51 protein-coding genes, 1 tRNA gene and 1 pseudogene (2 of these 53 cut by a window edge) are annotated in these 57,671 nt (G+C 57.6%); 25 read left to right on the forward strand and 28 right to left on the reverse strand.

Annotated features, from left to right (window positions below; translation table 11 throughout):
- Window positions 1-5,094: the 5' portion of an alpha-2-macroglobulin family protein gene (locus tag FHT92_RS17995; protein ID WP_183827849.1), read on the reverse strand. It extends 387 nt beyond the left edge of the window; only the first 5,094 of its 5,481 coding nucleotides appear in the window; its start codon is at window positions 5,092-5,094; its stop codon lies off the left edge, out of view.
- Window positions 5,095-5,294: 200 nt separating this feature from the next.
- On the opposite strand from FHT92_RS17995, the gene msrA reads away from it, so the two are divergent.
- The 3 genes from msrA (at window position 5,295) to FHT92_RS18010 (ending at window position 7,701) form a co-directional block, all read left to right on the forward strand.
- A complete protein-coding gene (gene msrA / locus FHT92_RS18000; RefSeq protein ID WP_183827852.1) occupies window positions 5,295-6,005 on the forward strand; it encodes a peptide-methionine (S)-S-oxide reductase MsrA in 711 nt (236 codons plus the stop codon).
- A 224-nt stretch (window positions 6,006-6,229) separates the two neighbouring features.
- Window positions 6,230-6,670, forward strand: a complete 441-nt coding sequence (locus FHT92_RS18005) for a response regulator (protein ID WP_183827855.1) — start codon at window positions 6,230-6,232, stop codon at window positions 6,668-6,670.
- A 215-nt stretch (window positions 6,671-6,885) separates the two neighbouring features.
- Window positions 6,886-7,701: a hypothetical protein gene (locus FHT92_RS18010; protein ID WP_183827858.1), complete on the forward strand. Its 816-nt coding sequence runs from the start codon at window positions 6,886-6,888 to the stop codon at window positions 7,699-7,701.
- Between the two features lie 48 nt (window positions 7,702-7,749).
- On the opposite strand, the gene FHT92_RS18015 is transcribed toward FHT92_RS18010, so the two are convergent.
- Genes FHT92_RS18015 through FHT92_RS18025 form a run of 3 tightly spaced genes read right to left on the reverse strand, consistent with a single transcriptional unit; the run spans window position 7,750 to window position 10,714 of the window.
- The gene (locus FHT92_RS18015) at window positions 7,750-8,538 is read right to left on the reverse strand and encodes a glycosyltransferase family 2 protein (RefSeq protein ID WP_183827861.1); all 789 of its coding nucleotides are present in this window, start codon (window positions 8,536-8,538) and stop codon (window positions 7,750-7,752) included.
- A gap of 53 nt (window positions 8,539-8,591) precedes the next feature.
- Complete coding sequence (locus FHT92_RS18020; protein WP_183827864.1) at window positions 8,592-9,767, reverse strand: glycosyltransferase family 1 protein; 1,176 nt, start codon at window positions 9,765-9,767, stop codon at window positions 8,592-8,594.
- Window positions 9,764-10,714 carry an NAD-dependent epimerase/dehydratase family protein gene (locus FHT92_RS18025; protein WP_183827867.1) on the reverse strand — a complete coding sequence of 317 codons (951 nt, stop codon included), beginning with the start codon at window positions 10,712-10,714 and terminating at the stop codon, window positions 9,764-9,766. The genes FHT92_RS18020 and FHT92_RS18025 overlap by 4 nt, the downstream gene beginning before the upstream one ends.
- Before the next feature lie 1,018 nt (window positions 10,715-11,732).
- Between FHT92_RS18025 and FHT92_RS18030 the strand changes: the two genes are divergently transcribed.
- From FHT92_RS18030 to FHT92_RS18040, 3 genes are read left to right on the forward strand one after another with little or no spacing between them, the layout of a single operon-like run.
- Window positions 11,733-12,839, forward strand: a complete 1,107-nt coding sequence (locus FHT92_RS18030; RefSeq protein ID WP_183827870.1) for a glycosyltransferase — start codon at window positions 11,733-11,735, stop codon at window positions 12,837-12,839.
- 57 nt (window positions 12,840-12,896) lie between these two features.
- Window positions 12,897-13,493, forward strand: coding sequence for a DapH/DapD/GlmU-related protein (locus FHT92_RS18035; protein ID WP_183827873.1), 597 nt, complete (start codon window positions 12,897-12,899; stop codon window positions 13,491-13,493).
- Window positions 13,494-13,495: 2 nt separating this feature from the next.
- Window positions 13,496-14,419, forward strand: coding sequence for a hypothetical protein (locus tag FHT92_RS18040; RefSeq protein WP_183827876.1), 924 nt, complete (start codon window positions 13,496-13,498; stop codon window positions 14,417-14,419).
- A gap of 552 nt (window positions 14,420-14,971) precedes the next feature.
- On the opposite strand, the gene FHT92_RS18045 is transcribed toward FHT92_RS18040, so the two are convergent.
- From FHT92_RS18045 to FHT92_RS29340, 11 genes are all read right to left on the reverse strand, one after another.
- Window positions 14,972-16,333 carry an O-antigen polymerase gene (locus FHT92_RS18045; RefSeq protein WP_183827879.1) on the reverse strand — a complete coding sequence of 454 codons (1,362 nt, stop codon included), beginning with the start codon at window positions 16,331-16,333 and terminating at the stop codon, window positions 14,972-14,974.
- Entirely contained in the window at window positions 16,323-17,486 is a 1,164-nt protein-coding gene (locus FHT92_RS18050) for an N-acetyl sugar amidotransferase (protein ID WP_183827882.1), read from the reverse strand. The genes FHT92_RS18045 and FHT92_RS18050 overlap by 11 nt, the downstream gene beginning before the upstream one ends.
- Entirely contained in the window at window positions 17,479-18,237 is a 759-nt protein-coding gene (locus FHT92_RS18055) for a HisA/HisF-related TIM barrel protein (protein WP_183827885.1), read from the reverse strand. The genes FHT92_RS18050 and FHT92_RS18055 overlap by 8 nt, the downstream gene beginning before the upstream one ends.
- A complete protein-coding gene (hisH, locus tag FHT92_RS18060) occupies window positions 18,237-18,848 on the reverse strand; it encodes an imidazole glycerol phosphate synthase subunit HisH (RefSeq protein WP_183827888.1) in 612 nt (203 codons plus the stop codon). The genes FHT92_RS18055 and hisH overlap by 1 nt, the downstream gene beginning before the upstream one ends.
- Before the next feature lie 23 nt (window positions 18,849-18,871).
- The gene (locus FHT92_RS18065) at window positions 18,872-20,443 is read right to left on the reverse strand and encodes an oligosaccharide flippase family protein (RefSeq protein WP_183827891.1); all 1,572 of its coding nucleotides are present in this window, start codon (window positions 20,441-20,443) and stop codon (window positions 18,872-18,874) included.
- Window positions 20,440-21,543 carry a DegT/DnrJ/EryC1/StrS aminotransferase family protein gene (locus FHT92_RS18070; protein ID WP_183827894.1) on the reverse strand — a complete coding sequence of 368 codons (1,104 nt, stop codon included), beginning with the start codon at window positions 21,541-21,543 and terminating at the stop codon, window positions 20,440-20,442. Before FHT92_RS18070 ends, FHT92_RS18065 begins: the two co-directional genes overlap by 4 nt.
- 47 nt (window positions 21,544-21,590) lie before the next feature.
- Window positions 21,591-22,079 (reverse strand): acyltransferase, encoded by a 489-nt coding sequence (locus FHT92_RS18075; RefSeq protein WP_183827897.1) that lies wholly within the window; start codon window positions 22,077-22,079, stop codon window positions 21,591-21,593.
- The gene (locus FHT92_RS29745; RefSeq protein WP_183827900.1) at window positions 22,079-23,143 is read right to left on the reverse strand and encodes a Gfo/Idh/MocA family protein; all 1,065 of its coding nucleotides are present in this window, start codon (window positions 23,141-23,143) and stop codon (window positions 22,079-22,081) included. Before FHT92_RS29745 ends, FHT92_RS18075 begins: the two co-directional genes overlap by 1 nt.
- 32 nt (window positions 23,144-23,175) lie before the next feature.
- Window positions 23,176-24,294, reverse strand: coding sequence for a GDP-mannose 4,6-dehydratase (gene gmd / locus FHT92_RS18085; protein WP_183827903.1), 1,119 nt, complete (start codon window positions 24,292-24,294; stop codon window positions 23,176-23,178).
- Window positions 24,295-25,275 (reverse strand): GDP-L-fucose synthase family protein, encoded by a 981-nt coding sequence (locus FHT92_RS18090; protein ID WP_183827906.1) that lies wholly within the window; start codon window positions 25,273-25,275, stop codon window positions 24,295-24,297. It lies immediately after the preceding gene.
- A 334-nt stretch (window positions 25,276-25,609) separates the two neighbouring features.
- Window positions 25,610-26,527, reverse strand: coding sequence for a methyltransferase domain-containing protein (locus tag FHT92_RS29340; RefSeq protein WP_183827909.1), 918 nt, complete (start codon window positions 26,525-26,527; stop codon window positions 25,610-25,612).
- Between the two features lie 157 nt (window positions 26,528-26,684).
- On the opposite strand from FHT92_RS29340, the gene FHT92_RS18100 reads away from it, so the two are divergent.
- From FHT92_RS18100 to FHT92_RS29345, 5 genes and pseudogenes are all read left to right on the forward strand, one after another.
- Entirely contained in the window at window positions 26,685-28,514 is a 1,830-nt protein-coding gene (locus FHT92_RS18100; RefSeq protein ID WP_183827912.1) for an HAD family hydrolase, read from the forward strand.
- Between the two features lie 10 nt (window positions 28,515-28,524).
- The gene (locus FHT92_RS18105) at window positions 28,525-28,773 is read left to right on the forward strand and encodes an acyl carrier protein (protein ID WP_183827915.1); all 249 of its coding nucleotides are present in this window, start codon (window positions 28,525-28,527) and stop codon (window positions 28,771-28,773) included.
- Between the two features lie 12 nt (window positions 28,774-28,785).
- Entirely contained in the window at window positions 28,786-30,006 is a 1,221-nt protein-coding gene (locus FHT92_RS18110) for an MBOAT family O-acyltransferase (RefSeq protein ID WP_183827918.1), read from the forward strand.
- 93 nt (window positions 30,007-30,099) lie between these two features.
- Complete coding sequence (locus FHT92_RS18115; protein ID WP_183827921.1) at window positions 30,100-31,221, forward strand: hypothetical protein; 1,122 nt, start codon at window positions 30,100-30,102, stop codon at window positions 31,219-31,221.
- Between the two features lie 3 nt (window positions 31,222-31,224).
- Window positions 31,225-31,541: pseudogene (locus FHT92_RS29345) on the forward strand (SOS response-associated peptidase); the annotation flags it as partial.
- A gap of 97 nt (window positions 31,542-31,638) precedes the next feature.
- Here the strand turns inward: FHT92_RS29345 and FHT92_RS18120 are convergent.
- Window positions 31,639-31,714: transfer RNA gene (locus FHT92_RS18120), tRNA-Val, on the reverse strand.
- A gap of 159 nt (window positions 31,715-31,873) precedes the next feature.
- Between FHT92_RS18120 and FHT92_RS18125 the strand changes: the two genes are divergently transcribed.
- Window positions 31,874-32,488, forward strand: a complete 615-nt coding sequence (locus tag FHT92_RS18125; RefSeq protein ID WP_183828494.1) for a class I SAM-dependent methyltransferase — start codon at window positions 31,874-31,876, stop codon at window positions 32,486-32,488.
- 14 nt (window positions 32,489-32,502) lie between these two features.
- Here FHT92_RS18125 and FHT92_RS18130 read toward each other — a convergent pair whose 3' ends face one another.
- From FHT92_RS18130 to FHT92_RS18140, 3 genes are all read right to left on the reverse strand, one after another.
- Window positions 32,503-33,528, reverse strand: a complete 1,026-nt coding sequence (locus FHT92_RS18130; RefSeq protein WP_183827925.1) for an NAD-dependent epimerase/dehydratase family protein — start codon at window positions 33,526-33,528, stop codon at window positions 32,503-32,505.
- A gap of 746 nt (window positions 33,529-34,274) precedes the next feature.
- Complete coding sequence (locus tag FHT92_RS18135) at window positions 34,275-34,598, reverse strand: hypothetical protein (RefSeq protein WP_246735506.1); 324 nt, start codon at window positions 34,596-34,598, stop codon at window positions 34,275-34,277.
- A 333-nt stretch (window positions 34,599-34,931) separates the two neighbouring features.
- Entirely contained in the window at window positions 34,932-35,090 is a 159-nt protein-coding gene (locus FHT92_RS18140) for a hypothetical protein (RefSeq protein WP_183828524.1), read from the reverse strand.
- Between the two features lie 379 nt (window positions 35,091-35,469).
- Between FHT92_RS18140 and FHT92_RS18145 the strand changes: the two genes are divergently transcribed.
- The 4 genes from FHT92_RS18145 (at window position 35,470) to FHT92_RS18160 (ending at window position 39,332) form a co-directional block, all read left to right on the forward strand.
- Window positions 35,470-36,141 (forward strand): response regulator transcription factor, encoded by a 672-nt coding sequence (locus tag FHT92_RS18145; protein ID WP_183827931.1) that lies wholly within the window; start codon window positions 35,470-35,472, stop codon window positions 36,139-36,141.
- A 116-nt stretch (window positions 36,142-36,257) separates the two neighbouring features.
- Entirely contained in the window at window positions 36,258-37,664 is a 1,407-nt protein-coding gene (locus tag FHT92_RS18150) for a HAMP domain-containing sensor histidine kinase (protein ID WP_312858777.1), read from the forward strand.
- Window positions 37,568-38,461, forward strand: a complete 894-nt coding sequence (locus FHT92_RS18155; RefSeq protein ID WP_183827937.1) for a DUF3313 domain-containing protein — start codon at window positions 37,568-37,570, stop codon at window positions 38,459-38,461. The genes FHT92_RS18150 and FHT92_RS18155 overlap by 97 nt, the downstream gene beginning before the upstream one ends.
- 292 nt (window positions 38,462-38,753) lie before the next feature.
- The gene (locus FHT92_RS18160; protein WP_183827940.1) at window positions 38,754-39,332 is read left to right on the forward strand and encodes a hypothetical protein; all 579 of its coding nucleotides are present in this window, start codon (window positions 38,754-38,756) and stop codon (window positions 39,330-39,332) included.
- 81 nt (window positions 39,333-39,413) lie between these two features.
- Here FHT92_RS18160 and FHT92_RS18165 read toward each other — a convergent pair whose 3' ends face one another.
- The 4 genes from FHT92_RS18165 to FHT92_RS18180 form a co-directional block, all read right to left on the reverse strand.
- Window positions 39,414-40,175, reverse strand: a complete 762-nt coding sequence (locus FHT92_RS18165; RefSeq protein WP_183827943.1) for an ABC transporter ATP-binding protein — start codon at window positions 40,173-40,175, stop codon at window positions 39,414-39,416.
- On the reverse strand, window positions 40,172-41,167 hold the full coding sequence (locus FHT92_RS18170; protein ID WP_312858780.1) for an iron chelate uptake ABC transporter family permease subunit: 996 nt from the start codon (window positions 41,165-41,167) through the stop codon (window positions 40,172-40,174). The genes FHT92_RS18165 and FHT92_RS18170 overlap by 4 nt, the downstream gene beginning before the upstream one ends.
- A gap of 41 nt (window positions 41,168-41,208) precedes the next feature.
- Window positions 41,209-42,231, reverse strand: a complete 1,023-nt coding sequence (locus FHT92_RS18175; protein WP_183747798.1) for an ABC transporter substrate-binding protein — start codon at window positions 42,229-42,231, stop codon at window positions 41,209-41,211.
- A gap of 163 nt (window positions 42,232-42,394) precedes the next feature.
- Window positions 42,395-43,432 carry a LacI family DNA-binding transcriptional regulator gene (locus FHT92_RS18180; RefSeq protein ID WP_183747801.1) on the reverse strand — a complete coding sequence of 346 codons (1,038 nt, stop codon included), beginning with the start codon at window positions 43,430-43,432 and terminating at the stop codon, window positions 42,395-42,397.
- A gap of 165 nt (window positions 43,433-43,597) precedes the next feature.
- On the opposite strand from FHT92_RS18180, the gene FHT92_RS18185 reads away from it, so the two are divergent.
- On the forward strand, window positions 43,598-44,545 hold the full coding sequence (locus FHT92_RS18185; RefSeq protein WP_183827950.1) for a dihydrodipicolinate synthase family protein: 948 nt from the start codon (window positions 43,598-43,600) through the stop codon (window positions 44,543-44,545).
- A gap of 236 nt (window positions 44,546-44,781) precedes the next feature.
- The gene (locus FHT92_RS18190; protein ID WP_183827953.1) at window positions 44,782-46,164 is read left to right on the forward strand and encodes an MFS transporter; all 1,383 of its coding nucleotides are present in this window, start codon (window positions 44,782-44,784) and stop codon (window positions 46,162-46,164) included.
- A 132-nt stretch (window positions 46,165-46,296) separates the two neighbouring features.
- Here the strand turns inward: FHT92_RS18190 and FHT92_RS18195 are convergent, their stop codons facing one another.
- Window positions 46,297-47,280, reverse strand: a complete 984-nt coding sequence (locus FHT92_RS18195; RefSeq protein WP_183827956.1) for a zinc-dependent alcohol dehydrogenase family protein — start codon at window positions 47,278-47,280, stop codon at window positions 46,297-46,299.
- A 391-nt stretch (window positions 47,281-47,671) separates the two neighbouring features.
- Between FHT92_RS18195 and FHT92_RS18200 the strand changes: the two genes are divergently transcribed.
- From FHT92_RS18200 to FHT92_RS18220, 5 genes are all read left to right on the forward strand, one after another.
- Window positions 47,672-47,821: an SPW repeat protein gene (locus tag FHT92_RS18200; protein WP_183747813.1), complete on the forward strand. Its 150-nt coding sequence runs from the start codon at window positions 47,672-47,674 to the stop codon at window positions 47,819-47,821.
- 29 nt (window positions 47,822-47,850) lie between these two features.
- On the forward strand, window positions 47,851-49,113 hold the full coding sequence (locus tag FHT92_RS18205) for an MgtC/SapB family protein (RefSeq protein WP_183827959.1): 1,263 nt from the start codon (window positions 47,851-47,853) through the stop codon (window positions 49,111-49,113).
- A gap of 155 nt (window positions 49,114-49,268) precedes the next feature.
- Entirely contained in the window at window positions 49,269-49,691 is a 423-nt protein-coding gene (locus FHT92_RS18210) for a host attachment protein (RefSeq protein ID WP_246735507.1), read from the forward strand.
- A gap of 187 nt (window positions 49,692-49,878) precedes the next feature.
- Window positions 49,879-50,703, forward strand: coding sequence for a universal stress protein (locus FHT92_RS18215; RefSeq protein ID WP_183827962.1), 825 nt, complete (start codon window positions 49,879-49,881; stop codon window positions 50,701-50,703).
- 13 nt (window positions 50,704-50,716) lie between these two features.
- On the forward strand, window positions 50,717-52,225 hold the full coding sequence (locus tag FHT92_RS18220) for an acetyl-CoA hydrolase/transferase family protein (RefSeq protein WP_183827965.1): 1,509 nt from the start codon (window positions 50,717-50,719) through the stop codon (window positions 52,223-52,225).
- 33 nt (window positions 52,226-52,258) lie between these two features.
- On the opposite strand, the gene FHT92_RS18225 is transcribed toward FHT92_RS18220, so the two are convergent.
- From FHT92_RS18225 to adhP, 4 genes are all read right to left on the reverse strand, one after another.
- The gene (locus tag FHT92_RS18225) at window positions 52,259-53,230 is read right to left on the reverse strand and encodes an ABC transporter ATP-binding protein (protein WP_183827968.1); all 972 of its coding nucleotides are present in this window, start codon (window positions 53,228-53,230) and stop codon (window positions 52,259-52,261) included.
- A gap of 355 nt (window positions 53,231-53,585) precedes the next feature.
- On the reverse strand, window positions 53,586-53,918 hold the full coding sequence (locus FHT92_RS18230) for a chaperone modulator CbpM (protein ID WP_183747844.1): 333 nt from the start codon (window positions 53,916-53,918) through the stop codon (window positions 53,586-53,588).
- Window positions 53,919-53,920: 2 nt separating this feature from the next.
- Entirely contained in the window at window positions 53,921-54,847 is a 927-nt protein-coding gene (locus FHT92_RS18235) for a DnaJ C-terminal domain-containing protein (RefSeq protein WP_183827971.1), read from the reverse strand.
- Between the two features lie 268 nt (window positions 54,848-55,115).
- Window positions 55,116-56,162, reverse strand: a complete 1,047-nt coding sequence (adhP, locus tag FHT92_RS18240; protein ID WP_183828500.1) for an alcohol dehydrogenase AdhP — start codon at window positions 56,160-56,162, stop codon at window positions 55,116-55,118.
- A 348-nt stretch (window positions 56,163-56,510) separates the two neighbouring features.
- On the opposite strand from adhP, the gene FHT92_RS18245 reads away from it, so the two are divergent.
- Window positions 56,511-57,539 carry an HlyD family secretion protein gene (locus tag FHT92_RS18245; protein ID WP_183827973.1) on the forward strand — a complete coding sequence of 343 codons (1,029 nt, stop codon included), beginning with the start codon at window positions 56,511-56,513 and terminating at the stop codon, window positions 57,537-57,539.
- Window positions 57,536-57,671, forward strand: the start of a protein-coding gene (gene rbbA, locus FHT92_RS18250; protein WP_183827975.1) for a ribosome-associated ATPase/putative transporter RbbA. The gene runs 2,585 nt beyond the window's last position; 136 of the gene's 2,721 nt are visible here — the first part of the coding sequence; it begins with the start codon at window positions 57,536-57,538; the stop codon falls past the right edge of the window. Before FHT92_RS18245 ends, rbbA begins: the two co-directional genes overlap by 4 nt.

Raw genomic sequence — 57,671 nt, forward strand, 5'->3', positions numbered from 1 at the left:
GACATTCGCCTCCTCGCCATCGAGCGTGTAATAGCTCCGCTCGATCGAAAAGCCGTTCCCGCCCGCAGGAAGCGGCTTGACGGGGGCGGCGACCGTGGTAACGACGGCCGAAACCGTGTCGCTCGTGGCACTCGTCAGCGTCAGCGGATGGTCGATCAGCGCGTCACCCGTCATCTTCGCCATGTAGGCGCCGGTCCGCGCAGCCCCGTTGACGTTGATCTTCAGGTCGTCGTCGCCGTTCTGCAGGGCGCGCGCTGCCAAAAGCATCCAGGCCTGTTCCTGGGTGCTTGTATATTTGCTGCGATCCCATTCCCGCGCGACTGCCTTGGCAAGGTCCGGAATGACGGGCGGAACCGGACGGCTTTCTGCCGCGAGCGCCAGGATAGCCGCACCATCACGCAGCACCGAGCCGTAATCGGTGCGTGAGAAGTTCACTCGCGTCACCATCGACTGTTTCGACATCTGCAGCGCATCGACGAAGATGTTCTTCGAACGGGTCGCGTCACCGTAGAGTGCAAGTGCTGCGGCGATATGGGCCTTGGCAAGCGGTGTCGGGAAGTCGTTGATCATCGTGTCGGCATAGTAGCGCAGGTCGCTGACGGCTGCCTTCTTGTTGCGGGCAAGCACGTAGAGGGCATAGGCGATCTCGTCGCCCTTGCCCTTCACATCCGTCGTGTAGGAGAGCGAGTTCTGGAGGTTTTCCAGCGCCTGCACCAGGGCGCGATCCGGCACGTCATACTTTTGCTCGCGTGCCCGCGTCAGGAAGTCAGTGACGTAGGAATCGAGCCAAAGATCGCCGGAATCCGGTCCCCAGAGACCGAAGCTTCCGGCATAGGCCTGATAGGAGAGTAGTTTGTAAATGGCATCCTGCACGCGCTTGTGGATGTCGTCATCGGTTTCATCCATACCGGCCTGCTTGGCGACCTCGGCCAGATAGAGCAGCGGCAGCGCGCGGCTCGTCGTCTGTTCAGCGCAGCCGAAGGGATATCGATCGAGCGTCATCAGCAGTGCCGGAATGTCGAAGGCGGCCGAGCGCGTGACGTTGACGGCGACCGACGCACCCGGAAGCACGCTGTCGGCCAAAAGGTTCTTATCGATCGTCAGGCTCTTGCCGGGTGCGAGCGCAATGACGCGCCGTTCGGTGACCGGCAGTGAGGATGGCCGCACCGGCACATCGACCACCTGGTCGAGGGACAGGCCCTGACCATTCGACAGGTTGATGGCCACGCTGCCGTCGCCCGGCTCCCCGCCGACGAGCGTCAGCGTCAGGTCGGACTTGGCGCCGCCTTGAAGCTTCAGCGTCTGCTCGGCCGGCCCGTCGATGCGGAGCGCCTCGTTACCGATCAGCGTCAGCTTGTAGTCACCGGCCGGCGCGTCGGTATTGGCGATGTCGAGCCTGAGATTGGCCTTGTCCCCAGGTGCGAGGAATTTCGGCAGGCTTGCGGTGACGACAACGGGATCGCGGATGATGACGTCTCTGGCGCTATGGCCGACACCGGTCTTCGTCCAGGCGACTGCCATGACACGCGCCGTTCCGTTGAACTGGGGGATATCGAAACTGACCTTCGCCTTGCCTTCGGCATCAAGCCTGACCGGACCGGAGAAGAAGGCGACGAGCTTTTGCGTCGGCGGGCTTGCCTGCAGCGCGATAGCACCGCCATCGCCGCCGGTGCGCAGCTTGCCGGTCGCACCCAGAGAGCCGTCTATCAGCCGGCCGTAGAGATCGCGGATTTCGAGGCCGAGCTGGCGCTGCCCGAAATACCAGTCCTCGGGGTTCGGCGGCTCGTAGCGGGTCAGATTGAGGATGCCGACGTCGACGGCGGCAACGGTAATATAGGCCTCCTCATTGGCGCCGGCGCCGGCGACCTGCAGGCCGATATCGAGCGGTCCGCGCGGCAGCATCTTTTCCGGCGTATCGATCTTGACCTGCAGCGCGCGCTCGGCGGGATCGACCTTCAGCCATTTGATGCCGATCGAGCGTGCCGGCATATGGGTGTCGAGCGAATCGCCCGGCCGGAAGAGGGTGGCAGTCACATAGGCGCCCGCACCCCAGTCCGCGGTGACGGGAATATCGACCTCGCCGCCCGTCTCGCCGATCGTGGCGTTTTGCACGGCAACCAGCTTTTCCGTGCCGGCCGTGATCATCAGCTCGCCGCCATAACGCGATGTCACCTTCAGCTTGGCCGTCTCGCCGACCTTATAGCCGTCTTTGTCGAGGGCGATCTCCAGGCCATCGGGCGTTTCCGTCGAGGTCGAGGCGACGAACCAGCCGGCATCGAATTCGACGCTTGAGGTCGGCCCGTCGGCATCGGCACTTTCCACCTCGAGCCGATAGCGGCCCCATTCGACGGGCGCCTGGATCTTGCCGCCATTTTCAGCCGTCGCATCCACCGAGTCGGAGGCGACTTCTTCCGGCGTGTAGGTGGGCTCGTATTTCCAGGCTGTGCCTTCGCGATACCATTGGTAATCGCGGCGCAGCTTGTAGAATTTCCAGCGCAGGCCCTTCATCTCCTGCTTCTGGCCTTGTGTGTCGAGGCCGATCACTGTGAAGTTCGCCAGCGCATTCTCCGGTAGGTCGCCGTCGAATTCCGGCTTGATGCCGATTGCGGTCGCGTCGGTCTTGACCGGGATGTCAAGCGAACGCTCGATGGCGCGGCCGCCCGGCTCCTGCATACGCAGATAAACCGTGGCATTCAAAAGCTGGGTCGTGGCCGGCAGCTCGCCGATCGTCAGATCAGTGGAGGCCTCGCCATTCTCGTCGAGCTCCGGCAGCCCGTCGATCGGCTGGCGCGAATCCTCGCTCGCCTCCTCGTCGGCAAGCCCGAATTGGTATCCGGGATAGGCAGCATTCGTGCGCGTCGGCTTGACGACGACGTCGCCCTCGATCGTCAGGCCGGCGGCCGGGGCGCCGTAGAGATATTTGCCGGAAATAGTGATCGTGGCTGCCGTATCCGTCCCGATCTCCTTGGAGTCGGTCTTGATCTCCATGTCGGTCCGGTCAGGCACGAAATCGTCGACGAGGAAGGTCTTGGTGGCAATCGCCGATCCCTTCGGATCGGTGTAGACGTTCATCGTCCAGGTGCCGCGCATTGCGTTTTCCTGGGTCTGCAGGTCCACCTGATAGCCGCCGAGATTGCTCGTCTGGCTGACGATGCGCCGGTCTTCCACGCCATCCGGTCGCGAGAAGATGAAGGTGAGCGGCAGGGTCTCGATAGCGTTACCGTCTGTATCGCGGGCGAGGGCCGCCGCATGCACTGTCTCCCCGGCACGGTAGATGCCGCGCTCGGTCCAGGGCAATACGTCGATGGCGCCCGGCGCGGTGCGTCCAGTCACACCACGGTCGGAAAGATCGAAGCCCGCCCGCGTCATGTCGAGGAAGACATAGTCGGACGTGCCGTTTTTGGCGCTGATAACGGCAGGCGTGAGTGCGGCGGTGCCACGCATCAGACCGGCCGTGAAGGTAGCGCGGCCGTTCTGGTCGGTCGTGGCCGTGCCAAGGATCTCATTGTTCTTTGCAAGTAACTGCAATTCGACGCCGGCCATCGGCTTGGCGGAGGCAAGCGAGCGGGCAAAGACGTTGAGCCCGTCAGTGCCGGCATAGGTGGTGATGCCGATATCGGAAACCAGAAACCATTGCGTGGCCTGCGAATCCCACTCCTGTACCGGACCGGTCGGCGGTGTTGCAACCATCACATAGATGCCGGGCTTGCGCTCGGGCAGCGCCTCGTCGACCGGGAAGGAGGTTACGACATCCTTGTTGAGCTCGTTGGCGATCTCGATCGATCCCTGCCAGACGAGCTCGCCGCTCTGGTCCTCGATATTCTGGGCGCTGTAGCCGTCGAGTTGCGTCAGGAATTGCGATCCGGTCAGGAGCGGTGCAATGCCGCGATCGCCGATACGATAGAGCTTCAGATTGGCAGACGCCATGTTAACGGAAACGATCGGAATGCCGCGGCGCGCCGTCGACGGCAGCACGAAACTGTCACCGGTAAAGCGCACCATCTGGCTGCGGTCCTTGATATAGACGTCGATCGCAACAGGCGCTTCCAGGACTTCGTCGACCGAGGAGGGCAGGCCGGTGCGGAAGCCGATCTTGTAGGTCTCGCCGTGGGTCAGGCCTTCGACGCAGATCTGCTTGTCCTTGGCTTCCAGCGCCTTGGGTGCAGTGCCGTTCAGCGTCACGAAGGGTGCATAGTCGACCGTCTTGACCAGCGCCTCGGAGAAGGTGACGCAGGCGCGCGGTGTGGCGCTATCGGCATCGACCGTATGTTCGGTGATACGGAAGCCCTGTGTCTGCTTGAGCTGCAGGTAGTCCGCCTGCACGTCCTTGGCGCCGACGAGCGCAAGGCTTGCCTTGTAGGCATTCAGGGCATCGCGATAGTTGGCATTCTTTTCCAAGGCCTTGGCAAGCACGGCCAGAGCGTCGGCACGCTTGTTGGTGCTGCGCGTCAGCTGGTAGCCGTTCAGCGCGTCGATCACCGCCTGACCGAAGACGCCGCTGTCAGGCGCGCCGAGCGATGTCGCGGCACGCGCCGTCTCGATCCAGAGGTCGCCGTCATCGGGCGTGATCGACAGGGCACCATGGAAGGCCTTCAGCGCATCGGAAAGATTGCCGCCGGTGAGATCCAGGCGCGCGCTTGCCGTAAGGCTGTCGACACCTTGGGCCTGCTGGTCGTCGGCGAGCGCCAGATCGTTGCGGAAATTACGGGCCTGCTGGACGAGGTCGTCGGACAGGAAGGACAGACGGGGGGCAGCGCCGATATCCGGTTCTTTCGGCGCGGCGGTGGCTGTCGTTTCGACGATCCTGCCGGCAATCGCGCCGGGAGCGGCGTTCATCGTCTTGAAATCGGATTTGAGGAAACACCACTTCACCCTGGGATTATAGGTGAAGGCCTTGCAGCTCTTGTCGCCGATACAGGCGGCCTTGCACTGATCGAGCGAGAGGTTCTGCTCGGTGCGCAGGTCGAAGCCGAAATAATCGGCATCCTTGACAGTGACAATGTCCCGCTTGGCGTCGGCGGCAAAAGCCGACGGGCCTGCGAAAATCATGGATACGGCGATGACGAAAGAAGCGAAGAACGAGCGCGCAGACATTGGTCCCCCCGGATGCTGGCTCTGAACCGGCGGCACTCTCCTCACTCCCCATGGAATTGTCAACTCACCTTCACGCCTGTTCCGGTTTCGCACATTTGCTTTCGTATAATCGTCACATCGGCGTGAGTGAACAGCTTGTGATTTGCGGCTTTTTTGTCGATCGGCAAGGATCTCGCCATTATTCCCCGGAGGTAGCCCCCATGCCCATATCCACGTCAGCCAAGACCCTTGCTGTATTATTGGGGAGCGTGTTCCTATCGCTGGGTCTCGGTGCAATCGCCGGCCGCGCGGCGGAAGATGCCGTCGTCATCCCGGCGCCGACCATCGATGAGACCGGCAAGTCCGGCACGGAGACGGCCGTCTTCGCCGGCGGCTGCTTCTGGGGCGTCCAAGGCGTCTTTCAGCATGTGAAGGGCGTCAAAAGCGCCGTTTCCGGCTACGCTGGCGGTGAAGCCGCAACGGCCCAGTACGAGACCGTTAGCACCGGCACGACCGGCCACGCCGAATCCGTCAAAGTGACCTTCAATCCGAGGCAGGTCAGCTACGGCAGGCTCCTGCAGATCTTCTTCTCGGTCGCCCACAACCCGACGCAGCTCAATTTCCAGGGACCGGACCGAGGCACCCAGTACCGGTCGGCACTGTTCATCTCCGACCCGGACCAGCGCAGGGTCGCCGAAGCCTATATCGCCGAGCTCGACAAGGCGCATATCTTCAAACAGCCGATCGTCACTAAGGTGACGGATTATACCGGCTTTTACCCGGCCGAGCAGTATCACCAGGATTTCCTGACGCTGAACCCGACCTATCCCTATATCGTCTACAACGACCTGCCTAAGATCGAGAACCTGAAAGAAATCTTCCCGGCCGACTACAACAAGGATCCGGTTCTGGTTTTGAAGGCCAAGGGCTGAGACGTCGCCAAGACCCGTTTGGAAGGCGGCTAAGCCAGCCGCCTTCTTGATGATAAAGCCACATGTTTAGAATTTATCAATGTTAACAAAAACTTAATTCAGAAATATCTCGTTTCATGCCGGAACATATCGTCGCATCGCCCGTTAAAGCTGCGAGCCTCGTCGAAGCAATGATTCTTCAACGAAGCGGAGTCTCCTGAAGTAAAGCGTAAAGGGGATCTGTCATGGCCACAAATGTAGTGCGTAGCTGGCAACGGGAACATCTCATGAAACAGCGAGTGCTGATTGTCGAAGACGAGCCGCTGATCGCGCTTGATCTCGAAATGACGATCGAGGAGATGGGCGTGCATGTGGCAGGCCTTGCAGCAGATCGCGAGGCTGCCCTCCGGCTCGCACCGCTCGCCAATATCGCCTTCGTCGACGTCAACCTCTCCGATGGTGCGACCGGCCCGGAGATCGGCCAAAAGCTAGCGGAAGATCATGGTATTTCCGTGGTCTTCATGACTGCCAATCCGGAAGTGGTCGCGGATGGTGTTCGCGGCGCGCTCGGCGTGGTGCAAAAACCTGTCATGCCAAGGGTGGTCGAACAGCTCCTAAAATACGTGGCAGCCCGCCGCGCCGGCATCCTGGCGGTGGTGCCGCCGCCGATGATGGTGTTTGCCTAGCTCTGCCTAAGTTGACCTAACAACGACAGTTAGGACTGTACTGTTTGGCGTTGAATTCTCGTTTTGCACGATGTTCAGGACGAGCTATACCAGTACCGCGACGGGAGGTTTTGAACATTGACTTAACGGTGAGGATACGCTTGAAGCGGGTCATGACGAGCTTCGAACAAGTCACACTTCGTTCGGGTTTCGGTTTGTGAACGTCGGGAGCGACCATGTCCGATAAGCGGTTTGATGAGGAAATAAATCTCTTCGTTTTGGCTTCCTTCCTCAGGAAAAATGCTCTCATATTTGGTGCATGTGCGGGTGTCGGCATCATCGGTGGAACTATTCTTGGCAGCGAAGCGGCATCGGTTGTTGAGGCGTCTGCGCAACTCGCTCTCGCAAAGATAAGCAGGCCCGGTCCTGATGGTTCCGTCGTCGTTGTCCCAGCAGAATCGCGAGATCGGTTTATGTTTCGGATGCGTTCGCCAGGTGCCTTTGACTTGGGCCTTGCTTCCAGCTGTTCCGAGAAAGGCATTGCCACACACGAGCAACTGGCGCGAAGCATTAAAATCACCGCCCCCTCAGCCCCCGATGACGTTATCTCGATATCGTCCACTGCATCAAGCGCGGGACTCGCGGAGCGTTGCGTGACGGCAGTCGTACAGCAGATTCAAGAACAGCAATCGAACCTGGTCGCCCAAAGCCAGGCCAGCCTAAAGGCGGAGATTGCAGCTAGCGAGAAACAACTCGCAGATAACCTGAAGGTCATGGAGTCCTCCCAGGGATCAGATTGGCAAAAGGTGATTTATTTAGCCACGCGCGACGATTCCAATTCTCTTCGCACGAAAATTATCGACCTCAATTCGCGGCTGCAGTTAGATGAGCCGGCGAAACTTTTGTCTCCGGTCTATGCGTCGCCGCCTTCTGTTGCCTCAAATCGGCTGAAGCGAATCCTAATTGGACTGGTCGGGGGCTTTATTGTTGGCGCCTTTTTGGCGATTGCAAAGACCATCTACAATTCACGACGACGCATAAAGCAAGCCTGAATCTCCGCGTGTCACAAACTGACCGAAGCCGTATTGTCTGGGCACTGTTCAGCCTTCGGTGGTCGAAGTGTGAAATTTTCCGCGCACGAATTGCACACCCCGCGAGAGGAGTTTTTTACTCAAGAAACCGAAAAGTCGTGCATTCAGACTATGGCTGCGAAGCGCCCGAAGGATTTCCTTATTCTGGTTCACTATATTTGCAAGGCTGCGATTGGTCGTTCCACCCATCCGCATTTTGACCATAACCCCAGGCAAGTACTGCGAGCTGATTCGATGGCGCTCAAGGAACCGCATCATCAACTCGACATCGGCCGCAATGCGGTAGTCGAGATCGAATGAACCAAATCGCTGATAAACATCGCGGCGAACGAAGAAAGTCGGATGAGGAGGGGCCCATCCTTTTTCGAAAGCGTTCGGCACGAAAGGTGACGACCGCCAGTGGCGTACCACAGTTTTAGGATCGTTTTGCTTGACGTAGCAGAGGTCGCCATAACACGCTTCAAGCTGTGGGTCGTTTTCGAATGTCCTGGCTACCTTGGCCAACGTGCCAGGCAGGTAGAAGTCATCCCCGTTGATAAAGCCGATGATATCGCCTGTCGCCAATGCGATACCTTTATTCATCGCATCGTAGATGCCGGCGTCTTCTTCGGATATCAGTTTGGTGATGATCTCCTTGCGTTCTTTGATCCTATCAAGCGTCCGGTCCTTTGAGAGGCCGTCTATCACGATGTATTCCAGATTGGGGTAATCCTGGATTGCAACAGACTCGATGGTGTCGGCAATCGTGTCTTCATTGTTGAATACGACCGTAATGACGGAAATCTTCGGCTCATTCATAAGCGTTCTCTGATGATTGGCGAAACTTGGAACACCCGTGCTCGGCCGTTTCTTTATTGTTGCACCTGATTGTGGGCGTGGCGAACAAGCGAGGTGAAGTCGGAAACGAAGCGGAGAACCCGTTCATTGGACATGGCCTGTCCCAGATCCTCGCTCGCTTCGATCGCTGCGGCCTCACGTGGGCGAGCAGAGGTCAAGGCATCCGCTAGGGAATGTGCATCGTGCCGGTCGAAATAGGTCGCTGCTTCGCCCGCCTGCTCTCGATTTACATCGAGATCCGAAAGGATCAAGGGAACACCCCACGACAGGGCCTCTTCCACCGTAGTGCTCCATCCCTCGAACAGCGAAGGATTGAGGAGCGCCATGCTCGCCACGCCAAGTGGTGCTAGGTCCTGATAGGGGATCAGCCCGAGTAGACGAAAGTTCTGATCGAGCCCAGCGTCTTCAATAGCCGCCTTCACGCTTGGAAAATAAGTCGGATCGCGCGGATCCGATTGATTGCCACTCGCTGCGACCGTGATCTCCTGCCCCCGTTCGCGAAGGATTTTCAGTGCCTCAAGCACGAGAAGATGGTTCTTATGCTTCCAGAATTGATTGGGCAGGAAGATGTAATTCTCAGGCAATTGGTAGTTGTCGGCAATTGCCCGTGCGACGCCATAGTCGATCTTGCCCTTTGGCGGCACAGCGAAACGAACCACATGTGTATGCCCCCGAGCTGCCGGATAGAAGTGTTCGCAAGATCGTTTGGAATCCTCGCTGCTCAGCATGATTGCGCGATCAGCCATGATTTGGAGCCGAAATCCGATATCGCGTTTCCAGTAAGCAAACCTGCTGAAAAGATGCGGCAGATAACGATGCTGAAAGTCCGGAAACCACGCAATGGTAGGCAAGCCGAGCCTGAAGCCAAAAAATTGCGCGACTTCGAAGACGACATTGATCTGCTGTTCGTTGAACATGATCCGGATGCTTCTGTCCGAGCCAGTTGCAACACTGAGCAAGAGCGATTGAACGGTGCGTGATCTGTTGAACAACGAATTGCGGACAACCTTTACACCTTCTAGGCTCGCAAAGGGTGCGATCTCAGCTTCCTCGACGTCGGTTCCGAAGAAAATGACGGGACGAATCTCGTCTTTCCGATAACGCGTTAAAAGCGTGGCGAGGTTGAGCAAATAATTGTATCCCCCGGTCCAGTTACGACCGCCGATCATGGTAAAACCGATATTGATCATCTTGCTGTGCCGGCTTGAGACCGGAACCAGCCGACATACGCGGAAAGCCTGTCCTTCAGATCGCCGCGCGGCTCAAAGCCAAAGGATCTGAGTCTGCTCGAATCCGCGATCAGGCTTTGGGGATCGCCTTTTCTCGCCTCACCGGAAAAAATGATATCCGGACGGGAAGTCCCTTTCTCAAACCAAGCGTCCACAACCATCTCGACAATGGAACGAACGCTTGTGCCGGTACCCGTACCGACATTGACAACCGGGCGAGACTGGTCCGTTTGGGCCTCTATCAAAGATAGCGCGCGCCCGACATCTCTTACCTCGATCCAGTCGCGTAGTTCAGAGCCCCCGCCGCCAAGACTCAGACGATCCGGATTTCTTTCGAGTTGAGAACAGACGTCCCATAGCAGCTGCTTGCGCAGCCCTTGTCCATAAACCGAAAAGAGCCGAGCGATCGCGATCTTCAACCCATATGTGTCGCAGTAGGATTGGCACAGGGATTCCATTATGCTCTTGTGATGGCCGTAGGGAGAAAACGGCTTCGCAACCGTTGTTTCCACGATTGGGCCTTCGTGATTGGCGCCGTAAACCGCAGCGCTTGAAATAGCAACTAGTCGGCAATCAGGCGCTTCCAGCCGCAGCCATTCAAGGAGCTCGGCTGTCGAATTGACTGTGCGGTGAAAATCCTCGCGGGGATTTGCGATCGCGACGCCTACCGATGAACCGCCGCCAAGATGATACACGATGTCTGGCGTACCGGTCTGTCGTTGTATGAGCCGAAGATTGAGCCCATCAATCTCGCCATTGTGCCAAAGCGTCAGCCCCCACCGTTCGGCGTGGAGAGGAGGCCAGATACCGTGGCCAAGACCGAGCACGACATGTCCGTTTTCCGAGAGATGTCGCGCCAGATGTCTGCCGATAAAACCGTGAGCGCCGGTGACGAGTATTCTAGCCATTCCTCTTTATCCGAGCCTAGTGGCGATGAAGGAGTGAAGTCGTGCTGGCCGGAAAGAATTCGCGAATCGCTTCCCACTATTCGCTCCGCTAAACGGGGTTCGGCCGTGCTCAATGGTGGATCGTCCCAGCGGGCACCAATAATAAGCCTCAGCTGGTTTCACCATTCTTGAAGTCATTGGACGGCTTACTCCCTTGTATCTGAAACCTGTGATGTCCTGGCGAAGACCGCTTCCGGCGTTGTGCGGCGAGTGCGAGCCCGAAGTTGCCTTCGACAACCGTTTAGAGTGCTAAGCAGTGCGTGACAACGGTCTGGACTTGAATAAATACACCTTCACTGACTGCCATGGTCCCGAAGGCAGCGCCATCAGTGTTACTCAGGATAGATAGAGCGTTTGGCCTGCCGTGGTCTGATCGGAAAAGGCTAACCAAGCCGGGCATTTCCGATTCAAGACCTCTTAAATTGAGAGCTCAATGGGTAATCATCGAGAAGATTTTTGAATGAGGGGCTCCTCGGCACTCGTCCATGCAATGATGAGTGACTTTGAACGCGCGAAGCGACTACAACGACAACTGACCACAGTCTGGCCTTGACTAGTCTACACCTCTCGAGCTTGCTATGATCATCAAGCCCTGACGCAATGTGTTGCGGTCCAGCCGAAACGGCTATGCACCTCAACCGGCGCTCCCGCCGCAAGCGCCGCCACCTCCAAAACGGATGAAGTGAATTAAAAACGCGCGGGTCCAATTGCTTTCGGCTTGTTGCTTCCTGAGTTGATATCGTTCTCATTACAAGGCTTGGAAAAAATCCTGCGCCGATTGCAAGATGGTCGCCACTCTATTATCCAAATTTCACAGCCCTCAGCGCATCGCTGTTTATGGCACCCACACGGGCGGAAATATAATGATACCGTTTTTCGTTATCATTAGTGTTCTGGCTCGATCCTTGAGACCGGTTGTGGTCAACATGGCATGCTAGTTTCCGCTGAAACGAACCTTCAGCTTCTGTGAGTTGATCGAATGAGAATTTTCCAGAACAGCGGCCTTTACCCTGCTTATCGCCGCCAGTTCGACCAGCGGCACGGCACCAGACATAGTTTCGCAGAAAGACGTGAACTATATCTCAAGGAGAGATTTGGTGCGCTTCACTTTCTACTCCCAATTATAGACCGTGATACGTCGGGATTCTTCACCAATGGGGACGATGAAGTTCTCCAGCGTGCATGGGCGACCGAGAATGGGATGCCTACCAATGCCTCAATGTCCGACATCCTGCTGGCGCAAATTGAGGAACATCGCACCGAAGTCTTCTACAATCTTGACCCTATGAGGTACGGGAGCGATTTCATACGACGTCTTCCGGGTAGCGTTCGACACAGTTTGGCCTGGCGGGCAGCGCCATCGCCAGGGGCGGATTTTTCGGCATATAGCCGCGTGCTCAACAATTTCCCTAGCATTCTGGAAAGTTATCGGAAGGCAGGCTGGTCAGTTGAATATTTTGCGCCCGCACATGACCCTGTCATGGACAAGTATGCTGGACGGGCAGATCGCCCTATCGATATCCTATTCGTGGGTGGATACACGCGGCACCACCAAAAACGTGCATTGATATTGGAAGCGATAGCCAAGCTATCTGACCGCTTTAACGTTCGATATCATCTTGAGCGTTCGCGCATGACGCGATTGGCGGAAAGCCCACTGGGGATATGGCCGTCGTTGAATAAGTATCGGCGCCCGGCAGCAATTCGGCGAGTAAGTGCAGCGCCAGTGTTTGGCCTTGATCTGTACGAAGCCCTTTCAAGAACTAAAATTGTTTTGAATGGCGCAATAGACATGTCAGGCAATGACCGTGGCAACATGCGCTGCTTTGAGGCAATGGGGTGCGGAGCTCTTCTTTTCAGCGATAGGGGCAACTATCCCGACGGAATGCGAGAAAATCAGAACATGCTCTTATACGATGATGTTGATGATGCTGAGATCCGCATAAAGGAAGCTCTTGATAACACCGAGAACATCGTTCGCCTTGCTAAAAACGGACGAAATATGGTCGAGGAAGTCTATGGGAAAAAGAGGCAGTGGCAGCGCTTTGAAGAAATCGTCTCAACAATTAAAACAGCATCCCGCTAATTTTGTTTTTGCCGCTGTATTCGACTAACACCTTCCGTCCGACGGGGTATTCTTAAGATGGTCAACGTGGACTACTTGGTTCGACGCCTACTGGGCAAAGCAACCTGTGTCGTCGCGAGCGGCGCAAAAATCAGCAGTCATGCCCGAATTCGTAACATTCGCGGTGACAACAAGCATATCCGCATTGGACGCAATTCTTTTATTGACGGAGAGTTGTTGGTATTCGCCCACGGTGGAGAAATCCAAATTGGAGAGTGGTGCTTTCTTGGAGAGGGCTCGCGGATATGGTCAGGCTTGAAGATCAACATCGGTGATAGAGTTCTTATCTCCCACAACGTGAACGTATTCGACTCCTTGACGCATCCGCTGCCCGCACAAGAACGGCACAAGCATTTCCGAACAATATTCTCCGAAGGGCATCCTAAGGAAATTGACCTTGGCGAACGACAGGTTACGATCGGCGATGATGCATGGATCGGTGCAAACTCCAGCATTTTGCGTGGAGTGACTATCGGACGGGGCGCGATCGTCGGTGTAGGCTCTGTAGTTACCAAGGACGTATCGCCATATAGCGTTGTAGCTGGTAATCCGGCCCGCGTGATTCGTTCACAAGTAGACCATGATCGGCCGGATTTGAAAGCGGAGCTTCCCTAAAGATGATAAAAGCAGTTGATAAAATTGCCGCGTTTGTGAAACATTTTCTGAAGGGGCAGCGCGAAACCGATCTAATAAAAATCAACCAAGGCATTATAATTTCGGAACTGCACAAGAATTTGCAAGAAGTAGATCTCGCGAGATATGAGTTCAAAGTCTTCTCCCAATGGGGGGAAGATGGGATTATTCAATTTCTTACAAACAATATCGATATCGAATACAAGACATTTATCGAATTTGGGGTGGAAGACTTCTACGAAGCTAACTGCCGCTTTCTCCTCATGAAAGATATCTGGGACGGATTCGTTATAGACGGATCGAAAAAAAATATAGAAAGATTGAAAGATTCGTATTTTTACTGGCGCTATCCAATAAAGGCGATCAATGCTTTTATTAATAGAGAAAACATTTGTGATCTTCTGGAGCAAAGTGGATTCAGTAAGAAGGTTGGAATTTTTTCTGTCGATATAGATGGCGTTGATTACTATGTCCTAGAAGCGGCACTTACTAATTGGCAACCAAGCATTATAATCGTTGAATATAACGGGATATTCGGACGCACCAATTGTGTTTCCGTGCCCTATGATCCCAATTTTCAGCGCAAAACTGCGCATTATTCCAATATATACTACGGCGCAAGTTTGGCGGCATTTTGTAGTATGTTGAATGTAAGAGGTTACGGGTTGGTTGGCGTCAACAGCATGGGCAGTAATGCTTTTTTTGTCAGACGGGATTTGCTCAACGATAAGGTTCGAGAGACTTCCGTGGATGCAATATTTAAAAGTACGGTCTTCCGCGAAGGTCGTGATTCCTCCGGCAAACTCAGCATGATCAGCGGAGCCGACAGACGTGGTGTCATCAATGATATGCCGGTTTATGACACCTTAACTGGAGCGATCATACAGGTAAAAGAGCTCGGAGATTAACGAATCGAGGCTCCAGGCAGATTCAAATTGGTTGAAGTACTTCCTTGAGCGCTTTGGCTACCGGTGCCATGGCTTCATCGGCTGCCAACTTTTCTCCGACCTCGCGAAGACCGGCTTTGACGTGTAAGTCGACGGCGCGATCGGTTTGTGAGATGGATCTGAATATGGGAAGCTAGTGCAACACTAGGACGTGGCGACGATATGTACGCGGTTAACTGAACGCTTGTGCTCCGAGGCATGAGAACGTCTATTTCGGACACGGGCCAGCCTTGAGCGACGCGGGCCAATGTAAAGGAGAGCGAGTTGAGCGGACGCCGTTCATCTTGCCAATCTGCAAGAGGGTGACCACCGTCGCTACCGGCGATAGAGAATTCTTGCTCCGGTGGCGAGCGTCGCACGGACGTCAGTTTGTGTTCTGCGGCCGCGGTAGTGGCTTGCTCAGGGTTAGCCGGCATCGCGACCAGGTTCTCGAACAATGTTCGAGGCTGCAAGCAATCCAGACCGTACGATGGGGATGTGTGTGTAAGCCGGCTCTGGCAGTCGCCTGTGGTTCTATGCCTTCTTCAACCGAGTTAAGTTATCTGTACCGGGTGGATCTTGGATGCTCGGACGCCATTTGATTGCGCAAGACATTGCCATGGTCAAGGGGACAACCAAGATCAGTCCGCCTGTAACCATGGCTGTCTGCAATGCCGTGGATAGCATGATGAAGACGCCATAATGGCCGAGCGCCAGACCGGAAATGGTCGCGGCTGTCTTGCCGCGCTTGACGATCAGCTCGACATCCAGCCAACGCACGAAAAAGCCTGCGAAAAGTGAGAGAACAAGGACACCGACCCAGGAAAAATCTGCCCAAGCATCGGCAATGAACATCGCGGTTGTCGTCGAGCCCATCACTCCGCGATGCACGGCGCCAACAAGCAGATAGGTCGGCGGAGTCGAGTCTGATTGTAGGATATTGGCCAACCAACTGAACTGACGACCCCAACTATGGGGGAGCACGCTTGGAATTGCCGCGAAATATTCCAACAGGCTCTCATTGACGATCATGAAGACACGGTAGAAGAGGAAATCGAGCGTTTCTCCGACACCGCTGACTTCTCGAACGGCGATCGCCGTCATCGCTCCGAACAACATAACACAAACGGCGATAAAAATGAGAGCCGCGCCGAGGCGGAGCTGGAGTGATCGCCGGAGATATTCGATTACCATTAATTGTAAGATAAATATCGCCAGCGGTGCCTTGCTCAACGTCGCTGCCTTTTCGAAAAGCACGACGGCAATAAACGCCCACGCCAACGGTCGGAGCCAGATCGACCTCTCCCTTAAGGCGACGAAACAGCAAAATGCCAGAAACGGGAACAGGTTGGAGTTAAAGAGGTTCAATAGATAAAAGCGGCTGCCACCGAATTCACGGCGCATTGCTATCTTCTCAAACTCACCTGCGTCCGATTGGAAGTAGGCGACCACATGCGGGATACTGTGTTCGACAACGATAAAAAACGCCAGAACTAGAACGCCAATCGCAGCGATAACCTCAAGCCGATCAGAAAAGCCCTTTGAAACACGAACGGTTTGAAGGTTCCAGTTGCTGATCGCATCTTGCATTTGCAATCGACGGATACCGAAGACACCGTCCGCGAGCGCCATTCCCACGCAAATACAACAAAAAGACAGCGCCAATGCGAGATCCAGAGCAGGTACGACCTCCCCGTCGGTTGCCGCAGACAGTATTTTTTCAAAAAATGCGGTCTGCGGCCCCCATACCCGCGTGTAATAAAGATAAAGTGGGCCGTGCAGAACGAGCGTCAGCCCAAGCAGCAGGGAGGAAATGGTAAAATTTACCCCGATGCGCCGGAAGTAAAATACCGCAGATAGAATAACCGCGATCGAGAAGACGAGGCTAGTCCACATTTGCTGCCTTTGGGGTCACGTGACGACGGGCTGGCACCAGTTTTCGAACCCACCGACGCAACTGCATGAGTATATTGTGCAGCATCATACCGTTGGGATAATCGGTATGCGGAACTGGCGGCGCCAGGATGTAGGATTGAAGTTGCTGTTCGGTCAATCCAAGCTTTTTGGCGACGAACTTGGTTTCCCTGCGCGCATCTCTTTCAAGTATGATTGGCTTTGAGATCTCTGCCAGGGCGTCATCGCGTGTCATCTGTCCTGCTACGATCAGGCTCGATAGATGCAGCCTTCTCTTATCGAAGTGGAACTTTGCAGGCAAATATATGTCCTGATAAAACTTCGTGAAACGAGACTCGCTGTGCTTGCTTCCGTAGTCGCGCCAGCCGTATTCTCGGCGCAGCTCTTCCTGTGCCTTCTCCTTGTCGTAATCGAAATAGTTCAGCGGGCGATGAATTGTCAGCTGCTTCCGTACCCGCGTCATCCAGATATATTGCGGAAAGCTCATGAAGGGATAGGTGGCGAGCGTCATGGAGCCGAAGCGATGTTGAATGGCGCGCGCATGCGTCCCGTCGATTGAAGGGTAGCCGAAACCAGGCGGAACGACGGATTCGGACGCGAAGTTGACCCCGCTTAGAAAGTGTCGAATATCGAACTTTGCCGCGGTCCTGTATAGAGTTGAAAAAAAAGCGTGGTCCTGCGGAATATCCTGATTGAGTACCGATGCCTTCAAGAACGAGACCTGAAGATCGCGCATTTCCTGCCACTCGACAATATAGGTATGAAGGTCGAGGTCGAGCTTCCGCACCAGTCTTTCGATGTTGTGGACTGCAGGCTCGGAATTCCAGCCGCCGTCGATGTGGACAGCGAGCAAGCGGAGGCCATGCTTGCGACTGGCGAGATGGGCGAGGAAGGCGCTGTCGATACCCCCGCTGAGCCCCACCATCGCGTCGTAGGGCTTATTCTTGCCCTCCTGCTTCAGCATGGCGACTAGTCGTTCCATCCTTAGATCGCCCTCGGCCCCGGGCCACCATTCATGAGATTTTCTTGTGATCGCATCTCGGCAGCAATTGCACTGTCCGTTGGCGTCGAACTCGATTGCCGGATTGGAATCGTCCATAATGCAGAAGGAACATATTCGTTGCGTTTCACGCATGGGCGTCGCGCTCCATTCCTTGAAGCATTTCCGAATCCGGATAGTTGACCAGAACCGCGCGCAATCGGCCGACAAAGGTGAAGGCGCTGCCTGATGCCGCCGCCGAGGCGCCGGCGCGCAACCCTTCGGTTAAGTGATCGTAGTTTCCTGCGCCGCCGAGTGCGACGACGGGCACGCTTAATCTGCTCGTCACGGACTTTATAAGTTCGAGGTCATAGCCCGATCGTCTTCCGTCGAGGGTTATGGACTGCAGGATGATTTCACCGACACCCAAATCCTGAAGCCGGAGGCAAAACTCCACCGGGTCCTGAGGCACATCGGAATTCTGTTGGACACATCTTGCCGCAGAACCTCGTCCTTTCACGTCGACGCATGCAACAAGCGCCTGACTTCCCATGTCCGCGGCAATCGCCTTCAGCAACTGCGGGTCGCCAGAACGGCGTCCGAGGACGAATTTTTCGACGCCGAAGCGATTAAGGTCTTCGCACTCCTGCAGCCGGCTTATTCCACCGCCATAAGCCAGCGGCATGAAACATTCGGTTGCCAGTTCACGCATGAAGCCGATATCAGGTCCCCGACCCTTCCTGGCGGCATCGATATCGAGGATACATATCTCATCAACTTCCTTCTCGTTGAAAAGCCGCACGACATTGAAGGGATCGCCGATATAGGTGCGCTCGCCGAATTCAACAGTTTTGACGAGCCTATGTTTCTCGTCGACCAGCAGAACAGGGATAAGCCTTTTTCTCATCAAATCTTCCCGAAGGCCTCAAGCACGCGCATGCCGAAGCGGTGGCTCTTTTCCGGGTGGAACTGCACCCCGCTTACATTTCCCGAGTTCACGGCGCAGCAGATTTCGCTACCGTAATCGATTGTCGCCGCCACGTCCTCAGGGTTGTCGCATTGCACATAATAGCCATGATCGAAATAAAAGCGCTCGCCATGGACCGCCGAATTGAAAAGGGCGCTTGTGCGCGCCGGCTTCACCTCAAGCCAGCCGATATGCGGCACCTTAAGGGGGGATTCAGGCGGCAAGGTGATCCTAAGTACATCCGCCGCGACCCAGCCTAAGCCGGCCTGAACGCCCTCGTCGCTTCTGCGCGCCAGCAACTGCATGCCAAGGCAGATGCCAAGAACGGGAATTTGCCGCTTTAATGCCGCTTCATTGAGCGGCTCAATCAGTCCGTTGTTCTGCAGGGTCAACATGGCTTTGTCGAACGCGCCGACGCCTGGAAGAATGAGCTTGGCGGCGTTTCTGATCTTGTCTGGATCGCTGCTTGTTTCGGCATCGATCCCGAGATAGTCCGCCATATTGATGATCGCACCAATATTACCGACACCGTAGTCCACTACAGTGATCACTCAAAGCCCTCTCTTGTGTTTCGTCAGGCCAACCGGCCGAAATACCGATCTGCGATTGTGCTTCTAATGGAGCCATAAATCCGGGACAAGATAATACGTCCGGTTTTTGACGACATGGCGGTAAGTACCATCGCCATTCCGACAATGCCGAAAAACAGGATGTAGGCGAAGCCGAGCAGAAACCAGTTGTCGATCCACTGGAATCGGACTTGATAGAAAACGAGCGAGAGCACGGACCCAACAACAGTCGGTCCAACGGTGCTCGCAAACATCTGCTCACCGGTGAACGTCGCAAAGAAGCGGCGGCGAATGACAACGAGCGTGAGGCCGAATCGGATGATGGTCGCAGCCAACAAGCCACTGCCTGCAGCGATAGGGCCGAAATATCTTATAAAAACAATCGAGAAGATGACTGTCATTATAGAATATGCCAGCGATACCATTGTCACGATCGCGTTTTTCCCCATGCTTGCAGCATAGTAGAAAAACACGTTGTAGCTGCAGCCTATCAAGCCTCCAAGGATGAGAACCTGTAACAAATGGCCGGCCGCCTCGGCCGTTTCCGACCCGACCCAAAGCGTGAGCAGGGGTCTTGAGAGAATTGCGATCGGCGATAACATGATTGCGCCGAATGCAGCATTGACCCATGACGAACTGAGGAAAAAATCAAATCGTTCGGACTCGCTCCTGGCGGACATGCTGCCGAAGCGCGGAAAAAGCACCTCGCATGCACGGATCGTCGCAATGTAGCCGGCCTCCTGTACGCGGTTGCAGATATTATATTGTCCGACCACGGCGGCAGGAGCCAGGGACGCAAGTACGTACCTATCCATCTGATTGCCGAAAATACCTGCAAGTTGCGATAGGCCTTGCCATTTCCCGAAATGTAGCAGAGTGTTTAGTTCGTCTCCGACCTTTGAGCCTGCGTGCCCGTCGCGGCGCAGGATATGACGGGTGACAAGGAGCCATCCTGCCGCAGACAGGACGAGGCTTCCGGCGAAACCTGACAGATAGCCATTCAGTGTTGGGATAAACCAGGTAAATCCCAACGTGACGGAAACCGTGACAAAAGAACTCCAGGCGGAAGCCTTGGCGACATTCTTGAAATTTTGTCGCCCGACGGAAATGGCCTGCAGTACCAGTGAAAACTGCTGGGCGAAAATGCCCACTGCAGCGATCAAGAATGGAACCGTGAAGTTCTGGGAGCCGGAGGCATCGTTATTTACGAGGCTTCTCATGATCCATGGTCCGGTCAGGACCAGGGCTATACACCCGATCGCCGCAGCGATCAGACAGACCTTCAACGCAACCGCTGCGACGTGAAATGCGGCGCTATACTCCCCGCGACCTGCTCTCGTCGACGTCTCGCGGACTGTTGCCTGGCCGAGGACGGTGCCGACGAGCGTGAGGGGTGCGGTGACTGCAATGACAATGCCTGCATTGCCGAAATCATGCAGCCCGATCCAGCGAACGACAAAAGGCACCGTGGCCAGATTCGCAATAAGCGTGAAGACGAAAGCAGCCAGATTCCAGCTCGAGTTACCTAGGAGGCTTGAGCGTGCTTCTCCCCGGTCGCCGGATTGCGGCTTGCTCACGCAGCAAATCCCCTGATGGTGTCGGCCACGTAAGCGAGCTGATCTGCGGTCATTTCGGGAAATATCGGAATCGATAGGATTCGCGATTGATTATGGAAGGCATTGGGAAAGTCTTCCGCATGATGGCCCAGATGTTCATAGGCGGCGAGAAAGGGCAGCGCGACCGGATAGTTTATGACTGTCTGTACGCCATGTTCGTTCAGGTGAGCGGCGAGGGCGTCCCGACGTTCATGCTTGACGACGAAAAGGTGGTAGACGTGCGTCCTGCCGGGCGCAGTTCCCGGCAGCTCCAGCCCGCCGACATTGCCAAGGGCCGCGGCATAGCGCGCCGCAACCTCTTGCCGCTTTGCGGTCCATTCGGCGAGGCGAGGAAGCTTGACCGACAGAATAGCTGCCTGAAGTCCGTCAAGCCGGCTGTTGATGCCTTCGATCCGGTGCTCGCCTTTGGTCAGGCCACCGTGGCGGGCAAACATCGCCATTTTTTCGGCGAGCGATTTGTCCTTGCAGGTGATGGCCCCGGCATCGCCCATCGCGCCTAGGTTCTTCCCCGGATAGAACGAATAGGAGGCCGCATCTCCAAAACTTCCGATCATTTGTCCATCGACATGCGCCAGATGTGCCTGGGCGCAATCTTCGATAACCCAGAGGCCATGCTTGCGGGCAATCGCCATGATTGCGCTCATGTCAGCGGGCTGTCCAAACAGGTGGACAGGAATGATACCGACGGTGCGCGAGGTAATCTTATCCTCTAGCGTGGTCGCATCTATCGTGAAAGTCGTGGCATCCGTATCACAAAAGATCACCTTGCCGCCGGCCTGCGTAATGGTCTCGCTGGTCGAAATCCAAGAGTGTGCTGTCGTAATGATTTCGTCACCGGGCTTTACGCCCAGCGCATGCATCGCAATGTAAAGCGAATCCGTACCATTTGCGCAGGAAACGCAATGTGGGGCGCCAACAGCAGCAGCAAATTCTTCCTCGAACTTCTGAACGAAGGGACCTCGGATGAAGGCCGAGGATTTGATGACCGCAGCAATAGCAGCATCGATCTCGTCCTTTATCGACAGATATTGCAGATGAAGATCGGCGAAGGGGACTTTCATGATGTCGCTCTCGATATGTCGATTGATGTTGATGCGTCCGCTCTAATTCAATTCTCGGCAGACGCCGAGCCTGCGTTACGTATGAACCGCGCTGGATTGCCTGTGTAAATGCCCGAGACTTCGATATCACGGGTGACGACCGCTCCGGCGCCGATGACCACATCGTCACAAATGTTTACCGGCAGGATTGTGGCATTCGATCCGATCGATACTCGATTTCCGATGCGTGTCCCCTTCCAGAGTGTCCGGTTTCCTCTCGCAGGTCCGCCGTTAGAGAAAAGATCGTTGATGAACATCACGCCATGGCCGATGAAGCAATCTTCACCGATCTCAACGAGCTCACAGATGAAGCTATGTGACTGTACCTTGGTACGAGCACCGATTTGGACACCCTTCTGGATCTCGACGAAAGGCCCCACGAAACAATCATCCGACAGGGTACATTCATAGACATTGGCGGGTTCCACGATCTTCACGCGATCGCCGCAGGTTACGTCCCGGACCTGCGCCTTCCAGAGTGTTGGCGAACGACCCATCACGAGGATCGGCTTCCTAATTTGGAATGCTTGACCTTGAGGGGGAGGCTGACTTCCTGTTGAGATGCAATCGATTCATAGAGCGCCATTATGAGCTCCAGGCTCTGACGGCCTTCGTGACCGTCGACAAGAGCCTTGGTGTTATTCGTCAGGCAATCAACGACATGCTCATAATATGCCTGATGGCCGAAACCATAGACATTCGGCGGATTGACCGAATACTTTTCCATAACCTCGGAATCGGCCACATGATTGTCGCCGAATTGCCACGTCCTGATCTTGTTGACCGCGAAACCTGCAATTTCCACTGACCCCCCGGCGCCAAGGATCGAGATTGAGCCCTCGATATCTTTGGGCCGTGTCGCGGAGGTCGCTTCGATAATCCCCAGTGCACCGTTACGGAATTTCAGGGTGGCAACGGCCGTATCCTCGGCTTCGATGTTGACGAGCGCTGTGGTGGCGCGGGCATGCACGCTCTCCACTTCGCCCATAAACCAGCTCAGCATGTCGATGTGATGGCTTGCCTGGTTGGCAAGAACGCCTCCGTCATACGCCCAGGTCCCGCGCCAGCTGTCCTGATCGTAGTAACTCTGATCGCGGCACCAGCGGACCCGGACGGTGCCAAGGACGAGTTTGCCGAAACGGCCACTATCCAATGCCTCGCGTGCCTTGACGACGGGAACGTTGAAACGGTTCTGCTTAACGACGAACAGGCGTACGCCATTGTCATCACACGCGTTGATCATGGCCTCCGCATCCGTCAGCGTCAGCGCCATCGGCTTCTCGACGACGATATGGCGCTTATACTTGGCCAATGCGATCACCTGCTCTGCATGCATGCCGCTCGGTGTTAAAACCGAGACGACGTCAATTCGCTCGTTCTGCATCATCTCGTCAAACGATTGGTAATAAGGCACGCCGAAACGTTCGCCGAATTCCTTTGCCTTTTCGAGAATAACATCGCAAACCGCCGCCAATCTTGCGCCTCTGATCTGCTCAAGGCCAAGCAGTTCCGAATGTCTTTTTGCGATCCGCCCGCAACCAACAATAGCGAAATTTATCACGATCTCTTCCCTACTGAGTTTAGGGGCCGTTATTATTCGGTGCTGACCCTGACGTCAAACCCGTGACGTTTGAGGAGGGCGTGTCGCTGTGCCTCCACGAGATCGTGCGAGACCATTTCGGAGCACATTTCTCTCGCCGAAATCTCCGGAACCCATCCAAGCAGCTCGCGCGCCTTGCTGGGATCACCAAGCAGGGTCTCGACTTCGGCCGGGCGGAAGTATCGGGGATCGATCCTGAGGATGATATCGCCCGGCTTCAGGGCTGGCGCTTTATCTCCTGAGACGGATTCCACAATACCTTGCTCCTCCAATCCGCTTCCCTCGAAGCGGAGTCTAACGCCCAGATCCTCCGCGGCCCATTCGATGAACTGGCGCACGCTATACTGCTTGCCGGTGGCGATGACAAAATCCTGTGGACTATCCTGTTGAAGCATCATCCACTGCATGCGGACATAATCTTTGGCATGTCCCCAATCTCGTAGTGCATCAAGGTTACCCATATAGAGGCATTTCTCGAGCCCCTGCGAGATATTTGCCATTCCGCGCGTAATCTTCCTGGTCACGAATGTCTCGCCACGGCGAGGGCTCTCGTGATTGAACAAGATGCCGTTGCACGCATAGATGCCGTAAGATTCGCGATAGTTCACAGTCATCCAGTAAGCGTAGAGCTTTGCGACCGCGTAAGGACTGCGGGGATAGAAGGGGGTCGTCTCTTTCTGCGGCGATTCTTGGACCAGCCCATAAAGTTCGCTGGTGCTGGCTTGGTAGAAACGTGTCTTTTTTTCAAGGCCCAGTATTCTGATGGCTTCCAGAAGCCGCAACGTGCCAAGGGCGTCGGTATCGCCCGTATATTCAGGGCTTTCGAAGCTGACGGCCACGTGGCTCTGGGCGCCAAGATTGTAAATCTCGTCAGGCTGGGCGTCCTGGATGATGCGGATCAGGTTGCTCGTATCGGTCAGATCGCCGTAATGCAGTTTGAACTGCATGTTTTCTTTGTGCGGATCTTCGTAGATGTGATCAATACGCTGCGTATTGAACGAACTCATGCGCCGCTTGATCCCGTGAACCTCGTATCCCTTCGAGAGAAGGAGTTCTGCAAGGTAAGAACCGTCCTGTCCGGTTACGCCGGTTATTAGTGCGACTTTGTTCATTTATGCGACTTTCTCTCGGGATAGGAAATCTTCGTAGGCGAGTTTGAGGCCCTGCTGCAGGTCAACGATTGGCGACCAGCCGAGATTTCTTGCGACTTCGCTGTCCATCAATTTTCGGGGAGTGCCGTCGGGTTTGGTTACATCGAAATCGATACTGCCGTTGAAGCCAACGATCCTGCTGATGATGGTTGCAACTTCCAGGATGGTGACATCGCTTCCATACCCGACGTTGATATGTGTTTGCGCTTCCGGCATCAGTCTCTTGTAGTCTTCATGGGGCAGATTCATGATATGAATGCTCGCCGCGGCCATATCGTCGACATAGAGAAACTCTCGTAAAGGCGTACCGCTACCCCATAGCGTCACAATTGACGCTCCGCTAGCTTTAGCCTCGTGGAAACGCCTTATTAGCGCGGGAATCACATGAGAATTCTGCGGGTGATAGGAGTCGCCGACACCGTAGAGATTGCTCGGCATGACTGCCCGGTAATCGACCCCGTGGCTGTCACCATACTGCCTGTTGTAGCTCTCGCACAATTTGATACCGGCGATCTTTGCAATGGCATAGGGCTCGTTGGTCGGCTCCAAAGGGCCCGTCAAAAGCGCGCTTTCTTTGATCGGCTGATCGGCAAGCTTTGGATAAATACAGCTCGAGCCAAGGAACAACAGCTTTTTAACGCCGGTTCTGAACGCTGCGTCGATGATATTAAGCTCCATCATCAAGTTATCGTAGATAAAGTCAGCCGGGTAGGTGTTGTTCGCGTAGATGCCGCCGACCTTAGCCGCGGCAAGATAAACCTCATCGGGTCGCTCCCTTTCGAAGAATCGACGGACATCCGCCTGTTCGATAAGGTCGAGTTCCTGATGGGCTGCGGTTATAATCCTGTCAGTGGGGCAGCCGCCGGCCTGTAGTTGCCGCACGATAGCCGAGCCGACCATCCCACGATGGCCAGCGACGAATATCTTAGGGAAATTGACCATTTGGTGCGATCTTTTCCTGGTTAGCTCATGAGCTTTCACACCACCAATTAAGGAGGCAAAGTACTTCGACCCGGGCTCCCTGCGATGAGCCTCATTGAGTGTTCTTTCTGGAAATGTCAATCAGCCTACTTATTGCACGTTCAGGTTATCTTCCCAAAAGGGACGTATGGTCGCCGCGCTCTCCACCTGCGACTTCGTGCGCTCATTGCCGATGACTGCTCCTAAACGGCCATGGCATACCAACACCCCTTCATTATTCGGTGGGTCCACGTGAAAAAAAAAGCCCAAGAAAACTTCCTGGGCTTTTTGCTATTTTGAGTTGCTGCCGAGCGCCTCACCAAATGGCGTTCACTCGCTTTTGCAGGACCAGAGCGATCGAGCGTGGCGCAAAATACCGATCGCGTGGCGTGGTCTCGGGCTCTGCCGAAAACATTGCCCGCACCCGAAAACCGGCCTGTTCGCAGGCAAGAACAAGTTCCGATTCCTTGCGGTACTCGTAGATGTGATCGATTTCGGCGGCAGTCAGCGCCGACGTGACGAATGCCGGCGCGCCAGGTGCAAGGCTGTTGGCAAGATTGGACAGCAGGAGGTTCGGTCGTTCCAGATGCTCCAGAAGGAAGCAGGAGATGCCGGCTGAAGCCGGCTGCTGAGGAGCCCAGGCCAATGCATCAGACACATGGTGCTTTACACGGTCAGAATATCCCAACGTATCGGTCATCTTCTTGCTGCGCTCGATCGTCGGCGCGGATACGTCCACGGCTTCGATTTTGAGGCTCTCAACGTTACGAAGGGCAGAGAGGTGCCAGATCCCGGAGCCGGCGCCCAGGTCGACGATGGGGCTACCTGCCGGGAGCTTCCGTAGCATCGGAAGGAAATGGTCCTCGAAGAACTTGTAGATGCGAAGGTGGTGCGTCCATACGAACGTCGTCGTGAATACGCCCCAGTGGTAAAGCTGCATGAACTCGGGATTGTCGTAGGCCTTCTCAAAGACTTCGGCAAAACTCGAATTCTCATAGCGCCCCGTCTTCTCGTATTTGAGCTGGGACTTGTTCACGTCAAGCACGAATTCGCAGTATCCATCGACTAACTGTTCGGCCCACATCTCGCCGAGCGCGATTTCAGCCCAGTGAAGCATCGGCTCTGCCAGTCGCTTGAAGGCATCAGGTTCGGCCAGCTGAGTACGGCTTAGCTCAGACGCGAATATCGGCGCACGCTCTTTTATGCATTTTTCGAACTTATCGATGTAGGACACGTCGGGCTCCCGCAAGATCAATACTCAGGGCCCCTGTATAGCCTGCTGGCGTGATCGACAAGAAGTAACGGTCCCTTTTGGAGGGCTTTAAACGCAAATTGACTTAACTTCCTGCTCGTCCTATCAACCGCGACATCGTTGGAAGCGGGAGAGGCCCATGGCCCTGACGGACGTGCAGCCGGTGATTGATGTGCTGGCTTCGGTCAAAGATGGCAGAGATGACGCCATCATTCAAACCCTGAAATCGGCGCCCGCCGGATGTAGTCCAGAGCTTGTGGCTGCCCTATTCAGACTTGCAATCTTCCACGTCAGCAAAGATCCCCTCTATTATCGCAAAGTCTGGAACCTTTGGCAGAGATCTGGTAAGCCGGAACTCAAGCCCGCCACGGCACAGATCACCGTCGAAATCCTGGCGGATGGCACCGTTGACGCGGTGAAGCCCTACCTCGAATTGTTCCTGGCCGCATATGGTGTGGCAGCGGATATATCGATCGCTCCCTACGACACTGTGGAATCTGAGGCATTCGCAGGGCGTGTCAAAGACTTCGACCTATCGCTTGTCATTCTTTCCGAGCGATGGCTGCGAAAGTCCGTTTCGTCTTTCCCGGCTTCGATCGAGGACGTGACGACAGCCAAGGAAACGCTAGGCAAGCTCGCAACTTCTCTGGCGCAGAAGCGCAGCGGTGTCGTGGCATTCACAAATTTCTATAACGGAGCATGGCCTGCGCCGGCTGGCACTGCGGCGATCGAGGGGCATCTGCCCTGGTCGACCGTGATAGGCGAGATCAACAACGAACTGCAGAGATTGAGCGGCACGATTTCTGTTATCGATCTCCAGCAAGCGCTGCACCTTGCCGGCGGCGCGTCTGCGGCTGGCGCGCTGTCGATGATCCGGATGAGATCGCCATTGGAAGAGGGCGGCTTTGTGGCAGTGGGTCGCGAGGTGGCGACCTGCATTGCCCACCAGATAGGGAAGAGCCACAGAGCGCTCCTGACCGACTGGGACAACACGCTCTGGGGCGGTGAAGTAGGAGAGACCGGCTCTGAAGGTATCGAGCTTGGCCCCGAAACTCCCGATGGATTCGGATACCAACTGCTGCAATCCTATATTCGCGACGTCAATTCGCTTGGTGTTGCACTGGCGACCGTCAGTCGAAACGATCCGAAGGTCGCTGGGGTGCTGGAAGAAAACCGCCATATGCGATTGCGCAGAGACAATTTTGCTGCCCTCGAGCTTTCGTGGGGCAACAAGAGCGATGCAGTCGGCAGGTTGAAAGACCAGCTGAATTTTGGCACGGACTTCATGCTCTACATCGACGACAATCACGTCGACCTCGCGGAAGTAATCTCTCATTTCCCCTATATCGATGTGGTTCTGGCCGGTCCGGATCCCGATCAATCTTTGCAGCGGCTTTCAGGAGCCAGATTTTTCAACAGCTACCGTTTGACATCAGGAGATCTGAACCGCCGCCAACAGATGAAGACGCTTCGGCATCAGCGCGAGGCGTCGGCTGCCAGCTCTTCGAAGGAAGAGTTTCTGGCGAGTTTGGACATCAAGATTACCGTCGAAGATGTCAACGACCGCAACCGCGATCGCGTGCTGCAGCTCCTCCAGAAGACAAATCAGTTCAATCTCACGACTCGAAGGCACCAGCGCGACGATCTCGAGCGGCTGGCGAGGGAGGGCGCGAAGTTTGGAGTTTTCGAATATGAGGATCGTTTCGGCTCGCAAGGCATCATCGGTTTCATGATCGTGTCGCCGGCTGCCGACGGATCGGAAATCGACACATGGTTGATGAGCTGCCGCGTTCTGAACCGGGAGGTCGAAGGATTTATGCTTGGTTGGGCAAAACAGGTTGCGGGCAGTGGCAAGCTCACCGGCGCTTATATTCCCACAGAAAAAAACAACCTCGTCAGTGGACTCTATCGAGACATGGGGTTTAGACACGTTGGCGGCGAGCGCTACGAGCTCGAAATTGGTAGCTGAGAGAGAGATTATGTCCGCACTGAGTGACGAAAACGTTGCGCGCCTGACGGCAGTATTCCGAGATCTGTTCAATGACGACACCATCGTCCTCTCCGAGCACACCACGGCTGCCGATATCCCCGGCTGGGATTCCTTCAACCACATCAACCTAGTGATGATGGTGGAGAATGAGTTCGGGATCCGCCTCAAGACCTCCGAAATTACTCACCTTAAAAACGTCGGCGGACTGATGAACCTGATCGCGACCAAGGTCGCCTGATAGGAAACGACGATGGCAATTTTCGCGACGACGGCTTTCGTTTGGGTCGTGGCCGCGATGTATATTCTCATCCATGTGCCGCTCAATATCCCGCGGTCGGTGTGGTATGGCGTTCTCAATCTCGGCGCGTTGGTAATCCTCTTGGGCTGGCGCGCCGCGGCGTTGGCGTTGGCATTTGCAGTGGTCTACTGGGTGGCTCTGGGCGTGCTTCAGCGAGTTGTAAGCCAAGATCGCGAAGTACTGGCACAGCGCTTGGCGATCGCGCTCTATGCAAGCGTCGCCGTAATTTTCATTTGCCACAAGCTGGTGCTTGAGCGCGCGAATGATTTTGTCGCGTGGCTTCCCTTCCACCTGCTCTCCGTTGTGTCCAACTCGCCACCTTTTCTTAGCGGCTTCAAGATTTTGCAGTTGGTCGCATTCTCGTATGTTTGCCTGCGGCTTGTGGATGCCGTCCGAGCGGTTTCGGCCGGAGCACGGGTCCTTTCGCCCGTTGGACTCCTGGGCTATCTGGTTCCGTTCTTCATGACCCCCTCCGGTCCGGTCAACGAATACGACGAGCATGTCGCGATGGACAAGTCGCCGCTGCCGGCGCCGACGGCATCTCACTTCGTCGACAGCGTCTTCCTGATCGTTATCGGTTATTTCCTGAAATTCACTTGCGCGCAGTCATACGGGATTTTTGTCAGAGGCTTGGATGGGCCGTGGCCAGTAGCGACACTCTTGGATTCCACCGTCTTCCTCATTTACGTCCTGATCGAGTTTACAGGTTATTCGATGATCGCGCTGGGGGTAGGGCGGCTGATTCACGTACCGACACCGATGAACTTCAATCATCCTTATATGGCCACCAGTTTTGCCGACTTCTGGACAAGGTGGCATATGTCGCTTGGCTCCTTCGTTCGGCGAACGATGTATTTCCCGATCAGAATGTCGTTGTCCCGAGCCGTAAAGCCGAAGCGTGGGGATAAGCTCAAGATCCATGCGATCAATACTGCGGCGCTGCTTGTGCCGTTTGCGTTCGTCGGCGTATGGCATCGGTTCAATTGGCCGTTCGTGCTGTGGGGACTGGCTGTCGGCGTCGTGGTGGCGATCGAGACCATTCTGCGAGACGAGTTCTTCAGCAAGCGGAAGAGCCCATTGCCGGCATGGGTGATACGGTCTCTGGTGAGCCTGTACTCCGTTTTCCTAGTGGCCTTCACCCTGCAGGTGGCTTTGGCGGACTTTGCGAAATGATTGATTTGACGGCGCGACATTACGGAAAGATCGTCATCATTTTGGTGCTTCTCGCGGTACTATCCTTCACGGTAGGAGGGGCGCCAGAGCGTTATGTCTACGGTGGTTTCTAGATCTTGTTTCTCTGGCGTGTTCAAGGCGTCCGCGATCCTCGGTTGCGCCATATTCATCTGTTTCGGTTTCGCGCGGGCGCTCGACGCCATCTCGTGGTCCGGCCTTTATCAGAACAATTTCTCTTTCGTCCCAGGGCACTGGGTCAGATCGCAATTGACGAGAGCGTCGTCTTCTCCGGGTGACACGTGTGTGCTGATCGGTGCGTCGGTAGTGCGTGAGGGGTTTGATTCCGGCCAGTTGTCTCAATCCGTGCCCGGGGTAAGGTTTGTAAATCTCGCCACCACCGGTGGATTTTCGCCGATGGATGTTTTGGACGTCCAATCGAGGATATTGGCTCAGGCCGACGATCGCTATCGATGCATCATCGTGGGGATGAACAACTTCTATCTCAGGCACTTCGACCGTCAGTCCTATGAGCTCGTAACGACTGATTACTTGAGTCAGATTCCTGCTGCTGCGCTGGTGATACCTGAGATCTGGAGAGGCGGAAGCGATAAGCGTTCTCTGATCAATCGCATGATGGTTCCGTTTGGGAAAAACTCCGTAATCGCCCAGAGGTGGTGGCGCTATAGCTTATACGAGCTTCGGAGCATCCTCTCTCGGGATCCGGTTGACATCGCGAGGTATGAAACTGACCCAACTGAATTTAAGCCGGCCTTCCAGTTCCAGTATCTCGGTAGACCCTCGATCCTCGAGCAAAACATCCCTCGTGCACGCGAGGAATTTGCGCAACATGATCTTGAGGCGGCAGACAGTTATAAGGGTTCCGAGACAAAACAGGTGATGAAGAGTACAATCGAGCGCCTGGCCAAGCTCACCGACCACGTCATCGTGGTGACGATGCCGCTTTCCTCAGTTTATCGAACAGTCGAAGACGTTTCGAAGCCAGCTTTCGAGCAAGCTCGCGCTTCAATCGACGATGCGATTTTCGTGAAATGTAAGATTGCTGGTGCTGACGAAGGCGCTCTTTTCTACGACACATCTCACGTCAACGAGAATGGCCGCGAAAAGTTATCAAAGAGCCTCGCGGTCATAGTTAGTCATGCGATGAATGGCCGCCGAGCTCCTATGGGGCAGTCGGACCTATGTGCAACGGAATAGGGGCGGATGGAACCGAATAAGGGCGTCAGCAACATTCGAAACTTTAACCTGTCTCACTGGAAAAAGTGGTTCGGCGTTGAAAAACCGCTGCATTGTGCCGGTGACCGGCTTCGCTGAACCTGGCTGACCCCGCTAGCGAGATTGACGGTGGCTCGACACCGAATGCCTGGTTTGCGCGCGACGAAACTTTGCCACACGTTCCGCAGTGGCAGGGCGTCCGAAAGGCCAAACAGGGTCAAACCATAGACGACCCCTACGCTTTCCTCACGACCGCGTCGAACGACATCGTTAAGCCAATCCATCAGATGGCCCTGCCAGTTTGGGGCCGGATTGGTGCGAAGGTGAGGGACTTTGAGTAGGCACGTAAACCGCAAGCGATTACATCGTTCCGGAAAAGGATGAACTTCTGGAGAAATATGGTGGGCGATGAGAGACTCGAACTCCCGACATCCTCGGTGTAAACGAGGCGCTCTACCAACTGAGCTAATCGCCCTCGATGCTCTGTGTCATCGTTCGGTGCAGCGTCTCTAACGATATTGAGAAGGAACCGCAAGCCTCTTTTTGCGTTTCTGTGCAATTTGCTTGCGGGCGCCGCTCTTCCCCATGGCGGGCATTCTCTGTAGAGGTGCGGTTGAAAAAACTCGGAGCGAAAATGACGACGCGAGAGCAGCGGTTGGCCCTTCGGCAGAGCACCCCCCGGACATTTCTGGACTACGCCCACACAGAAGAAGCAAAGTTGCTGCCTGATCGTGGCAAGCTTCTCGACAAGCTGCCGAAAGGCGGGATCGTGGCGGAACTTGGCGTTGCAGAGGGAGAATTCAGTGAGCAGATTCTCGCACGCAACCTGCCCGCGCAGCTCTATCTTGTCGATCCATGGAATATGGACCGCTATTCCGAAGGCTTAGAAATCATCAACAGCAAATTTGGGCCCGAGATCGCTGAAGGTCGCGTTGTGATCTGCCAGGGCACGTCGCTCGATATGCTGTCTCAGTTCTCTGACGAGACCTTCGATTGGATCTACATCGATACCGATCACTCGTTTGCGCTGACATGGGACGAACTGCTGCTCGCCAACCGAAAAGTGAAGCAGGATGGCAGGATCGCCGGCCATGATTTCTGCACGGGTAATACGGTCAAGCCCGTCGTCTATGGGGTTGTGGAGGCGGTCAATAAATTCTGCGTCAAATATGGCTGGCGCTTCGAATTCCTGACACTCGAGCCGGATGCGCACTTTTCCTATTGCCTCAAGCGTATCGGCACATCGTGATAGGCGTGAGTAGCTTAAATATCGATTGCGCCGAGTTCCTGCCTGGCTTCCAGATACCATTCGACGAAAGCCCTCGTGCCCGTTTCTAAAGAGGTGTTCGGCTGGTAGCCTGTCAGAGCCAAAAGAAGATCAGGGCTTGCGAAGGTGCGCGGTACATCGCCCTTTTGCATGGGAAGCATGATCCGCTTTGCCTTCTGCCCCATCGCATTCTCGACATTCTCAACGAAGTCCATAAGGCTGATCGGTTGCCCGCCGCCGATATTGACGATGCGGAAGGGAGCATGATGCGAAAGGGTTTCAATTCCTGTGTCAGTGACGCGGTTGGTTTCTGACGGAATGACGTCTGACAACCGGACTACGGCTTCGACCAGATCGTCGATATAGGTGAAATCGCGGCTCATGTTGCCTTGGCCATATATCTCGATTGGCTTGTCCTCGATCATGTTCTTGACGAACTTGAAGAGCGCCATGTCAGGTCGGCCCCACGGGCCGTAGACGGTGAAGAAGCGGAAGGCTGTTGTTGGGGTGTTATAGAGATGCGAATAGCTGTGCGCCATCACCTCCATCGACTTCTTGCTGGCTGCATAGAAGCTCAGTGGCTCGTCGGCACGGTCGGTTTCGCGGAAGGGAACTGAAGGATTAGCGCCATAGATCGAAGAGGTCGAGGCAAGCATGAGATGGCGCAGCTCGATGCGACTTGCCAGCTCCAGAATGTTCCAGGAACCCTCGATGTTCGAACGCAGATAGGCCTGTGGGTTTTCGATGCTGTAGCGCACCCCGGCCTGTGCTGCCAGATGAATGAGAACCTCTGGCTTCGCAGCTGAAACGGCTGCTTCCAGTGCTGCCTTGTCTTCGAGCATGGCAATGACGGGGCGAAAGGCAGGATATTGGGCCAGCGCCGCATGGCGCATCTCCTTCAGCCGGACATTGTAGTAGGGTGTCACGCCGTCGAACCCTGTTACCTCATGCCCTTCCTGCAACAGCCGGCGAGCCAGATGGAAGCCGATGAAGCCTGCCGTTCCTGTAACGAAGTAGCGCATTTCTACCCTTCTCTCGGTTTCGTGCCGGTGGCAAAGCAACCGAATCCTTATTTGGTCGCTTCACTTACCGGATAGATGCTCCTGAGATCAACAAAGACGGCATCTTCGGGTGTTTCGGCAATCGAGATCGCCCGGCCAGTGCCGCTTCGGCTATGGCGCTCGGGCCCGGGACAAGGCGTGCGGGACATCGCGTAAACAATCGGCTCGTAGGGGTGCAATCTTCAGCCGCATCCCCCCACTTTTCAACAAGAGTCGGAACAGGCTTTCCGCACAGACCGTTGCGAGTATTGTCACCTTCACGCGCTCGACGAGCCAGCCATTCCTCTGCCCTGATTGCAGATTTCGGCGATTGGTCGCCTCGACATAGGCGCGAGACAGAAGCTCGAAGCCGGCGGGCTTTGGGCAATCCAGTCGCCGCGGGCATAGGAACCGTAAGGCATGATCTTGAGGATCTTGCCGCCTGCCTTCCTGGGCGACAGTTTGATTGAGCGGACTGCTTGACCTCGGCAAAGATCATCTGCAGTTCGCCGTTTGCTGCCCGGGAGGTGGCCGAGCGTATCAGTCAGGGTCAAAGCCGCATCAAAGCCTTTGGTGGAGTCGTATCCATCGTAACGGCTCACCCGATGTTCGCATCGTGTGATCTCTGCGTGGTCAGCTATCGGGGAGCAGCCACAGGTAGTCATCAAAGGCGTGATTATCCTGCTCGCTGCCGGCTCAACATCGAAATTCTGACGCGTGATCGTATCTTACCGCTTGAGCACCCAAACGGTCTTGCCGTTCTGCGAGGCTTCGATGCCGGCTTTCGTGCGGGTCAGTTGAAGGCACTTTTCATCGTCTCCCGGCCGCGCCGTTATGCAAATTCCGCCGGGAGCTGCCCGCCATGTCGGGTTTATGCTGACCAGGCTGTCGCTGATCGTTCCGCCGCCATCCGGACGAAACACGAGGATGTTTGAGGCTTTGCGTTTGACGACGACCATCTCCCAAGGCTTGCCGTCGGCGATGACGCTGGAAAGAGGTTGTTCGGCTCGCGCCGGTGCGCCGGCAAAAACCGCAAGGACGATCAATGGCATGAGAACTCGGCAAGGGAAGCCGTCGCGTACCAATCGGGCTATGCGCATTTACATGTTCCTTCGGATGAATATGACCTCTAGTGGCAGGTCGCGATTGAGGGGCAAAATTGAGTTCGACGAACGTGGCCACGCGTTTCCCGCCGATGGTGATATTGTCGCGATATTCTCCAACGCCCTCGGCGATGTCATCACCAGAGTTGTTTCGATTTGTTAAGGGCGCCGGCCTTATATTTCCGTATGACCGTCACCTGGGGGGATCATGGGTCATGTCTGTGGCTGCGTAGTTTCGCACAAGCGCATCGCAGCAGAATATCCTGGCTATCGTTGCCATCGTCACAGAGCAAGCCGCTCCGAAACCAAAATGAGCATCACGATCGGACCGCCGAGAAGCGCACCGAAGAGGATCGTCGCGAAAAACAGGTCTGCGAGCACGCGAAGCATGGTCTTGCGCGTCATGGGTGCACACTGAGCCGTCTTGCGGGTGTGACCCACGCCTGACTCCGTTCCACGTCGGCCACTCGTACATGGACTGTGCAGACATGGAGGATCCTTCGGTTATTTCCGAGGATGACGATGATCAGCCGTCGCCTGGTGCCGGGCGTGTCGCATGCCGCATCGAGGATCACGACGACAGTTTGAATGGATCCGATAACCACCAGCACTACAGCCGGTCCTGCCGTCTTTCTTAAAGCCATGGCTCTGTTCCTAAAGTAGGGCAGTTGAGGTCATGCCCGCCGGTTCCAGATTGAATGGCTTTTCATTTGGGCTCCGACAATTGCGGAAGCATGACCGAAGTTTCTTTTCTTAATGTCACGTTGCGGCAATACAAAAGGGACAGATGAGCCGCATGGAGCGCATGCATGGACAGGACATGAAACTTTTATTGATTGAAGATGAGCAGCAACTCGCAGACGCGCTTGCGGCCGCGTTGAGCAAACATTCCATCCTGACCGATCACACGAGCCGTCTTGCCGACGCTCACGAACTCACCCTTCAGAACGAATATGACGTCATTCTTCTGGACCGGCGCTTGCCTGACGGCGAAGGCCTCGATTTCATCCCGAAGCTCAGGCGTGCAGGAAAAAACACGCCGATTATCGTGCTGACGGCGCGAAACCAGCCGATGGAGCGGGTCGAGGGATTGAACGTCGGCGCCGACGACTACCTCGGAAAGCCGTTCCTCGTCGAAGAATTGCTGGCTCGGGTACGGGCTCTGCTGAGGCGTCCGGCTGCCCTGCCTGAACAGACTTTGACGATCGGCCGCCTGCTGATTGATCCCGTCAATCTCACGGTCATGATTGGCTCATCGCGCCTGGACATCCCGAGGCGCGAGCTCCTGGTCCTGCAGGCGCTCGCCAAGCGCAAAGGCAGGGCCGTCTTGCGCTCGATGCTCGAGGAGGCAGTCTACAATTACGAGGAAGAGATCCAGTCAAATGCCATCGATGCGCATATCTCGCGGCTGCGCAAGAGGTTGACGGCTGCTGATGCCGGCGTCGGAATCCACAATATTCGCGGTGTGGGTTATCTTCTGAAGGAGGAATGATGCATGTGATAAAGCGAGCCAGTTCATCGCTCTGGTGGAAACTGAGCTGGCAGCTCAGCCTGGTCATCATCACAGTCATTACGGGCGTCATCATCGGCCTGTCGATCTATGCGACGATGGTGCTTTCTCCGAATGTCGCGATCGAACGCCAGTTGCGTTTCGCGGTGGCAGAGGCGGTAGTGCGCGACGCACAAGGACACTTGCAGCTTCGTCAAACGCGGCAATTGCAGACGCTCCAGGAAGAGAATGCCGCCCTCTGGTTCGTGGCAGCAACGCCGGATGGGGCGTCCGTGTCTCATGGTGTCGTTCCTGCGCCCTATGCAGCACTTGCACCCCTGGCGCACCTGTTTCACTCGGCAGATATCCGCGGTGCAAAGGGCATCAGCGAGATCGCCTCGGTCGAACATGTTGAGACGGGGGTTGGCGAGGTGCGGGTACTCTTCGGCGGGGCCGCAGGCCATGGCTGGCCCGCGCTCGCCATCTTCAAGGACGCCTATCCGATTTACGGCTCGCTCTTCATCTTTGCGCTGCCGGCTATTTTTCTCGCCGTCCCGCGCATCGTCCGGCACGCGCTGTTAAAGGTCAGGGACGTGGCGAAAAAGGCCTCGGAGATCGAGCCGCGGCGCCATGGCGTGCGTCTGCCGGTCGACCAGATACCGAGTGAGGTTGCGCCGCTCGTGGTTGCGTTCAACGGCACGCTCGAGCGGCTCGAGACTGAATTTCATAAGCGCCGGCGTTTTCTGATCGATGCGGCCCACGAGCTCAGAACGCCGATTGCCATCATGCAGACCCGCATCGACGGCATGAGCGATGGCCCGGAACGGAGCCGGTTGCTAGGCGATGTCGCACGGCTTGGAGAGACGGCCGAGCAGCTTCTTGATTTCGAGCGGCACGATCAGGCCGTTGACATGGATGAAACCGTTGATCTTGTCGACCTCGCGCGGTCGGTGGTCGCAGATCTTGCGGCTTTGGCGTTAGGGTCGGGCTATCTGATTTCCTTCGAGAGCGACGTGACGAGCCTTCAACGCAAGGGCAACGCTCCCTCCCTGGACAGGGCGATCCGGAATCTCATCCGCAATGCGATCGACCACGGCAACGGCAAAGGAATGATCGAGGTCGTGGTGTCGTCGAGCGGCGAGGTGACCGTCGCCGACGAAGGCCCGGGCATTGCCTTGGAACACCAGGAGCTTGTTTTCGAGCCGTTTTACCGTGTGGTTCCAAAAAGCCGGGGTGCTGGTCTGGGGCTCAGTCTTGTCAAGCAGATCGCCGAAAACCACGGCGGAAAGGTCGGCATCGAAAGCGGTCCGTCCGGAACAAGAGTATCGATCCAGCTTTATGATGGTACAAGCGCTCGCCCGTGTAATTCTGTGGCAACGGTTGGCTCCGAGTGTCCGGTCATCGTTATGACCGGAGGCCAACGAGCAACATGCCAAGCAATTCGCACTCACATCATCGATTTTCCAACCAGCCGCTTTTCAAGCGTCCGTCTAGGTCGTCGCTCCTGGGATTTATTGCCTTACTGATAACGGCAGGCGTTTGCGGATGCGCTGCCGTGCCGCTCAGAGAGGCTGGAACGCTCGCTTCCTATAAGAACCTCGGTCCGCCGAAGGGCACGCTTGCCAAGAAGCGGCTCTATGTGGATGGACAGCAGTTGGCACGGGTAAAGACGATCGCCATCGTCCCGACTGTCTTTTCCTTCAGTGCTGCGTCCAAAATCAAGACCGAAGCGGATCGGTCCCTGGTGTCCAATGCTCTCGACCGGGCGCTTTGCGTGGCGCTGAGCGACAAATACCAGATGGTCCCGGCCGGCCAGCCGGCGGACCTGACCGTTCGCTCGGTTGTCGCAGACATCGTTCCGACCAACAAGGCCTTTGCCGGGGTCGCGACCGTCGTCAGCGTTGGTTCGGGCTTTGCCCTGCCTGTGAGCGCACCGCGCCTGCCCTTCGGCCTTGGCGGCCTCGCAATCGAAGCCGAAGCGCTCGACGCCACGGGAATGCAAACTGCCGCCATGCTATGGGCGCGGGGCGCAAACTCCATTCAGGACAATCCCCGCGTTTCCGAGGTCGGGGACGCCTATGGTCTTGCGACGAAATTTGCCGGCGACTTCTCACGGGTACTGATCGCCGGAAAGGAGCCGGAGGGACTGAACCTTTCGCTTCCGTCGCGACAGCGCGCCCGCTCCTGGCTCGGCGGAAAGCCGAAATATCCTGCCTGCGATGCGTTCGGCCGCGCACCCGGTCTGCTTGGCGTACTCGCTTCGAAATACGGCGCTCCGCCGCAATGGACGGAAAAGAAGCCAAAGCCTTCAATGACGCGCTGACCGAAGCGCCGTTCCGGGCATCGTCCCGTCCGCCCCGCTGAGGTTTGAAGAGGCGCCAAGGAGACCGACCATCCTCCTAGCGGAGGGACGGGCGGAGACAATGCCGGAGTCCACGGCATTGCTCTGCCTGGCTAGCCCTCCGGCGGCAGGCGCGTCAGATTCTGACCATCTGGTTGAAAAGTGCTCGACCTATCCGGAAGGACGTTGCAGCAGGCGATGTGGTGCAACATTCTTTCCTTTGCAGAGAGACATTGTATTGTGATGCGGTGGACACTTCGGCTTGAGGATGAGCATGCCCGTCGATCGTTTCGAAATTCGGTCCAAGACTGGATCTGGGCTCACCGGCTCGCTCGGCGACCTGCAGCCTCAAGTCAGGACAAGCCGGAACGGTCGGCGCCATCTGAGGGGCGTGGCGCTCGGCGTGATCATTGTTGCCGCGTCATCTTTGAACTCGCCGGCATCCGCCGCCAATGTTCTCGAACGCTCGATTGCAGCAGCCCAGCCCTGCAAGCCTTTGAAGGTCAGGCAGCAGGTTTTGGGCGTCAAGGTCGAATTGGGCATCGACAAACTCGACTTCGTCAAGATCGAAACGCTTGAAATCCGGGTTGACGGAGATTTGGCCGAGGCAAGCGCACTCGGCACGCTCGCCTGCAGGACGTCGGACGATGCGCCCCTCCAGGGCGGTTTTTCGGCGAAGGCTCGAATTCACCTGCAGGCAAATCTTGCCACCTGCGTCATGAACGCAAGTTCGATCGATATCGTCTCGGCAGGGGGCGAGTTCGGCGACGTTGTCACGACGTTCGAACCCGAGATTTCGGCCGCTCTTCGCAACGGCGTGGAGAAGGCACTGAAGAAGCTCTGCGCGAGCTGAATCGGGGCGTATTGGCGAAACAATGATCGGCTGCAGGCTGGCGACTTCCCGCTCGGTTGGTGTCGCAGCGGCGCGGCGTCGTCAACGGAGATAGTGGATGTGCGGCCGTGCGTGATAGGGTGACGCTTCGACGCGCGCATCCACCGAGAATACATCCCTGAGGACCTCTTGCGTCAAGACTTCGGCCGGTGTGCCGGACGCAACGATCTTGCCGCTTTGCATGACGATCAGCTCGTCGCAAAACATCGCCGCATGGTTGAGGTCGTGCAGGGCAATGATGCTGGTGACCGGCAGACCGGAGACGAGCCGCATCAGGCTGATCTGGTGCTGGATATCGAGATGGTTGGTCGGTTCGTCGAGGATCAGTTCTTTCGGCGACTGCGCTAGAGCTCTTGCGATATGGGCGCGTTGCTTCTCGCCACCGGACAGGCTCTGCCAGCGATCATGTCGCTTGCCGGTCATGCCGGCCCGCTTCAACGCTTCCTCAACCGCCTGATCGTCGGCGAGCGTCCAGCCGGAAAACATCGAGCGGTGCGGAAAGCGTCCAAGCTTGACGACATCGACGACGCGGAGATCGGCGTTTGTCGTCGCATGCTGTTCCACGAAGGCGACGCGCTGCGCCATCGTGCGACGTCCGATCGTCCTTATGTCCTTCAAATCGATCGAGATGCGCCCGGAACTGGGTCGCTTCAGACCGGCGAGAAGCCGCAGCAGCGACGTCTTGCCGGAACCGTTCGGACCAAGAAGGCCAAGCATCTTTCCCGGGCGCGCTTCGAAGGAGACGCCATCAAGGATGGTCTTCCCGCCAATTTTCCAGACTAGATTTTCGGCTTTGATGCTCATGACGGGCGCTGGAACCGGTAGAGAATGACGGAGAAGAAGGGGACGCCAACCAGCGCCGTGACGACGCCGATCGGAAGGACCTGCTGGGGAATGAGCGCACGCGAGGCAATGTCGGCAAGCACCATGAAGATTGCGCCGGCAACGGCGCAGGCTGGGAGAAGCCGGATATGGAGCGGCCCGACGACGAAGCGCGCCGCATGCGGCACGACAAGCCCGACGAAGCCGATCGAGCCGACCATGCTGACGATTGTAGCTGTCATCATTGCGGTAAGCGCAAACAGCACGATTCGGACCCTGCCGATGTTGACCCCAAGAGATGCGGCCGCCTCGTCACCGAAGGGAAATGCGTCGAGGACCCTGGCATAGGCCAGACAGACGACAAGCCCGAAGCCGACGACGCCAGAAACCAGCATAAACTCCGGCCAGCGCACGCCGCCGAAACTGCCGAGCAGCCAGAACATGACGTCGCGCGCCTGCTGCGCATTGCCCGATGTCGTGACCACGTAGGATGTGGCGGCGTTGAAGAGTTGCGACGCGGCAACGCCGGCAAGGATGGTCCGGTCGGCACCCCCTCGCGCACCGTTGGACAAGAGGGCCACGAAAAAGAAGGCCGCAAATGCGCCGGCAAAAGCCCCGGCCGACAACGACACCGCGCCTGCACCAACGCCGAGAATGACGATGGCGACCGCGCCGGTGGATGCGCCGGCGGAGATACCAAGCACATATGGCTCGGCAAGCGGGTTGCGAAGCAGCGATTGCATGATCGCACCCGAAAGCGCCAGTCCCGCACCGCAGAAAGCTGCTACGAGCGCGCGGCTGAGCCGATAATCCCAGATCACGGTCTCGTGGATCCGGTTGAGTTCCACCGCCGTCCATCCCAGCCTGTTGGTGACGGCGGCAAACGTCGTGGTCAGCGGGATCGGCAGGTCACCGATCCCGACGCTGATACCGACGACGAGGCCGACAGCCGCAAGGGAGGTCAACAGCAAGATAGCGAAGGGGACAGCCTGCTGGAGGAAGCGGTTCGCGGTGGTCACTTGGTCAGGCCGAGCGCTTTCAGTTGTTCAGCCACCTGTTCGGCGCCGTAGATCGTGCGGATCGTCGGGTTCATGGCCTGGCCATCCATGACGACGATTGCCTTGTTCTTCACTGCAGGCATCTGGCTGACGGCCGGGTCGCTGTTTAAGAATTTGATCTTGGCTTCCGGCTTGTCGAGTTCCCATCGGTTACGGTCGAGACTGGCCACGACGATGACATCGGGATTGGCGGCGATGATGCTTTCCCATCCGAGTGTCGGCCATTCGGCATCCGCGGTAATGGCATTCTTGCCACCGAGGAGATCGGCGATGAAGCCGGATGCGCCGTTCTTGCCGCCGAGATAGGCGTCTGCGGAAGGCGACTGGCTGGAAAACCAAAAGACGTAGGAAAGCTGCTTGCCGTCCGTGGACACGTTGGCGCGCAATGCCGCCTCGCGCTTCTTGAAGTCGGCGATAAGCGCCTGGCCACGATCGGCGACGTCGAAAATCTGCGAAAGCTCGTCGATCTCCTGATAAAGTAGATCCATGTTCCAGAGCCGGTCGCGGCTACCGTACTGATCCTTGACCTTTTCGGTGCTGAGGCAGGTGCTCGGCGAAATATAACTTGGCACGCCGACCTTGTCGAAGTCCTCGCGCTTGGCGACTTTGCTCGTCGGCCCGATCAGGCTTGGCAAGGCCGCTGCCACGAAATCCGGGTTCTGCGCCAGAATCGACTCGAAGGTCGGAAATTCGACGGACAGAAGCTTGACCTTCGCGTTGGCTTCGGCGAGCTCAGGTAAAACCTTGCTCGGCCAGAATGCGGTACCGGCCATTTTGTCTTCCAGGCCGAGAAGCAGCATGATCTCCGCGCTGTTCTGGCCAAGTCCGATGGCTCGCACCGGAGCCCTGGCGATGGTGATCTTCGCGCCGCAATTATCGAGCGTCAGCGGATACTTGGTCGGTGCCGACAATGCCGGCGTGGCGATCAGGCCGAGTACTGCGACAAGCCCGGAAACCGCAAGGGACTTGAAAACGTTCATGAAAACTTCCTGTTCTTCGAGAACCCGATATCGGGATTCCAAGGTCGCAGGCGGTATAACCCGCTCCTGAGAAAAAACAAGAGTAACTTAGTCACCTTTGATCGCAGCAGATGTTGCTCGCATTCTCAGCGGGAACTGCGAGCCGATCAGCGACTTCATTGCGTTACAATCGAAGCGAGGGCTTGGCGGACGACTTTCGGGGGATCAGGGTCGGAGCCGAAACGCGGATCCGGTCCTCCGCCGAAACAGCACCACTCGTCAACAGATCTAAGGCATTCGATGCGATCTGCTCAAAGGGGACGCGCAACGTCGTCAGCGGCGTCGCAAGATGACTGACGATCGGGATATCGTTATATCCAACGACCGAAACATCGTCGGGTACGGAAATCCCAAGGCGCGAAAGACCGGAAAGAGCTCCGATCGCCGTGTTGTCGTTCACAGCAAAAATCGCCGTAGGACGATCCTCCAGGCGCATGAGCTGCTCGGCCGCATTCGCGCCGGTATCGATCCCGAAGGTCGACGGAATGATACAGTCCGGACGGAACGGGACCCCTGCCTCTTCCAGGGCCTGCCTGTAGCCTTCGACGCGTCCGAGCGCGCTGGAGGCATATGAAGGACCGGCGATCACGCCGATACGGCGGTGACCAAGGTCCAGGAGGTGGCGTGTCGCGAGATAACCACCGAGCCGATCGTCGCCAATCGAAGAAAGGCTCCGTCCGTCGGTGCGCAGAGCCAGGACAAGCGGCACGCCGCGGGCCACCAGCTCATCAGGAAAGTCATCGTCTTCGCGCGCGGTCGAGAGGATCAATCCATCGACGCCACGCTTTAGAAGTGACTCGGCAGCAAGTCGATCGGCTTTGGGCTTGTCATCGGTCGTCGCGACAATGGCAAAGCGACCGCTTTTGCTGCACGCTTTCGCTAGGGCCTCGTAGAGCATGGCCATGACCGTATCGGTTAGCCGGGGCACGATCACGCCGACTGTCATCGTGTTGCCACGTCTCAGGCTCGCAGCTGAGACATCTCGGACATAACCCAGGTCTTCCGCAATCCTGCGAACGCGGCGCGAGGTCTCGTTGTCGGACCGGGGAAGCCGCTCGTCGAGGATGCGTGATACTGTCGATTTCGAAACGCCGGCGGCCGAGGCAACATCAAGGATGGTCACCCGTGTCTGGCGGTTGCCGTCGTCGGCCTTTGAATCCATTTCAGTTTTTCCCGTCTGCAGCGTTCTCGCGATTGAGACTTCAAGCATGCATTAAAAAAAACGTTGACTCCAGCAAAATCGGAAACGATAGTGGGAACGTTCCCATTAACGATCCCATCGCTGATCGCGTAGGCGGACAGCGGCTATCCAGGAGGAGATACCCCGATGCAAGCAATGGATTTGAGAGGCCTGAGCCCGGCGCCCGTTACCGCTTTCACCCGCGACGGGGAGGTCGACTACGCGGCCAATGCCCGTATCGCCAAGTGGTTTGCGGGTATGGACGGCGTGAAAAGCCTCGTCATTCTTGGCCATGCAGGCGAAGGTACGTTCCTGACCGAGGAAGAGCGTCTGAAGCTCATCCGCACTTACGTTGAAGCGGTCAATGGTCAACTCCCCATCATTGCAGGTATCACCGGTGAGGGCACCAAGGTCGCCGCCGAAGAAGCCAGGAAGTGCAAGGCTGCCGGTGCGACCGGCGCGCTCGTCTACCCGAACCACGGCTGGCTGCGTTTCGGGTTTCAAAAAGGCGCACCGCAGGATCGCTACAAGGCGATTTGGCAGGAATCAGGCTTGCAGTGCATCCTGTTCCAGTATCCGGATGCCACAAAGGCTTCCTACGATATCGACACACAGCTTGCGATTGCGACCCAAGACGGGGTCGTTGCCACCAAGAACGGCGTCCGCAATATGAAGCGCTGGTACGTCGAGATTCCGCAACTCAAGAAGGCCAACCCGAACCTGCAGGTCCTCAGTTGCCATGACGAGTGGCTGCTGCCGACCATGTTCGACGTTGACGGCCTGCTTGTCGGTTACGGCAATATTGCACCGGAGCTTCTGATCGACCTGATCAAGGCAGGAAAGGCGCAAAACTATCCCCAAGCCCGGCAGATCTTTGAACGCCTCCTTCCGGTCACCCGTGCCGTCTATCACCGTGGCTCCCACATGGAAGGTACCGTGGCCCTGAAGCTCGGGCTCGTCCATCGGGGTGTGCTTGACCACGCCACCATCCGTGAGCCGCTGAAGAACCTGGGCGAAAAGGCAGAGGCCGAAATCTTCGCCGCCTTCGAGGCCGCGGGCATCGGTCGGGTCGACCAGTTAATCGCCGCGGAGTGACTGAGAACGCCCCCGTCGCTCATACGGGGGCGTCTTCTTAGGGGAGGGAAATTGCGGTCGCATCCGGAAGTGAGGCGCCGCCGCAGTCGCACGGTCTGTTAGGCCGTGGATACTTCGCCAACGAGAGAGCCGTTCCTTCTGGATCCATGGCCATTCCAAAAGGATCCCGAAGTGAGCCATCCAACGTGTAGGTTAAAAGCCAGGCCGGGAGAGGGCCGGGCGCAGGGAGGAAAAACATGAATATGGAGCAGCGAATAGCCGGACCGTCACCGGTTGTGGATCCGCAGGCTGAAATCAGCGCCAGACTTGAACGGTTGCCGGTGACCCGGGAGGTCTTCTGGGCCAGAAACATCGTCGGTGCGGCGACATTCTTCGACGGCTACACCGTCATCGCCATCGCCTATGCCATGCCGGTTCTTGTCCGCGAATGGGGTTTGAGCCCAGGGCAGACGGGAATGATCCTGTCGATGGGTTACCTCGGACAATTGATCGGCGCGGTCTGCTTTGGCTGGCTCGCTGAGCGGATCGGCCGTCTGAAAGTGCTGCTGTTTACGATCCTGCTATTCGTCAGCATGGACATCGCATGCCTCTTTGCAGCCGGCGCCGGCATGATGATGGCATTTCGCTTCGTTCAAGGCATCGGGACCGGCGGCGAAGTTCCGGTCGCGAGTGCCTACATTAACGAACTGATCGGCTCGAAGGGGCGCGGCCGCTTTTTCCTCTTGTATGAGGTCATGTTCCTGCTCGGGCTCGTCGGCGCGGGCCTGATCGGCTACTTCATGGTCCCAGTCTACGGCTGGAAGGCGATGTTTGTCGTCGGCCTGGTCCCTGCGATCCTCATGATCCCGCTCCGCTGGTTCCTCCAAGAATCACCCCGCTGGCTAGTCGCCAACGGCCGTTATGAGGAAGCAGACCGTATTGTCACCAGATTGGAGAACAGCGCTCGTGCCGGCGGCAAGGAACTGCCGGAGCTGAAAGTCATAGCCGCTCCTATCCGCCGCATATCCGACTGGCGCGAACTGTTCCAGGGCATTTACCTGAAGCGCACGCTGTCGATCTGGGCCATGTGGTTCTGCGCCTATATGGTCGCCAATGGCACAATCACCTGGCTTCCGACACTCTATCGCCAGACGTTCAACCTGCCGCTTGAAACCAGTATTTTCTACGGCTTCGTCACCTCGGTCGGTGGCGTGATTGCAGCCGTTATCTGCGCCCTGCTCATCGACAAAGTCGGCCGCAAACGCTGGTATACAGGCGCCCTTTTGATCGCGCCGATCCCGCTCGTCATCCTCGCCTGGCTGGGTGCGACGTCGGCAATCCAGGTTCTCATCCTCGCCGGTCTCGCCTACGCCATCGTCCAGACCGTAACCTTCTCGCTCTACCTCTATTCGGCGGAGATCTATCCGACCCGCCTTCGTGCCATTGGCACAGGTACGGGCAGCGCCTGGCTGCGTCTCGGGTCCTCTGCCGGTCCTATCGCGGTCGGTTGGGTCATGTCATCGATGGGCATCCAGTATGTCTTCGGCGCCTTCGCAGCAATCCTGCTGGTCGGCGCCCTGGTGACGGCACTCTTTGCGGTCGAAACCAAGGGGCGCGTTCTGGAGGAATTGTCCCCGTAATATCCACCGTCCGCGTTCACGCAACCGGCCGAACTCTCGACACGACGCGACGTCTCTTCGCTGCAGTTCTTTGCCAGTCTCAGGTCTGAACGCATCGAGCGAACTCGGATTATGTAGCGATCGAAATGCCCTTCAAGGTATCAGGACAGCCGCTCCGCTCAGGCGTCCGGCCCGCAGATCGTCAAGTGCTGCATTGGCATCTGCAAGCCGATAGGTTTTCGTACGGGTATGGACGCCTGCCTGGAGGGCAACGGGGAAGAATTCCTCGGCGTCTTTCCGCGTCAGATTGGCAACCGAAACCACGCTTCGCTCGCCCCAGATCAAGGGATAGGGCATTGCAGGCAGATCGCTCATGTGGATACCGCCGCAGACGACCCTGCCTCCCTTTCGCACTGCCTTCAACGCCGCCGGCACGAGTTCGCCGACCGGTGCGAAGATGATCGCCGCATCGAGCATGACAGGCGGCGGCTCATCCGAACCTCCCGCCCAGACGGCGCCGAGGCCGAGTGCGAAGCGTCGCGCTGTTTCATCGCCGGGGCGCGAGAACGCAAAGACGTCGCGGCCCTGCCAGCGGCAGATCTGCGCAATGATATGCGCGGCAGCGCCGAACCCGTAGAGCCCGATCTTTTTGCCATCGCCGGCCTTCTTCAGTGAACGCCAGCCGATCAGGCCGGCGCAGAGGAGCGGAGCAAGGGCAACGGGATCGGCCGCACTGTCGAGCACAAAGGCATAGTCGGCATCCGCAACGACATGGGTGGCAAAGCCTCCGTCGCGCGTGTAGCCGGTAAACTGCGGCTCATCGCAAAGATTTTCCTCTCCGCTCCTGCAAAACGAGCAGCAGCCGCATGTATGGCCGAGCCAGGGCACGCCGACCCTTTGCCCCAAGCGCGAGGCAGCTATTCCTTCCCCGACAGCCTCGACGATGCCAACGATCTCATGACCAGGAACAAGCGGCAGCTTCGGGTTGGGGAGATCGCCGTCGCAGACATGAAGATCGGTCCTGCACACGGCGCAGGCTTCGACCCGCAGCATCAATTGTCCTGTTCCGGGCACGGGATCCGGCCGGTCGACCGGCCGCAGAGGCATCCCGACTGCTTCCAGGATCATAGCCTTCATGACCTGCTCCTCATCTTCATCATGCCATGATCCCGAAATCGCGGCAAACCGGCTTTGACCGGTATCAAAGACGGCTCGGCCCTTGTTCCTTCGCTCTTACGGAATTTCTCTCTCAGGCGAAATTTTGATCGAGCGCAATGCGCGAAAATCTGCGTCGTGATTGGTTTTGCAGAAGCAGGAGACCGAGAGATGGACCGTCGTCGCCGCAAGACACGTCACCTTATCGTGGATTATGCTCATCGCCCACCTGGGCAACTCGGACACTGCAGCCCGCACTCCATTCCTCTCGGGGCGGCGGCCGCGAAATGTCCTTGTCTGTAGAGTTGCCGCCTTCATCCTGGGCGCGGTTGCGCGCATATCCTACCGCCTATGGCAGGAATGAGCTAACCTCGTGATCGATATCTGGCTCATCGCTTCGCCACCGATGCTCCATGACGTCGATCTGCCAGCCTTTGTTTGGAATGCACTGATCTGCGGCATTCGTCTCGTCGTTCTCGGCATATCGGTGTTGTGCGGCACCCAGCCGTCGAAGCGCCGCTGAGGAACGGCCGACGGCAACGGGACCAACCAATGATGACAGCACTGATGACAACGGAAGCATTTCAGCGCCTCAGTCTGGCGCTTGCGATCGGCGTCCTCGTTGGCATCGAGCGCGGCTGGCAGGAGCGGGAGGCGGCACCCGGTGAAAGGGTCGCAGGCATCCGCACCTACGGTCTTTCGAGTTTCCTTGGCGGCCTCTGCGGTTTCCTTCAGCCCACGACCGGACCGATCCTGCCGACGGCTGTCTTTGTGTTCTTTTGCATCGCAATCCTGGTTTTCAGCTCCATGCAGGCAGCGCGCGAGGAGCATTACAGCGCGACCGCCGCCATTGCGGCGATTTCCGTTTTCGTGCTTGGTTTCAGCGCCGTCGTTGCCGACATGACGGCGACTGCAGCGAGTGCCGTTGCAATGACGGCGCTCCTTGCGGCGCGCGAACCGTTGCATGGGTTTCTGCGGCGGCTGACCTGGCTCGAACTCCGGGCCGCCTTGATCCTGCTGACGATGACGGTCGTCATCCTGCCCATCCTGCCCGACGAGCCGATCGATCCCTGGCAGACGATCAATCTCTTCGACCTCTGGGTCATGACGATCCTTGTGGGTGCGGTCTCTTTTTTCGGTTACATCCTGATCAGGATCAGCGGCGCACGCGCCGGGATCCTGATGACCGGTGCAAGCGGCGGCATCGTGTCCTCGACGGCGTTAACGCTTTCCTTTGCCCGCCAGTCGATCCAGCTGCCTGCCCTCTCGCCGCTGCTTGCTGCCGGAGCGATGCTGGCGGGAGCGGTATCCCTGACAAGGGTGCTCCTGATCTGCGGCGTGGTTGCGCCTGCGGTTCTATGGGAGCTTGCGCCATTTCTTGCTCCAGCGGCTGCAGTCTTCATTATCGGTGGCGGCTTTGCCGGAGCCTTGCGTCGTTCAGAGGACAGTCCCGACTTCACACCGCGAAACCCGCTCGAGGTCATGGTCGCTCTGCGCTTTGCCCTCGTTCTTGCCGTGGTGACGATCCTGACGCGGGTAACTCTGATCGTCTTCGGAACAAACTCGCTGCCGGTCCTTGCTTTCGTGACGGGTTTGGGCGACCTCGACGCGATAACGCTTTCGGTTGCAAAACTCACGCCGACCCAGCTCTCTGCCGATGGGGGCGCTCGTGCCATAGCAGTCGCGGCTTTCGCCAATCTTCTCGCGAAAGCCGTTCTTGCGGCAGTCATGGGAAGCTTCGCTTACGCAGTCCGCCTGGCGATCGCAACTCTTGCCGCGGCTCTTGCCGGACTTGCGGGTTTTCTTCTGACATAAGAGCTTGCGATGAACGTTTCGTCCGGCAACCCCCAATCTTCACGAGATTGATGCATATCAAAGCCAATCCGGTGAGCTCGCGCATTTTCAAATCCGCCTGAATTCAGCAGCCATTGAAGCCCATGCCGGTCGCGGTGGCTCGAGCCTCATAGAATATGGAAGCGGAGAAAAACATGATCGTGCCAAATGGTGCCGCAATTGCTGTCGTTGACGGCAAAAGGCTGCAGCTTTTTCAAAACAAGGGACATGAGCCGCATATCGATCTGGCCCCGCTGGCAGAGCCCGCGCTTGAGCCCGCCAATGCAGGCTCTGGTACGCGTCATCGCAGCAGCCTGGCCAATCCGGATAGCCGGCGGATGGAGGAAGATGATTTCGTGGCCGCCGCCGCGAGCTACCTCAACAAAGAAGTTCTCCAAGGTCACGTCCGGCAGCTGATGGTGATTGCCGATCCACGTTCGCTCGGAGAACTGCGTCGTCATTTCCATCCTGCCCTGGAGGAGCGATTGATTGCGGAGGTCGCCAAAGATATGACCGGGCTTGCGCTCGGCGAAATCGAGGCGGCGCTCACGCGCGTCTGACAGTGGAGGAGGTCACAAGGGTCTGAGGTTGAGTTTCCGAAACGCCGTTGGCCAAGGATTAGCCTCTTCCGGGCTCCGCTCCAGATCGCGCTGCCCCTTCAGAATTGAGACATGTCAATGCGGCACTTCGAACGAATGCGAGAGTGATGAAGATCTGGTCTCGCCTACGTTCCGTTCGGAGTCCCCAATGAAACAACACTTCTTTCTTCCGCTCCTCACCTATCCGGATATGACGTCCGAATTCATAATCGCCAATGCCGTGGCACTTGCCCACCATATGCAGGCGACGCTCACCGTCTGCGCGGTGGAAATTACGATTCCCGATGTTTCCAATGCGCTGTCGTCACTGATCATCGATGCTGCGAAGATGGCGCGGGACGCCGAGGCTTTGAGCCGCAAGCGCGCCTCGATGCTGATCCAGAAAGCACGCGATCAGGCGAAAGCCGCCTCCGTCGATCTGCGCGTGCGCGAGATCAAGACGGGCGAGCCTTTCGTCGCTGAAACGCTTGCTGAAGCATCGCGTGCCTATGATCTCGTGCTTCTGGAATCTGCCGGAATCTCCCGCCCGATCGTTGAGGCGGTGCTGTTTGCCTCCGGCCGGCCGCTCGTTCTTTATCCCGCCGCGCCGTTCAGCGGACGGATGGATCACGTCGCCATCGCCTGGGACGGCAGCAGGGCTGCAGCGCGCGCCGCCCATGACGCCTCGCCCTTCCTGGAGCGAGCTAGCAAGATCTGGCTGCTGTCGGTCACCGACGAGAAACCGTTCGGGCACGAGACTGGCGACCATCTCGTCGAGAACCTGCTCAAGAGCGGGGTGACGGCGGAGACGGCGCGGGCGCATGCAGGCAGCACGCCGATCGGTGAAACCCTGCAGGCCAAGGCTTTCGAGCTGCGGGCCGATCTGCTCGTCATGGGCGGCTTCGGCCACTCGCGCTTGCGCGAATTCGTGCTTGGCGGCGCGACCGAGGCCGTGCTGGCCAATATCACGCTGCCTGTTCTGTTATCGCATTGAGGATCTATCCGCCATGTTCGAAAATCGTCTCCGGAGCAAGAAGCTCTGGGATCGCATCGTCAGTGCCGACGAGGCCGCCAGGCTGATCACAGATGGCATGACCGTCGGCATGAGCGGCTTTACGCGCGCCGGCGAGGCCAAGGCCGTGCCGCTGGCTCTGGCGGAAAAGGCAAAGCGGGATCCGCTAAAGATTACGCTGATGACCGGCGCATCGCTCGGCAACAATCTCGACAGGACGCTTGTCGAAGCCCATGCCATTGCCCGCCGTATGCCTTTCCAATCCGATCCAGGCATGCGCAAGGCGATCAATGACGGCGAGGTGATGTTCATCGACCAGCACCTGTCGGAAACGGTCGAATTCCTGCGAAGCGGCCAGTTGGCGCCGGTTGATGTTGCGGTCATCGAGGCGACCGCGATCACCGAGGAGGGCGCCATCGTGCCGACCACCTCCGTCGGCAATTCGGCGAGTTTTGCCATCCTGGCGCCAAAGGTCATCGTCGAGGTCAACCTGTCGCAGCCCGAAGCGCTGGAAGGCCTGCACGATATCTATATCCCGACGAAACGGCCAAGCCGCGAGGCGATCCCGGTCGTGGCACCCGACAGCCGCATCGGCGTCCCCTTCATTCCGATCCCGTCGGAAAAGATCGCGGCGATCGTCCTTACTGAGAGCAGCGACAGCGCCTCTACGGTAGAACCGCCGGACGCGGAGACGAACGCGATTGCCGGCCATCTCACCGAATTCCTGCTCAACGAGGTGCGGCATGGAAGGCTGACGGAGCGCCTGTTGCCGCTGCAGGCAGGCATCGGCACGATCGCCAACGCAGTGCTTCAGGGGTTTGGCGAAACGCCCTTCCACGATCTCACCATGTATTCCGAAGTGCTGCAGGATTCGACCTTCGATCTGATGGATGCCGGCAAGCTGAATTTCGCCTCCGGGTCCTCGATGACGCTCTCGACGGAGAAGCATCTGCGGGTGCTTTCGGCAATCGAGCGCTATAAGCGGCGACTGGTTTTGCGCCCGCAGGAGATCAGCAACCACCCCGAAGTCATCCGCCGCCTCGGCATCATCGCCATCAATACGGCGCTGGAACTTGACATCTACGGCAACGTCAACTCGACCCATGTCGGCGGGACGCATATGATGAACGGTATCGGCGGTTCCGGCGATTTCGCCCGCAACGCCTATATGTCGATTTTCGTGACGAAGTCGCTCGCCAAGAACGGCGCGATTTCACGCGTCGTGCCGATGGTCAGCCATGTCGATCATACCGAGCACGACGTCGATATTCTCGTGACGGAGATCGGCCTTGCCGATCTGCGCGGCCTGGCGCCGCGGGAACGGGCGAAAGTCATCATCGATAACTGCGCGCATCCGAGATATCGCGAGGCGCTGGCGGATTATTACAAACGGGCGCTGCTGCGCGGCGGCCAAACACCGCATCTGATCGAAGAAGCGCTTGGCTGGCACGACAATCTGCGCCGCACGGGAAAGATGCTTGCGTCGTCACCTGTTGCGACCTGACGACTCCGCGAAGGCACGAAGCGGCGCTAGCCCTCACGGTACCAGTGCGGGCTCTTGCCTTTGCAACGGGCTGGTATCCTGCAAGGCAGCGGCATCGACGCTCGCATCGCGGATCATGGCATATTTGACCTGCGTAACCTTTAGGTCACGGTACCAATCGACCAGTGCGCCCCACGGGTCGGTTATCTTGGAAAGGCCGGAGATGAAGGCGACGACGGTACCGATCTCGGTCTTGCCGGTGACGACATAGTATCCGCCGAGCGCAAAGATGCCGGCATATCCAAGCTGCGTCATCAGGTTCATCAGGAAGTTCATCGTGAACTTGATCCTGTAGATGCTCATATTGGTCGAAAACAGCGTCTGGACGCGGTCGCTCTGAGCGTTCAACGCCTCGCTGGTGACCACGTGCTCGACCATGCCTTCGCCGACGTGACGCATGATAGTGATCTTGCTTGCCACCCGGCGGTTGATGGCCGATTGCATCAGGGGAACGAAGCCCATCTGCGGGAAAAAAACGACGGCGACGGCAAACGCCATCAGCGGCTGGAGGAAAATCATATAGCCGCCGACGGCAACGAGGATGCCGGCCTGCAGCAGCGGCTCGGAGATGCTGGTGCCGACGAAGCCGCCGACGGGCTCGGCTTCGGCGAGCACGATCGAGAGCTGCACGCCTTCGGCGAAAGCATCGATCGGCGCCTCCCGTGAGTGTTCCGAGACAGCGAGCACCGACATGCGCAGCCAGCGGATCGCGACTTCTCCGATCCAGCCGCGATAGAGGTTCAGCATCAGCTTGGTCAGTCCCTCCAGCACCACGAGGCCAAGATAGGCGAGGACGAGGAGGAGGATGGCCGGATAAGCCGCGCCCTCCGTCACCGCATTGATGAAGCGCCTCTGGACCTCCAGGGGCGCTGTGCCGGCAAGAAAGAGGAGGATGGAAAGAGCAGCGATCGCGATCTGATGGCGGCGACCCATGAGGAGTACGAAACCGAACAGGTTTTTCGGCATCTTCCTTCGCCCTCTGCTGCGGGGATAGAATAGAGCATAGCCACTGATCTTGGTTGCGCGGTTTTGACGTCTCGCGCCTTGATCGGCGTCAAATTCGAGGGATAGGCTGCTATTGGATCACCGAGTTTTGATGGACGGCAGGGCGTGCGCTGTCAGCCCGCGGCTTGATCCAGAGGATGCTGAATACGCTGGCGATCATGAGAATGAGGATAATCAACAGAAGTCTGCGCAACGAAATTTCCCGGCAGGAGGGAGAGAGCCTGCTCCCCAGAACAGACGGGCCGGCTTGCCCGTCCCGCCATTCTCCATGCCGCGCAAAATCCGGCCTTGATCGCCGTCAAACTTCGAAACGAAGCTACCAGCGGCCGCTGTCGTCGAGTTCTTCGAGCGTACCGAGGAGGCGTTGCTGGATCTCGGCCTCCTGCCGATTGATGGCGACGACAAGTCTACGCATTGCGCCACGCATGCCGTGGAGTTGATCGATGAGCTCCATGACGACGTCCACACCTGCATCGTTGACGCCCATTTGACGGGTGAGGTCGAGGATCAGGCGAGCGCGAGCGAGATCGGCATCCCGGAACCGACGCCGGCCCTCGGAAACTTCGGGGGCCAGCCAGCCCTGCTCGACCCACAGATCGAGTTCGGTCACGTCGATTTTGAGGTAGAGACGGAATTCGCGATCGTCCATGGTCAGGCCTCCATGTTCTTTCTCGGATCCTGCGTGTCGGCTGCTGCCCATTCCCTGGCGAAGGCGGTCAGCTGTTCGTCCGGCTGCTCGGGCAGCATGATCTTCAGCGTCACATAGACGTCGCCGGATTCACCCCCGCGCTTGGCGACGCCCTTGCCCTTGAGGCGCAGGACCTTGCCGCTGCTGGAATTTGCCGGCAGCGTCAGGTTGACCGGTCCAGAGGGTGTCGGCACGCGCACCTTTCCGCCGAGGACCGCTTCGCTCAAGGTCACGGGCAGATCCAGGCGGATGTCGTCGCCGTCGCGGGTGAAGAAACGGTGCGGGCGCACACGAACCTCGATCAGCGCGTCGCCGGCCGGCCCGCCGCCGAAGCCCGGCTCTCCCTTGCCACGCAGGCGCAGCGTCTGGCCGTCGCGCGTGCCGGGCGGGATCTTGACGTCGAGTGCCGGCCCGTCGGGCAGCTTCACCTGGGTCTGCGTGCCGTTCACGGCGTCGAGGAAATCCACTTCCATCGAAAAACGCCGGTCCTCGCCCTTCGCGCGGAACTGGCCACCGGCGCGATCGCCGCCAGCGCGGCGGGAGAAGAAGCTTGCGAAGAGATCGTCGGCGTCTCCAAAATCGGCAAAGCCGGCGCCATTGTGATAGGCGCTACCCGGCCCGCTCGCGGAGGCATAGTCGCGATAATAGCTGCGGGGCGCCTGTTCGGCTCCCGTGATGTCGATCTCGCCGCGATCGAAGCGGCCACGCTTGTCTTCGTCGCTTAAGATTTCATAGGCGGCAGAAATCTCCTTGAACTTTGCCTCGGCCTTTTTGTCGCCGGGGTTCAGGTCGGGGTGGAGCTTCTTGGCAAGCTTGCGGAACGCCCCCTGGATGTCCTTCTGGGTGGCATCCCGTTTCACGCCCAGAAGCTCGTATGGATCTTGGCTCATACATGTCTCCGTGTAAGGGCAGCGAATACTGCGGACTGGAATCCGCTTTGATATAGGTTGTGGATCCGATGTCGGGGAGGGGATAAGGGGGAAACGCTTGAGCGTACGACTCTTTTAGAAGCGGCCCCCCAATGCTTTCAGTGGCAGGTGCCCCGGTCCTCACCGTTTCTCCTCGTCCTTGGATCGGGCAGATAGCGCCTTGCGGCGCTAACGACCGGGATGCCCATTGCTTGGAGCACCGCCAAATCGGCGTGTCTGCGGTTGTTGCTCATGCCGACGCCTCTCCGGCGATGTCCAGCACCATCCGGCCCTCGACCGTTCCCGCTTTCAGGCCGGCAAAGATATCGTTGATATCGTCGAGCGGCGCCTTGGTGACTTCGGCCCGGACGCGGCCGTCAGCGGCGAAGGCAAGCGCCTCGTCGAGGTCGCGGCGCGTGCCGACGATCGAGCCGCGCACGGTGATGCGCTTCAGCACGATGTCGAAGATGGGTGTCGGGAAGTTGCCTGGCGGCAGCCCGACAAGGCTGACGGTGCCCTTCCGCCGCACCATGGAGAGCGCCTGCGAGAAAGCCGGCGGGGAGACGGCGGTGACCAGCACACCATGCGCACCGCCGCTCGTCGCCTTCAATACCTTCTCGACCACGTCTTCGGAAAGCGCGTTGAGCGCAAGGTCGGCCCCGACGTCGCGGGCGAGGTCGAGCTTGGCGGCGGCGACGTCAAGGGCGACCACCTTGAATCCCATCGCCTTGGCGTATTGGACCGCAACATGGCCAAGGCCGCCGATACCCGAGATCGCCACCCATTCGCCGGGCCGGGCTTCGGTTTCCCTCAGACCCTTGTAGGTCGTCACGCCCGCGCACAGGATTGGCGCGATCTGCGCGAAATTGACATCATCGGGAAGGCGTGCGGCAAATGCTGCCGAGGCGATGACATATTCGGCAAAACCGCCATCGCAGCTGTAGCCGGAATTGTGCTGATGTTCGCAAAGCGTTTCCCAGCCGGTCTCGCAATATTCGCAGCGCAGGCAGGCGTCGTGGAGCCAAGCGACGCCGACGGCATCGCCCTCCTTGAATTCGGTGACGCCGGGGCCGAGGGCGGCAACGATACCGGCCGCTTCGTGACCGGGAATGAAGGGCGGCGTCGGCTTGACGGGCCAGTCGCCGTCGGCCGCGTGCAGATCTGTATGGCAGACGCCGCAGGCGACCACCTTCACCAGGATCTCACCCGGCCCAGGGACAGGTACCGGCACGCATTCGATTGCAAGTGGCTTGCCGAATTCACGCACCACTGCCGCCTTCATCATCTTGCCCGTCATGATCTTCATCCTTTCCCAATGATTGTTCGGCGCGATGATGAAGGCGGCATCGGCTGCCGCATTGATCCATCGCAAAGCACAGCGCCTGCCATCCGGATCTGTGTCGGCAAAGCCACCCCGCGGGAGGTTCCAGAGATGAAGTCAGGCCATGAGAACGTACTCTTCAGCCAGCCAGGCCGAACGGCGGCATGATGGAGACGAATTGCCGGCAGGTATTCCTCGATCAGGCACGGTTACCAGCACTACTTGCCATATCCGCAGATGACATATGTCAAGGATGGCGGAGGGGATCGCCAATAGAAGACGGTATCGGCAACGTCCGCACGGGTTCGATTGGAGGCTCCGCAATTGAGAAGGCAACAGCTTTGTGTCCTGATTTCCGCCGCTTTGCTCCTTGGCCTCGGTAAGCCCGGTGTTGCGCAGGATCGCCCACCGGTCTTTTCGGCTCGGTTCGAAGCCCTCTGGGACAGGATGATCGGCCACCGGCTGCCGGATAATGTCTCCATGTCCAACGGTCGCATCGAAGCCCAGCAGGTACTGATTTCGACGAAATTCGCCGGTCGGCTTGCGGCGGTGCTCGTCGAAGAAGGCGAGATCGTCGATGTCGGTGCGCCGATCGCCCGGATCGATACAGCCGATCTCGATGCCCAACTTGCCGGCGCCAAGGCCCAGGTCCGCCGCAGCGAGACGAGCCAGGTCGAAGCTGAGGCCTCGATTGCCCAGCGTCAAAGCGAGCTGACGCTCGCCAGACAGGAGTACGAGCGCGCACAATCGATGAGCAACACGGGAAGTGGCACGATGCAGCAACTCGAATTGCGCCGCAGCCAGCTGAGCGTCGCCGAAGCCGCACAAAGGGCAGCGCTGGCCAGCCGCGACGAGGCGGAAGCGGCAACCGAGGCGGCGCGGGCGGAAGCGGTGCGCATTCAAACTCTGCTCGACGACGCCGTGCTGAAGGCGCCGCGCCGCGGCCGCATTGAGTACAAGCTTGCGCAGACCGGCGAGGTCGTTGCCGCCGGTGCACCGGTTGCCACGCTACTCGATCTCTCCGACGTTTCGATGACGATCTTCCTGCCGGCCCGTGCGGCCGGCACCCTTGCAATCGGCGACGAGGCGCGCATCATTCTCGATCCAGCGCCGCAATATGTCGTGCCGGCGACGGTCTCCTTCGTCTCTTCGCAGGCACAGTTCACGCCGAAGACCGTCGAGACGCAGGACGAGCGCGAAAAGCTGGTCTTTCGCGTGAAGCTGAAGATCGCCCCCGATCTGCTCAAGGATTATGAATCGCGCGTCAAGACCGGTGTCAGGGGCATTGGCTATGTCCGCACCGATCCCAAGTCGGGTTGGCCGTCCGAGCTGCAAGTGAAGCTGCCGCAATGAGCGAACCGGCTGTCCGCTTCGCGGCCGTGACGCACCGTTACGGCCGGATTGCTGCGCTCGATGGTGTCGAGCTCGCTGTTCCCGCCGGCTGCATGGCCGGACTGATCGGCCCTGACGGCGTCGGCAAATCGA

The sequence above is a fragment of the Rhizobium sp. BK377 genome, from assembly GCF_014193935.1.
Taxonomy (GTDB): domain Bacteria; phylum Pseudomonadota; class Alphaproteobacteria; order Rhizobiales; family Rhizobiaceae; genus Rhizobium.

Coding starts and splice junctions, on each gene's coding strand:
- FHT92_RS18190 (WP_183827953.1), top strand. CDS start 44,782: ATGAATATGGAGCAGCGAATAGCCGGACCGTCACCGGTTGTGGATCCG.
- FHT92_RS18145 (WP_183827931.1), top strand. CDS start 35,470: ATGAAACTTTTATTGATTGAAGATGAGCAGCAACTCGCAGACGCGCTT.
- FHT92_RS18195 (WP_183827956.1), bottom strand. CDS start 47,280: ATGAAGGCTATGATCCTGGAAGCAGTCGGGATGCCTCTGCGGCCGGTC.
- FHT92_RS18035 (WP_183827873.1), top strand. CDS start 12,897: ATGGTCAACGTGGACTACTTGGTTCGACGCCTACTGGGCAAAGCAACC.
- FHT92_RS18225 (WP_183827968.1), bottom strand. CDS start 53,230: ATGCCGAAAAACCTGTTCGGTTTCGTACTCCTCATGGGTCGCCGCCAT.
- FHT92_RS18185 (WP_183827950.1), top strand. CDS start 43,598: ATGCAAGCAATGGATTTGAGAGGCCTGAGCCCGGCGCCCGTTACCGCT.
- FHT92_RS18090 (WP_183827906.1), bottom strand. CDS start 25,275: ATGGTCAATTTCCCTAAGATATTCGTCGCTGGCCATCGTGGGATGGTC.
- FHT92_RS18125 (WP_183828494.1), top strand. CDS start 31,874: ATGACGACGCGAGAGCAGCGGTTGGCCCTTCGGCAGAGCACCCCCCGG.
- FHT92_RS18115 (WP_183827921.1), top strand. CDS start 30,100: ATGTCTACGGTGGTTTCTAGATCTTGTTTCTCTGGCGTGTTCAAGGCG.
- FHT92_RS18020 (WP_183827864.1), bottom strand. CDS start 9,767: ATGATCAATATCGGTTTTACCATGATCGGCGGTCGTAACTGGACCGGG.
- FHT92_RS18150 (WP_312858777.1), top strand. CDS start 36,258: ATGGTGCTTTCTCCGAATGTCGCGATCGAACGCCAGTTGCGTTTCGCG.
- FHT92_RS18135 (WP_246735506.1), bottom strand. CDS start 34,598: ATGCCATTGATCGTCCTTGCGGTTTTTGCCGGCGCACCGGCGCGAGCC.
- FHT92_RS18205 (WP_183827959.1), top strand. CDS start 47,851: ATGATGACAGCACTGATGACAACGGAAGCATTTCAGCGCCTCAGTCTG.
- FHT92_RS18165 (WP_183827943.1), bottom strand. CDS start 40,175: ATGAGCATCAAAGCCGAAAATCTAGTCTGGAAAATTGGCGGGAAGACC.
- FHT92_RS18110 (WP_183827918.1), top strand. CDS start 28,786: ATGGCAATTTTCGCGACGACGGCTTTCGTTTGGGTCGTGGCCGCGATG.
- FHT92_RS18235 (WP_183827971.1), bottom strand. CDS start 54,847: ATGAGCCAAGATCCATACGAGCTTCTGGGCGTGAAACGGGATGCCACC.
- FHT92_RS18230 (WP_183747844.1), bottom strand. CDS start 53,918: ATGGACGATCGCGAATTCCGTCTCTACCTCAAAATCGACGTGACCGAA.
- FHT92_RS18175 (WP_183747798.1), bottom strand. CDS start 42,231: ATGAACGTTTTCAAGTCCCTTGCGGTTTCCGGGCTTGTCGCAGTACTC.
- FHT92_RS18010 (WP_183827858.1), top strand. CDS start 6,886: ATGTCCGATAAGCGGTTTGATGAGGAAATAAATCTCTTCGTTTTGGCT.
- FHT92_RS18025 (WP_183827867.1), bottom strand. CDS start 10,714: ATGGCTAGAATACTCGTCACCGGCGCTCACGGTTTTATCGGCAGACAT.
- FHT92_RS18160 (WP_183827940.1), top strand. CDS start 38,754: ATGCCCGTCGATCGTTTCGAAATTCGGTCCAAGACTGGATCTGGGCTC.
- gmd (WP_183827903.1), bottom strand. CDS start 24,294: ATGAACAAAGTCGCACTAATAACCGGCGTAACCGGACAGGACGGTTCT.
- FHT92_RS18030 (WP_183827870.1), top strand. CDS start 11,733: ATGAGAATTTTCCAGAACAGCGGCCTTTACCCTGCTTATCGCCGCCAG.
- FHT92_RS18055 (WP_183827885.1), bottom strand. CDS start 18,237: ATGAGAAAAAGGCTTATCCCTGTTCTGCTGGTCGACGAGAAACATAGG.
- FHT92_RS18040 (WP_183827876.1), top strand. CDS start 13,496: ATGATAAAAGCAGTTGATAAAATTGCCGCGTTTGTGAAACATTTTCTG.
- FHT92_RS18105 (WP_183827915.1), top strand. CDS start 28,525: ATGTCCGCACTGAGTGACGAAAACGTTGCGCGCCTGACGGCAGTATTC.
- msrA (WP_183827852.1), top strand. CDS start 5,295: ATGCCCATATCCACGTCAGCCAAGACCCTTGCTGTATTATTGGGGAGC.
- FHT92_RS18045 (WP_183827879.1), bottom strand. CDS start 16,333: ATGTGGACTAGCCTCGTCTTCTCGATCGCGGTTATTCTATCTGCGGTA.
- FHT92_RS18215 (WP_183827962.1), top strand. CDS start 49,879: ATGAAACAACACTTCTTTCTTCCGCTCCTCACCTATCCGGATATGACG.
- FHT92_RS18210 (WP_246735507.1), top strand. CDS start 49,269: ATGGAAGCGGAGAAAAACATGATCGTGCCAAATGGTGCCGCAATTGCT.
- FHT92_RS18005 (WP_183827855.1), top strand. CDS start 6,230: ATGGCCACAAATGTAGTGCGTAGCTGGCAACGGGAACATCTCATGAAA.
- FHT92_RS18015 (WP_183827861.1), bottom strand. CDS start 8,538: ATGAATGAGCCGAAGATTTCCGTCATTACGGTCGTATTCAACAATGAA.
- FHT92_RS18155 (WP_183827937.1), top strand. CDS start 37,568: ATGCCAAGCAATTCGCACTCACATCATCGATTTTCCAACCAGCCGCTT.
- FHT92_RS18075 (WP_183827897.1), bottom strand. CDS start 22,079: ATGGGTCGTTCGCCAACACTCTGGAAGGCGCAGGTCCGGGACGTAACC.
- FHT92_RS18180 (WP_183747801.1), bottom strand. CDS start 43,432: ATGGATTCAAAGGCCGACGACGGCAACCGCCAGACACGGGTGACCATC.
- FHT92_RS18130 (WP_183827925.1), bottom strand. CDS start 33,528: ATGCGCTACTTCGTTACAGGAACGGCAGGCTTCATCGGCTTCCATCTG.
- FHT92_RS18220 (WP_183827965.1), top strand. CDS start 50,717: ATGTTCGAAAATCGTCTCCGGAGCAAGAAGCTCTGGGATCGCATCGTC.
- FHT92_RS18050 (WP_183827882.1), bottom strand. CDS start 17,486: ATGCGTGAAACGCAACGAATATGTTCCTTCTGCATTATGGACGATTCC.
- FHT92_RS18100 (WP_183827912.1), top strand. CDS start 26,685: ATGGCCCTGACGGACGTGCAGCCGGTGATTGATGTGCTGGCTTCGGTC.
- adhP (WP_183828500.1), bottom strand. CDS start 56,162: ATGACGGGCAAGATGATGAAGGCGGCAGTGGTGCGTGAATTCGGCAAG.
- FHT92_RS18070 (WP_183827894.1), bottom strand. CDS start 21,543: ATGAAAGTCCCCTTCGCCGATCTTCATCTGCAATATCTGTCGATAAAG.